Below are 57,671 nucleotides of genomic sequence, written 5' to 3'. Positions count from 1 at the left end.
CCAGGTGCAGGGCCTCGTTGAGCACCGGATGCGTGGCGTCGCCGCCCACGGCCGGGGCGGCCACGAGCATTCCCGGCCCGTAGGCCAGAGGGAAGTGCGGATTGTCGCATTCCAGCAGGGTGCAGACGTCCTGGAACACGCGCGTGTCGCCGAGGATGACCAGCCTGTCCCCGGAGCGGATCACGGTGTCGGGCCGGGGAAAGAGCAGCCTGTCCTTGCGGAATATGCCCACCAGCCGCGACTTGCGGCGATGGAAATAGGCGGCGCGCTTGCCGATCACGAGCATGTGCTCGGAGGCGTTGACCTCCATGACGTTGGCCGGGCCGCCGTTCAGGGGCATGACCCGCATGCGGGGATCCTGGAGGTAGTGGTAGATGTTGCCCGCCACGAGCTTGCCGGCCAGAACCGCGTGCACGCCCTTTTCCCGCAGCGCGCGGGCGTCTTCCGGGTCGTTCACGAGCACGCAGATGTGCTGTGCGCCGGCGGAGTGCGCAAAGTCGGCCACGGCCTTGTTGACCTTGTGGTCCCCGGTCAGCGCCAGCACGTACTGCATGGAGCCGATGCCCGCCTTTTCGAGCACCACCGGGCTGGAGGCGTCCTCGGTCAGGATTTCGCGCACTTCCTGGTTCAGGGCCGAGGCCAGCTCCAGCCGCTCCTCGGACTTGTCGATCAGGGTGATGTCCCAGTCCTCGCCGAGCTGACGCAGCAATTCGCGGGCGATGCTGCCCGCTCCGCAAATGAGCATTTTCATGCTCCCCGTATAGCGCGTCCGGCAGGCGAAGGCCAAGCCCTTTTCCAATCCCTGCGCCGGGCGGCATGAAAAAGCCCGGCCCCCTTGCGGGAGCCGGGCCGTTGATCCAGAGGGGATCGGACAGGAATCAGTCCGCGAAGCGGCGCACCGGCACAGGCCCGCGCGAGGGGATGCGTGCGTAGCGCAGGGCCGGGCGGCCGAGCATCATGCAGGCGTGCGCGGCGTGGCCTTCCGGCAGGCCCAGGGCCTCGCGCACCTCGTCGGAATTCTGCGCCGCGCGCATGACGAATCCGGCCCAGCACGCGCCGTACCCGCACACGGAGGCGGCCAGCTCCAGGTGCGTGGCGGCAATGACGCAGTCCACCTGCCCCCAGGGAAATTCCGGACCGGAATGGGCCGTGACCAGCGTGGTACAGCCGCGCAGGATCACGTCGTGCCCCTTGTCGAAGGCCCGCACGAAGCCGGCATAGAAGTCGTTGCCGCTGCCGCGCATGGTTTCCACGCAGGCGGCGGCGATGCGGTGCAGCCGTTCGGCTCCTTCCACGACGGTCCAGCGCACGGGCCGGAGGTTGCTGGCGCTCGGAGCCATGTGCGCCGTTTCCAGAATGCGGTCCAGCTCCGCCGGGGGGATGGGTTCCGGCAGGTAGCGGCGCACGGAGCGACGCATGCCGAAAAGACGGAAGGCGGCGTCCGTGTCGAGCAGATCCTTCGGACTCAGGGGCGTGCAGTCCTCCGGGGAAGAATGCACGGTGCCCAGCGCGCCCGTGGGACAGACGGAAACGCAGTGCCCGCAGTTGATGCAGCGGGAGGCCGTGTTCTCGCGCTCGGCGGGCAGCCCCTCCTCGTCCTGGGTGATGATCACCAGCGGGCAGACCTGGGCGCAGAGGCCGCAACGCACGCAGCGCTCGGTGTCGATTCGCAGCAGCTCCACGGCCTACTCCGGATACTGGTCGCGCACGGGCGCGATGGCCTTCCCCAGCCAGTTGATGGCCTCGCCCAGCTGGCGCATGTTGTTCAGGCCCTCGTCGTCTCCCTGGACCTCGCCCTTGTCGCGGCCGTAGCCCATGTTCCAATAGGAGGAACCCGGCACGACCATGCGGGACATCTGGAACATGTGGTTGATGGAGTCGAAGACGTGGGTCGCGCCGCCCCGGCGCACCGCGACCACGGCGCTGCCGATCTTGCCCTTGAGCAGATGGCCGTTGGCTATGGAGACCAGGCCGCAGCGGTCCACCAGGGCCTTCATCTCGGAGCTCATGTCCGCGAAGTAGGTGGGCGAGCCGAGAATCACCGCGTCCGCGCGCCAGATTTTCTCCAGGCAGTCGTTGACGGCGTCCTCGGTCTGGATGCAGCGCATGTCCTTGTTCTCGAAACATTTGTAGCAGGCCAGACACCCGCGCACGGCCTTGCCGCCGATGCGCACGTATTCGGTTTCCCAGCCCGCGGCCTTGAGCGGCTCGAGCGTTGCGTGGAGCAGAATCTCGGTATTGCCGCCCTTGCGCGGGCTGCCGTTGATCGCCACTGCGTACATGGCATTTCCTCCAACTTGTTTGTGGTTTCGGATTCTTTGGAATCTCTCCAGGCTCTTATCCTTTTTGATGCCATTCGTACAAGTACCAACTTATTCGTGCCATACTTACCAAAACAATACCGCAGCTCGACTCAAGCCCGTCTTGCTTGACATTTCAACATCTTTCGACTGTAGGTATAGCGTACTCCATTTCATGGACGGCCATGCGGCATGATGGGACAAGGAAGCCAATGGGCATCAGCATCGACATCCACTGCGGCGCCTGCGGCTGGGAAGAAGGCTTCCGGCTCGGAACCGGGTCGGCCATGACCCGGCTGCGCAACGCTCTCGACCTCGTGCCGGAGGATCAGCGCATCCGCATCCTGGAGATCCTGGACCACCATCCGGACAGTGCCGAGGACTTCGAACTGCGGCTGATGCGCTGCCCGGCCTGCGGTCGGCTCTTCGAACGCATGCAGGTCAGCCTGCTCTACGGGCGAAACGACGGTTGGCAGTCCCGATACCACTGCGACGGCTGCGGCGCCGCGCTCGACAACGTCTCCGATCCTGAGGAGATTTCCACCCTACCCTGCCCCGATTGCGGTTCCGCGGCCCTTCAGGTGGCCGACACGTCTTTCTGGGACTGAGCCGGACGCCCCCCTCATAATAACATTCAAGCTCTCTTCCGGCTTGGCAGATGCGCGCCTCGAATGTACACTGCTTGGATGGGAATCCTGTCCAAAGGCCGTTTGCGGGCCGTCCTCGTCCTGCTGTCCGTTCTTCTCCCCCTGGCCTGCCTCCCGCAGGCCGCGTCCGGAGGGGATCCTTGTCTGCGGCTCGGCATGGACGACTGGCCGCCCTACGAATTCACCAGCAAGGAAAACCCTCTGGGTATTTCCACGGACATCGTGCTCCGCGTGCTCGACGACATCGGCCAGTGCGTGGAATCCATCACGGAATATCCCTGGAACAGGGGGCTGAGCCTGCTGCACGACGGCGATCTGGACGTGCTCTTTTCCGCGGACTACCGCCCCGAACGCCTGGACTGGGCGCGATATCCGGACGAACCCCTCGTGGAATCCGCCTGGGTCGTCTATGTCCGCACGGACAGGGCGGACCTGCGCAAGGCCGAGTCCCTGGACGACCTGAAGGATGTTGAGATGGGCACGGTCAGGGGCTATTCCTACCCTCGGAAAATGCGGGAATTCCTGGCCCGCTCCCCCCAGAACGACCCCGTGGCCACGGACGAGCTCAATTTTCGCAGGATCGCCCTGGGCCGCATCGACGCGCTGGTTTGCGACCGCTACAACGGGGCCTATCTCGTGGACAAGCTCGGACTCGCCGACAAGCTCCGGCTTCTGCCCGAACCCATCGCCCCCAGCACGCTCTACCCCATCTTCAGCCGGAAAAGCGTTTCCCCGGAGCTGGTCAAGCGCTTCGATGAGGCATTGCTGAAGCTCAAGTCCGGACCGGACTACGAGCGCATTCTCCAGCGCTGGCTGCCCCAGGCCCCCTAAAAGCCGCAGCCCGCTACGCCGCGCCGGACTTGGCAGGAAGCGCCTCGGCCACTTCCAACGGCACGCCCAGCCGCTCCAGACGCGGCACCACCCCGCCCCGAATCCGGCCGCGCTGAGACGTGGGCCTGCCCACGATGATCCGATCCGGCGAATACCGCCGGACCATGACCTCGGCAGCCCGCGAGGGAATCACGTTGTCGAAGACGCGCAGGCCGTACTGGATGCGGCGTCCGCGGCAATCCCGAAGCCCGTGCCCCAGTTCCGTGAACAGCAGCGCCTTGAAGCGTTCCAGGTGCCCGCTGGGCAGGTTCGAGGGAATCATGGCCACGAAGAGAAAGAGGCAGGGACGTTCCTCGACGGCTTCGCGGGCCGCGTGAAAGACCTCGGCGGCGCGCTCGTCCGCGCCGACAAAGGCCATGATCCGCAGGGGACGCTCCCCCGGAGACGGCGGAGCTTCGTCCGGCAAGGCGGGAAAAGACGCTGCCGTGGCGCTCCGCAGCGCGCCGTAGTCCACGCCGAGCACCTGGGCCGCCTCGAGCATGGTCGGGCGGCCCGCCGGATTCGGCGCCAGGCAGGCCGAGGCCAGCCGCAGCAGTTCCGGAGCCTGGCCCGGCTCCGCCGGGCAAAGGCGCGGGCCGAAGCCGGGCCGGACCATCTCGCGCCAGAACGTCGCGACAGGACCGTATGGGGGCCGCCCCGCGACCAGCCAATGCAGGAGCGCGCCGAAGCCGAAGACGTCCGTACGTTCGTCGCCGCGACTGCCGCGCAGCACTTCGGGCGCGACCCAGGAGGGATCGTGCACGGGCGGGGCCGTGTCGGTCCAGAAATCATCCCAGCCGCGTCGCCGGGCGATGTTGAAGCAGCCGATGTAGGCTTCGTCGCGCCGGGGGCGGTAATAGGCGACGCGGGGGGTCAGACGCAGATGGTTCATGCCCAGGGCGTGCAGCCGCACCAAGAGCAGGGCCAGGGCTCTTGCCGCGCGGAGCGCGGTTTCCGGCGTGCGCACGCTCTCGGCGCGGGCCAGCAGGGGCGGCGTCCCCGGACGCGGGGAAATCATGCCGCCCTCCCATTCCATGCAGGGCCAGAGCAGGCCGGGCACCTCCGGCAGCAGGGCGTGGCGCGTCTCGGTCTGCCAGCGCAGAAACGCCCCGGTGTCCAGGCTGTAGAACTGGCTCACCAGATAGGGCCGCGCCCCGTCGCTGCCGTGAAACTGGAGCATGGGCGGTCCGTGGTGGATCTGATCGTGAACGCGGACGCCGCAGATCACGTCTCCGGTCTGAAGAGGTCTCGGCAGGGTCTGCATTCCCGCCAGCACCCGAAGCGCGCACCACATGGCGATTCCCCTCCGCGCCCCTCCCTTCCGGCCGGACGCCGGCGGGGGAACGCGGATGCAGCATAGTACATTCTGCGGAGAAGAACCATTATTCTCCCGGCGAAGAATCCCACGCCGGAGAAAACAGGAGCGGAAAGGAACCGATTCGGCCCGCACGCTCCACGGAGAGGGGGCAGGAGCGTGCGGGCCTTCGGAGTGAAGGGGTCGCCGATGTGTAAGCTAGAATCCGGGCTGGCTGCGAACCGTGGGCTCGCGATAGGCCACGCGGTCATCGCGCCGGATCCAGCCGTGCAGGGCCGCGCCGAGCAGGATGGCGCAGAAGAATCCGATCAGCACGGGGGAGGACCAGTCGATGTCCAGCCACCAGTCCCCGGCCTCGTCGTAGACGACGCGCAAAAACAGGCCGGGCCAGCCCTGGGTCAGTCCGATGTATTGATACAGCAGCATGAGCATGGAGCCGATGTAGAACAAGGCTCCCGTTGCCACGAAGAAATGCCGGAACCAGTTGCGAAGGCTCATTGTTCCCCCTTGGACTACTTGGCGAAGAAATTGAAATAGGCTGTCAGCACCACGACGATCAGCAGCAGCTCCAGCAGCGTGAACTTGAAGATGAAGGAGCAGATGCGCCGCTGGGTCGGGTTCATGGTCAGCATGACCTTGTCCATGAACAGACGCCAGAACCGATGCTTCAGTCCGTCCGACTCGAAGAGCCGGTAGTATTCGCGCAGGCTCGGCAGCCAATACTGCACGGTGCGCTGGGCCTGGGCCGGAAGCAGTCCCGCGTCGCCCCGGCTCCGCTCGTGCTCCCAGCGCAGGGCCGTGTTCGCCCCGCCCTCGCGGGACTCGGCCTCCAGCACGAGACCGGCCGAGGGAAAGCGGGCCGTCCAGCCCCCCTCGCGGACGGAAATTTCAGGATCCGCGACGATGCGGGCCTCCACGAGAACGTCTTCCACGTTCCAGGCCGGGCCGCTGCCGGGTTCCATGTTCCAGTGCGGATTCAGCCGCAGCAGCGTCATGGGCTGAAGCCGCTCCCAGAAGCCCTGCCGCCAGGGCAATTCCAGGGAAATCCACTCGCCCCGGCGTCCCTGCGGGGCTTCGGACTCCGCCGCGAAATTCCGCGCGGCCGTGCTCACGGCGCCACCACCACGGGACACGGCAACTGCGGGTGCAGGCGCTTGTTGTCGAAGCGGGCGCGCCAGCCCGGCGCCTGCTTCTTCTGGTACGCGCCCATGACGATGAGGTCCGCGTCGATCTCGGCGGCCACCTCGCAGAGCACGTTTTCCGGCACGCCCACCCGGCGCACGAACGCGGGGTCCGCGCCTTCGAGCTTGACTTTCAGGCGGCTCCAGAGCGCCTGGATCTCGCTCTCGATCTCGCCTTCGACATACTCGGCGAAACGGTTCCGCGAGGTGGACGTGTTCAGCCAGTCGTCGCCGGTCATGTGCTTCCAGTCCTCGTTGATGACGGAAAGCACGGTCAGCCGCGCGCCGAAGCGCCCGGCCCATTCCAGGGCGAGGTCTTCGGCCTTTTGCGCTCCGGGGGTTCCGTGGGTGGCCAGTAGGATGTGCCGCATTCGCTCGCTCCGATGAAATATTCTGCCGCTGGTGTTCCGGAAAATGCGGGGGACGGATTCTCCGCCCCCCGCGCAATCACTTCTCTTGCTTGTCCCCTAGGCCATCCACTTGGTGAAGAGCAGGGTCACGAAGGTCACGATCAGCACCAGGACGAGGGCGGTGAGGTCTTCGTTCCGCTCGGAGGCGAAAACGGACAGGGCGCGCTCCTCGTTCTCCTGCTGGTCCGCTTCGGGCTTCGGAGGGACAGGGCAATTGGTATCGACGTTCGGTTCCATATCTTTCTCCTTACTTCAGCACGACGTCCTTGACGAAGTACATGACCACGATGAAGGACAGGGTGGCCTTGGCCACTCCGGAGATGGCCCCCATGACCAGGGGCCAGCCGCCGGCCTGGGCCAGGGACTTCTTGGTGATCTGCATGCCCAGGCCGATGAGGCCGTAGGCGAAGAACCAGATCATGGCGTCGGTCAGGGTCACGATGGTCTTGGACTTCTTGTGGACCTGCTTGATGGCGTGGCCCACGGCGCTCTTGACGTCCTTGCCCAGGGTGATCTCGCCGCCCTTGTCGCGGGCGAGCATGGACTCCAAAGCGTTCATGCGGTGGCGGGCCGTGGTGTCGAACTTGACCTTGTCGTCGCGCTCGTCGAATTCGCCGGCGATCTGGCGCTGCTTGACGAGGTCGGCGAAGGCGGCCTGTTCCTCTTCATTCAGGCCGGGAATGCCGGCGGCCAGGGCCGCGGCCAGCATGTCGTGCTCCTCGGGGGTGATCTCGGTGCGCTTGTTGTAGCTGAAGTCGAGATACTTGCCCTTGTAGTGATCCGGCGGGCTGAAGAGGCCGAAGGAGGACATCAGGAAGAGCAGCAGGAAGCCGAGGATGAAGAGCGGGAACTTGTCCACGACCACTTCCTTGAAGGTCAGCTTCTGGCCGCCGCTGCGCCCGTACCACGTGGCCAGCACCAGCACGATGATGGGCAGGAAGAGCACGCGGGTGATGTTGAAGATCTCGCCGACCTTCAGGGTCTTGATGTCCACGGAGTTGAAGGCCAGACAGGCGGCCGCGACCTGCGCGGAGTTGAGGATGCCCGTTCCGGCCCAGGCGCCGAACTGCGTGGGGTTCATGCCCACGATCTTGCCGATGGTCGGGAAGGCGAACATGCAGAGGATGCCGAAGCCCAGGATGGTGCCGATGGTGTAGGCCATCTCGGAGCACTTGGCCTTGACCACCGGGGCGCAGGCCACCGTGGCGGAAACGCCGCAAACGCCCATGCCCGCGGAGAGCACGCCGGTCATGGACTTGGGCTGCTTGAAGAGCTTGCCCAGGAAGAGCACCAAAAAGACCGTGCCGAGGACGAAAAAGCCGATCATCCAGACGGAGACCATGCCCAGCTTGGCCAGCTCCGCAAAGGAGTACCGCGCGCCGAGCAGGATGACGCCCATCTTGAGCACGAAGCGGGCGGTCTTCACGCCGGAGGCCGCGAAGGCCGGAATGCCCCAGCTGTTGGTGATCACGATGCCCACGAGGATGCCGAGCACCACGTAGTTGAGGTTGAGCACGTGGAAGATGGAGAAGCCCAGGGCGGGCTCCAGCCCCTTGCTGGCGATGTCCACCACCGGCTCCAGGAACCAGCGGATGCCCATGGCCAGAACCATGATGAAGATGATCCCCGGAATGGTCTCGAGCACGAAGGTGTCGAGGTTGCTCAGGGGCTTGTTCATCCTTCCCTGGCGAAGCAGCGCGACCGCGAGCCCGATGCCGCCGAAGGTGAAGCTGAGTATTTCCATCATGTCGATGGATTTGTGCGTGTGCAGTGCCTTGAACATGCCTTCGAATACGCCGGATGCAACGAGCGCTCCGTAGAGCAGCAGCAATCCGCTGAGAACCAGCAGGGGGACGTTGCTCGGACGGCTGACGTCGGTATGCGCCATACCTCCTCTCCTTCTTTCGGGTTGATGAATAAATGCGGATCCAACGAACGCAGCTGTTTAGGCAAGACGCGTGCCAGGATTCGACGACTCTTCATCCTCCCGAAAACAAAGGCGATTGCACCAGCACCGCTTCCTCCGGCTGCAAACCCAGGTTTGCAGTCCTGTCGTCGGGTATGCACCTTTGCGGGCCGCCTTGCGCTGCACGCCGCTTCTCGCGTATCCAGGCGAAAGCGATCCGCGCGACGCGCGGGAAAAGGAGCGGCATGTCCCGAATTCTCCCCCAGCGGCTCCAGGCCAAATTCCTCTTGGGCCTGGGGGCCATTGTCTGCGTGCTCGGCGCGTTCTTCGCGGCCAGCCTCTATTTCCATCTCAATTCCCTGCTGGAGACGCAGGTGCAGGAGAAGGCGGACCTCGTGCTGGCCCAGGTGGACGCGGTGCAGTCCTATGTCCGCGAGAAGCTGCGACCCAAGATGTACGCGATCCTGGACGACCAGTTCGTCATCGAGGCCATGAGCACCTCCTACGTCTCGCGCGCGGTCATGGACCGCCTGAACGTCAACGACGTGGAATACCACTACCGCCGCGTGGCCGAGAACGCCCGCAATCCCAAGTCCGAAGTCGCCGGACAGGAGCGCGAGGTGCTGCGGTTCTTCCGCGAAAACCCGGACGCGAAATATTGGACCGGGCGCAGGCGCATCGACGGGCAGGAACACTACGTCAAGGCGCGCCCCGTGGTCTTCAAGTCCTCCTGCCTGCACTGCCACGGCGTGCCGTCCGACTCCCCGCCGGAGCTGCTGGAGCGCTACGGCAGCGAGCGCGGCTTCGGCCACAAGGCCGGGGCCATCGACGGCATCGTTCTCGTGGGCGTGCCCGTGGAGCGCGCCGTGGCCAAGATCCGCGAAGCCACGGTGGGCTACGTCGGGCTTTATGCCACGGGCGGGCTGCTCTTCTTCACGGTCATCCAGTTCTTCTTCAACCGCCTCGTGATCCACAACCTCCGGCGGCTTACGGACAAGTTCAAGACCCTGTTCCAGGACCAGGCCGAGATCACCGTGCTGGAAAAGCTCGGCAACGAGGACGAGATCGACGAGATCGTGCAGGGCATGGAAGAGCTGGGCGACCATCTGCATTCGGTGCAGCAGCAGCTCAAGGCCCATTCCGACAACCTGGAGCAGATGGTCGAGGAGCGCACCTGCGAGCTGAAGCACGAGGCGGACGAACGCCGGGCCGACGTGCGCCTCTTCGTGCAGCTGCTCGACGGCCTGAACCGCAGCAGCTCGCGCCGCGAGCTTTGGCGCTTCGCCCTGCCCCTGGTGGGCCGCCGCTTCGGCGCGCTGGAGGCGGGCTTCGCCTGCATGCTGACCCAGACCACCTATTATTCCTGGCCCGTGGCCGACAAGCGGCCGGAGATGCCGGACAACTGGAAGTCGATCATGATGGACGCGCAGCCCCGTTTCGACGAGGACCGCGCCTTCATCCCCGTGACCTCCAGCGATGCCTCGGCCGAGGGCCTGCTCGTGCTGACCTGGCCCGCCGGAACCGTGCTCAAGGAGCAGGACCGCGACGTGCTCCGGGCCCTCGGCCAGCAGCTCGGCATCGCCATGGAAAACCTCACGGTGCTCCACAACCTGCTGCGCCAGAAGGACATGCTCCAGGCGGTCTTCGAGGGCATCAGCGACCCGCTGCTGCTCATGGACGCGGCCTGCGGCGTGGTCCTGGCCAACGAGGCCGCGCGCAGCCTGGCCGACACGTTCGGGATGCAGCGGCGGCACGACCTGGCCCCGCTGTTCATGCCGGGCGGCGTCCTGGAAAGCTGCCCCCTCCGGGAGACCATGCTCCAGGGCCAGCCCCAGGCCCGCGAGGCGCGCACCGCGGACAACCGCTCCTTCTCCATCAACATCTATCCCGTGACCGTGGCCGAATCCGAAGACGTGCAGGGCCGCATCGTGGTCTACATCCGCGAGGTGACGCAGGAAAAGCGGATGCTTTCCACCATGCAGCGCAGCGAGAAGCTGGCCACGGTGGGCCGCCTCGCCGCAGGACTCGCCCACGAGATCAACAACCCCCTGGGCGTGATCAAATGCTACGGGGAGCTGCTGCGCGGCAGCGTGACGGACCCGGAACAGCTCGAAGACGTGCGCGTGATCCTCAAGCATGCGGGCCAGGCCCAGAACGTGCTCCAGGAGCTGCTCAACTTCGCGCGGCCCAAGCAGACCGCCCCTGTTTCGCTCGACCTCGCGGCCATGGTCGGGGATGCGGTCAAGGTCTTCCAGGTCCAGGCCGAAAAGCGCGGCGTGCTGGTCGAGGTGGACAGCGAGCCGGACCTGCCGCGTTTCGTGGCCAACCCGCAACACCTGGAGCAGATCCTGGCCAACCTCTTCAGCAACGCCCTGGACGCCGTGGCCCCGGAAACCGGACGCATCCACGTCGGCGTGGGCCGGGGCCGGGGCGAGGACGGCGTCGTGCTGCGCGTCGCGGACAACGGACCCGGCATTTCCGAGGAACACCTGCGCAGGCTCTTCGACCCCTTCTTCACCACCAAGGAAATGGGCAAGGGCACGGGCCTCGGCCTGGCCGTGGTCTACGGACTCGTGGCAGAGATGGGCGGCCGCATCGAGGTTGAAAACAAAGGCGGCGCCGTGTTCACGATCCATCTGCCCGGCGAGGCCCCGCAGCCCAACTCCCCCTCTTCGCAAGGAGCATCATGAGCGACCCTCTCGGCATCCTGATCGTGGACGACGAACCCGACTTCGCCCGGGGCATCCAGCGGCTGCTGGGCAAGCAGTTCCCGCAGGAGCATATCCGCACGGCCCAGTCCGGGGCCGAGGCCCTGGAAATCATGGCCGCCGAGCCCTGCGGCGTATTGCTCACGGACCTCTCCATGCCCGGCATGGACGGCGTGGCCCTGCTGCGGCTCGTGCTGGAGGATTGGCCGCGCGCCAGCGTGCTGCTGCTCACGGCCTACGGCACGGTGCAGACGGCGGTGGAGGCGCTCAAGTCCGGGGCCTACGATTTCCTGACCAAGCCCGTGGAGCCGGACGCGCTGTTCACCTCGGTGCAGCGCGGCCTGGAACGCAGCCGGCTCCTGGGTGAGAACGCGCGGCTGCGCGGGCTGCTGGCCCGGCAGGAGGGCGCGCCGGAACTCATCGGCGAGAGCCCGGCCATGCGCAGGCTCAAGGAGGCCACCGCCGCCGTGGCCGAATCGGACTACACCGTGCTCGTGCGCGGCGAGTCCGGCACGGGCAAGGAACTGGTCTCCCGCACCATCCACCGCCTCAGCCCGCGCAACGACCGCCCCATGCTCACGGTGAACTGCCCGGCCATCCCGGAGCAACTGCTCGAGAGCGAACTCTTCGGCCACGTCAAGGGCGCGTTCACCGGGGCGGACCGCGACCGCAAGGGCATCTTCGTCAACGCGCGCGGCGGCACCCTGCTCCTGGACGAAATCGGCGACATCCCCCTCTCGCTCCAGACCAAGCTGCTGCGCTGCCTTCAGGAAGGAGAAATCCGGCCCGTGGGCTCCAGCCGCAACGTGCGGGTGGACGTGCGCATCATCGCCAGCACGAACCAGGATCTGGAAGCCCGCATCCGCGACAAGTCCTTCCGGGAGGATCTCTACTACCGGCTCAACGTCCTCAGCGTGACCGTGCCGCCCCTGCGCGAGCGCACCGAGGACATTCCCCTGCTCAGCCGCCACTTCCTGGCGCGGGCCTGCGCGGAGATGAACCGCTCCTGCAAGGAAATCGCGCCGGAAGCCCTGGCCTATCTCGCCGGGCGGGAATGGCCGGGAAACGTGCGCGAACTCCAGAACTTCATCCGCAGGCTCGCCGTGTTCTGCTCCCGCGAGGTCATCGACATGGCCCACGTGCGCCTGGCCGAGGGACAGGAGGCGACCTGCCGCGACGACCCCAACTGCCCCGGCCCTTACAAGGAGGCCAAGGAAAAGGTCATCGACAGCTTCACCAGGGCCTATGTGCGCGACCTGCTCGAATCCACGGGCGGCAACATCTCCGAGGCGGCGCGCATCTCCGGCCTCTCCCGCGTGGCCCTGCAGAAGATCCTCAAGCGGCTGGAGCTGGACGCGGAGAGCTTCCGGCGCGGCAACGCCTAGCCGGGAATCTTCGCAGGCCGGGTTCACAAAACCCGCCGGGAACGCTATGCTTCCGGAAGACCGATCCATGCGGAGGGAAAAATGGACATCGCTTCTCTGAGCCCCGTGCTTCAGGCTCTGCTGGCCACGCTCTTCACCTGGGGCGTGACCGCGCTGGGCGCGGGCATGGTCTTCCTGACCAAGAACATCAGCAAACGGACCCTGGACGTGATGCTCGGCTTTGCCGCGGGCGTGATGATCGCGGCCAGCTATTGGTCCCTGCTGGCCCCGGCCATCGAGATGTCCGAACACCTCGGCCCCTGGAAGTTCGTTCCGGCCGCCGTGGGCTTCATCTCCGGGGCGGGCTTTCTGCGGCTGGTGGACATGTTCCTGCCCCACCTGCACCTGAACGCGCCGCGCAGCGAGGCCGAGGGCATCTCCACCTCCTGGAACCGCAGCGTGCTCCTGGTGCTGGCCATCACCCTGCACAACATCCCGGAAGGGCTCGCCGTGGGCGTGGCCTTCGGCGCCGTGGGCGCGGGCCTGCCTTCGGCCACCCTGGCCGGGGCCATCGCCCTGGCCATCGGCATCGGCATCCAGAACTTTCCGGAAGGCGCGGCGGTTGCCATTCCCCTGCGCAGGGAAGGCATGAGCCGGATGCGCAGCTTCATGTACGGCCAGTTCTCCGGCATGGTCGAACCCATCGCCGGGGTGATCGGCGCGGTGGCCGTGGTCTATGCCCAGCCCCTGCTGCCCTATGCCCTGTCCTTTGCCGCCGGGGCCATGATCTTCGTTTCCTGCGAGGAGGTCATTCCCGAATCCCAGGCCTCGGGATACGGCGACCTGGCCACCATGGGCCTGATTCTCGGCTTCGCCCTGATGATGAGCCTCGACGTGGGCCTGGGCTAGGCCGCGCGGCCTCCGAGGCTAGAGCGCAGGGCGGCAGGCCCGCGGAACAAGCTCCGTGAGCACCTTTTGAAGCTCCTCAATGTCCAGGGGCTTGGCGAGATACGCGTCCATTCCCGCCCTCAGGATCTTGTCCCGTTCCTCCGTGTAGGCGAAGGCGGTCATGGCCGCGATGGGAATGCTCGAATAGCTCCTGTCCGCGCTGCGAATCCTGCGGGTGCATTCCTCGCCGTCCATGCCGGGCATGCGGATGTCCATGAGCACGCAGTCGAACTCCTCGCGCTCCAGCAGGTCCAGGGCCATGTGCCCGTCCTCGGCCACGGCGAATCCGTAGCCCCATTCTTCCAGGATGCGGCAAATCACCTTGCGGGCCACGTCGTCGTCTTCGACCACGAGAATCCGCCCGCGCTCGCCGCACTCGACTTCCCCCTTCGGGACGGACGAGGCGCCCTCCAGCGACGGAGCGCCGAAGGGCAGGCTGATCCAGGCGCGGGTTCCCTTGCCCCGTTCGCTCTCATAGGCCAGCGTTCCGCCCATCCGCGACACGAGCCGACGGACAATGGCGAGGCCGAGCCCGACCCCGCCGAAACGGCGGTTGTAGTGCCGCTCCACCTGATGAAACTCATCGAAAATGCCCGCAAGGTCGTTGTCGGCCATGCCGATGCCGGAGTCCTCGACCATGAACAGCATGCGGCATCTTCCTGCGCTGCGCGCGGGAAGCGGCCCGGCCCAGACCCGGACCTCGCCCTTCTGGGTGAACTTGACGGCGTTGCCGATCACGTTGAACAAAATCTGCCGCAGCAGGCCGGAATCCCCGGAGAGCACGTCCGGAGAATCCGGGGCCAGGTCCATGACCAGGTTGATGCCCTTGGTGGCGGTCTGGGGAAGGAAAAGCCGCAGCAGCATGTTGAACAGATCCCGCAGCACAAAGGCCTGATCCTGGACATCGACGCGGCCCGCTTCGATGCGCGAGAACTCCAGCACGTCGTTGAGGATCGACAGCAAGCCGTGTCCCGCGTTCAGCCCGACATCGATCAGCTCCTTGTTGCGCGGCTCCTGGGCCGTGCGCGAAAGAAGCTGAAGAATGCCGAGCACGCCGTTGAGCGGAGTGCGGATCTCATGGCTCATGTTCGCCAGAAAAACGCTCTTGGCCCTGTTGGCGGTTTCCGCCTCCTTGAGCGCCTGCCGCAGGGCACGCTCGGCCTCCACCCGGAAGGAGATGTCCTGCATGGCGCAGAGGCAGCGCGCCTCGTCCGCCAAGGACTCGCGGGCCAGGCTGGCCGTGAGCCGGATCGTGCGCAGCGCCCCGTCCCGCGGGCGCAGCTCCATGTCGCGGGCTGCTTCGCCCTGGGCGAACACGCTCTGCAGGAGAGTAAAAAAGTTGCCGTGCTCCCGGCCCGGCAGCAGGGCGACCAGCGGCTTTCCCGCCGCGCGTCCGCGCTCCACGCCGAGCAGGGCCGCCGCCTCGTCGTTGGCTTCCCGGATGACCCCCTTGGCATCGAGCACCAGATAGCCGATCGGGGCCGAGTCGAACAGTAGCTGGTACCTGTCCCGCGAACGGTTCAATTCCAGCTGGGAACCCCGCAATTCCTCGTTCTGCATGTCGAGTTCCATCTGGTGCACGGCGAGTTCATGCACCAGATCGCGCACCTCGTCGAAATCGTCCGAGCCGTTGGCCTCCTGCTCCCGCAGCAGCCGCTCGGCCCGCTCGCGAAGACCTTCTCGGTTATGGGGATCCTGCCTGTCCGCGCTCATCAGACCCTCCTTAGTCAGCGGCGTTCGGCGACGCCTCTTCAAACTTGAACACAGCTCCCTCCACCTTGCCTTGCTCGTCGAACACCGGATTGCCGGTCACGGAGAGGCACCTGCGCTCTCCCCCGCTTCCCGTGATCGCGTGGCGATGGTTTTCGATGCGCTCCCCGGTGCGGCGGATCACGCCGAAGGGCAGTTCGTCCGACGCAAGAGGGCTTCCCTCGCAGTCGGTAATCCCGAAGGCGGGGGAGTCGAAGGCGCGGGAACTCAGCTCCTCCTTCGTCGCTCCGAGCAGCCTTTCCGCAGCGGCGTTCACGTAGGAGATGAGCCCGTCCCGGTCCACCATGACCGTAGCCGTGGGGGAACTCTCCATGATCCGGAAGAGCAGGTCCCGCTCGCGGCGCAGGTCGTCCTCGGCGGACTTGATCCGGGAGATGTCCACGAAGGTCATGACCACTCCCCCCGCATTCCTCGCGCCCGAGTCGTACGGCAGCAGCCGGGCCAGGTGCCAGCCGCCTTCGAGGTCGCGCACCTCGCGCTCCACGTCGGTTCCCCGGCTGAGCACGGTCCGAAGGTCTTCCGACAGTTCCGGATATTCCAGATTGTGGGTCAGATCGCCGATGGGTCTGCCCAGATCCGTGTCGATGACCTTGAACGTGCGGCCCGCGGCGCTGGTGAACTTGCGTATCCGCAGATTCCGGTCCAGGAAAATGGTTCCGACCTCGGTGCTGGCCATGAGATTGTCGAGGTCGTCGTTCAGCTCGCTCAGCTCCCGGATCTTCTCCTGATATTCGGAATTGACCGTGATCAACTCCTCGTTGACGGACTGCAATTCCTCGTTGGTGCTCTGCAGCTCCTCGTTCGCTGCCAGCAGTTCCTCGTTGGTGGCTTGCAGCTCCTCGTTGGACGTCTCCAATTCCTCGATCGTGGCCTGAAGATTTTCCCGCGTGTATTGCAGCTCCTGCTCAAGGTCGCGGATGCGGTTCTTCACGCTGGTTTCGATGTCGAAAGCTTCCAGATCGTCCATGTTCGCCACATGGTCCTGGAAGGTCACGGCGAACGCGCCGCTGGCCGGGCCAGTGGCAAACGCGCGCACCACGATGTCCACATGGCGCCGCTCCCCGCCGCGCTCGTAGGCGACGCCGGGGATGCGCACGTCGACCATTTCCTTCATGGCCTTTTGCAACGCGGAGTTGAGCGGGATGGAAAGATCCTCGTCCACGAGCTTGGTCACGTCGAGCTGCGCCCGGCCCGCCCGCAGCTGCATGAACTCGTTGATCTCGCCGAAGATGTGCTGCACGTGGCGGTCGCGGCCCACGAGCAGGGTCGGCGGCATGCAGCGCTCCATGATGCGCATCGTCAGGGCCTCGCCGTCGTCGCGCTGCGGCGCGACCGGACGCACCTCGACCAGATCCGATTCCTCCTTCGCCGTCGAAACCGAGAGGGAGGAACTGGGCGGCGGCAGCTGGGGCCGAACGCCGCTGTCCTCACGGCAACGGTAGATCTTCCAGCGGTTTTCAAAGGAGGAGAACACGCTGCTCATCTCGCCCACGGACTCGCTGGAGCCGAGAAAGAGAAAACCGCCCCCGGCCAGGGAGTAATGGAAATTGGAAAGCACCTTGCGCTGCAACACCGGCTGGAGATAAATCAGCAGGTTGCGGCAGCTGACCAGGTCGATTCGCGGGAAGGGGGGATCCTTGATAAGATTGTGGTAGGCGAAGATGACCTGCTTCCTGATGTGCGGCTTGATCTGGAAGGATTCCCCCTTCTTGGAGAAATAGCGGCCGAGCCTGTCAAGGGAGGCGTCCGCGGCGATGCTGAGCGGATAGATTCCCTGGGCCGCGACGGCAAGGGCCTCCCGGTCGATGTCCGTGGCGAAGACCTTGAGGTCGAACCGCAGGCTGTGGGCGTCAAGGTATTCGTTGACGGCGATGGCCAGGGAGTAGGCCTCCTCGCCCGTGGAGCAGCCCGCCACCCAGAAGCGGAGCGACTCCGGCGGATTCTTGCCGTTGAGCAGTTCCGGGATGACCTTGGAGAGAATGAACTCGTAGGCCTCCGGATCGCGGAAGAATTTCGTCACCCCGATCAGGAACTCCCGCTGGAGAATGCCGATTTCCGAAGGTGTCCGCTCCAGATGTTCGACGTACTCCTCCGGCGTGTTGAATTGCAGAATGCTCATGCGGCGTTCGATGCGCCGAATGATGGTGGTTTCCTTGTAGTAGGAAAAATCCAGGCCCGTCTTGATCTTGACCAGCGCGAGAATCTTGGAGAGCGCTCCGCTGCCCTCGCTCTTCTCCCGCCGGGGAAAGCTCCCCTCCTTGGAAAAAAGCCCCCCGGCGATGCGCAGCAGCTCGCCGGGCATGCGCTCCGGCGGAAGCACGAAATCGACGATGCCCGTGGCCGTGGCGCTGCGGGGCATGCCGTCGAAGGCGGCGCTGTCCTCGTCCTGGACCATGACCAGGCCGCCGTTCTCCTTGATGGCCCGAACCCCGCGCGTGCCGTCGCTGCCCGTTCCCGAAAGGATGATCCCCACGGCGCGCTCTCCGGCGTCCTCCGCCAGGGAGCGCAGGAAGATGTCGATGGGCAGATTGAGATGCGGCTCCTGCGGCGTGAGAAACAGCTTGCCCGCATACATGCTCAGGTTGTTCTTCGGCGGCAGGATGTAGACGTTGCCGGGCGAAACCTGCTCCCCGTCCACGACATGCCGCACGTTCAGGCGCGTTTTCCGGGCCAGCAGCTCCGGCATGAGACTCTTGTAGTCCGGAGAAAGGTGCTGCACGACGACGAATGCGACTGCATCAGCCTCCTGCACGTTCTGGAAAAACTGTTGCAATGCTTCAAGACCGCCCGCGGAGGCCCCTATTCCAACAATGAGGAAATTATTCGATCCCTTTGCGGACATGTCGCCGAATTGATATTCTCCATTCTTTTTCGACACTGCAACTCTCCGCTTCGTTTTGTGACAGGATTTTGCACTTATAAAGAATATAATGCCGTAATTTCGATTTTGTCAAGAAATGCTATGTGAATAATCGGCGTCACAACATTGAACGGCCGTTCAAAATGGCGTTTTGCTCGTCCTCTGCTTCCAAAACAACAAGATCCGGGAGGCGTGAAAACCTCCCGGACCATTGCTTGATGCCGGTGCATCCGTCAGACAGGAACTTTTTCGCAGTCCGGTGCCTCGACGAGCGAGTCCGCGCCGTACTCCTTCTCGAAGCGGCGTTGCTCCTTGGGGCCGCCGATGAGCGCGAGCATGTCGTCCGCCTCCAGGGGCATATGAATGTCGGGGTTCGGCAGCATGAGCCCTGCGCGCAGCACGCCGACCACGGAAACTCCCGTACGGCCGCGAATTCCCAGCCCGGCGATGCTCTTCCCTTCCAGCGGTCCGCCCTGCGCCACCCGCCGCCAGATGATCTCCACCGCGCGCAGCGCCTCCAGCTGGTGCAGCGAGGCTTGCAGCCCGCCGTTGCCGGCCAGTGCCGCGTAGTCGTCGCCCTGCACCGCGTCCGCGAAACGCTGCACCGCTCCCGGAGGCAGCCCCAGGCAGCGCAGCGCCTTGCGCGCGAACTCCAGACCCGTCTCCAGCGTGGGCTGAACGACCTGATTCGCGCCCAGCTCGCGCATCCGCCGCATTTGTTCCATGCCGTCCGCGCGGGCCACGATGCCCAGGTCCGGGGCCAGGGAGCGCGTCAGCTCCACGACCTGCCGGACCACGGAAAAGGCCGGCACCGTGACCATGAGCAGCCTGGCATGACCTGGATGGGCCGCCTCCAGCACGGCGCGCTGGGTGGCGTCCCCATAGATCACGGGCACGCCCCGGGCCTTGAGCGCCTCAAAGGCGCGGTGTTCCGCCTCCATGACCACGTAATGCACGTCGGCCCCAGCCAGCACCCGCGCCAAAAACCCGCCCACGCGGCCGCCGCCGACCACGATGACGTGGTCGCGCAGCCAGTCGCCGGTCACGTTCACGCTCTGCACGGATTCCCGCTGGAAAAAGCGGCGCTGCACGCGGTAGAGCGGCCCGGCCAGCCGGGACGCGGGCGGGGTCAGGATCATGGTCACGATGGCCGTGGAAAGGATCAGGCCGTACTGCTCCGGATTCAGCGCGCCGGCCTCGCGGCCCACCTTGGCCAGCAGAAAGGACAGCTCGCCCACCTGAAACATGGTCAGCCCCACGGCCAGGGGCACGATGTTCACGTAGCCGAAGGCCCTGGCCAGCCCCGCGCAGACAACGCTCTTGCCCGCCATGGTCAGGCCCACGAGCAGCAGGATGCCCTTCCAGTGGTCGACCAGGAACCCGGGATCCAGGAGCATGCCCACCGAGGCGAAGAACAGCAGGCCGAACAGGTCGCGCAGGGGCAGGATGCTGGAGAGGGCGTGGTGGCTGTAGTCGGACTCGCTGATGACCAGCCCGGCCACGAACGCGCCGAAGGCGAAGGACAGCCCGAAAAGATACGTGCCGTAGCCGATGCCCAGGGCCATGGCGCTGGTGGTCACCAGAAAAAGCTCGGAGGAGTTGGTCCGGGCCACCCGCTTCATCAGCCAGGGAATCACCCGCGCGCCCACGAGGATCATCAGCCCCAGGAATGCGGAAGCCTTGAAGACCGCCCAGCCCAGCAGGGCCATGCCGCCCAGCGCGTCCCCGCCCAGCTCGCCGAGAATGGGCAAGATCACCAGCATGGGCACCACGGCGAGATCCTGGACAATGAGCATTCCAATCATGACGCGGCTGGAGAGCGTGCCCATGAGCCCTTGGCTTTCCAGGGTCTTGAGGATGACCATGGTGCTGGAAAGCGAAAGCAGCGCGCCGAGCCAGAGGGACGGCTCCCAGTCCCAGCCGAACCAGATGCCGATGCCCCAGCCGTAGGCCACGATGAGCCCGATCTGTATGGGCGTGCCCACCAGGGCCACGCCGCGCACGGGCCGCAGGTCCGAAAGGGAGAATTCCAGGCCGATGCCGAACAGCAGCAGGGCCACGCCGATCTCCGCAAGCATTTCGATCTCATGCACGGAGGAGACGGTCACGCCGCCCGTGTGCGGACCCAGGAGCACCCCGGCCACGATGTAGCCGAGGATCAGCGGCTGGCCCAGGCGGCGCGCCAGAAGCCCGCAGACCAGGGCGGCCACCACCACGAGAATAATGTCCGATGCGATTCCCACAGTATTTCCCCTGCATGACGCCACGAGCCGCGGCGGAAGGATTGCCTATCGTGCTATGATGACAATTTTTCCGGCGCTCTTCAAACCTTTTCGGCGCAAGCTTGCCAGAATCGGCTCCGCTGCCTATGTTCAAGGGATGAAGCCTCTGCAAGCGCCTTCTCTCGGCCGCGGCGCCCTGACCGCGGATCCCGTGCCGGGGCTGGTCCGCCGCATCGCCGTACCGGCCAGCATCGGTTTTTTCTTCCAGACCATGTACAATGTGGTGGACACCTTCTTCACGGGCACCATCTCCACCGAAGCCCTGGCCGCCCTGTCCATCTCCTTTCCGCTCTATTTCCTGATCTCGGCCTCGGCTTCCGGCCTGGCCACCGGAGCCACGGCCCTGATCGGCCAAGCCCTGGGCAGGGACGACGAGGACCGCGCCCAGGTGCTCGCGGTGCAGAGCCTCAGCCTGGCCCTGATCTGCGGCCTGCTCCTTTGCGTCCTCGGCTGGCTGCTGTCCCGTCCGGCCTTTGCCGTGCTCGGCGCGCAGGGCGAGGAAATGCGCGCGGGCCTGGACTACATGCGGACCATCTTCCTCGGCGCGCCCCTGTTCCTGCTCGTGCAGCTGGCCAACGCCTCGCTGAACGCGGCGGGCAACACCCGCATTCAGAGGAATTTCCTGATCTTCGGATTTTTCCTCAACTGCGGCCTCGACCCCTGGTTCATTCACGGGGGCCTGGGCCTGCCCGCCATGGGCGTGGCCGGAGTGGCCTGGGCCACGGTGCTCATCCAGGGCATAGGGGCCGTCTACATCGGCAGCAGGGCCTACCGGGCAGGGCTGCTGCGCATGACGGGCCTGCGCTGCCTGCTCCCGCGCCCGCGGACCATCGGCGCGATCCTGGGGCAGGGATTGCCCGCCAGCGCCAACTCCGTGACCATCGGACTCGGCGTGTTCGTCATCCTCTACTTCGTGGGCCAGTTCGGAGCCGAAGCCAAGGCCGCCTACGGCGCGGCGGTGCGCGTGGAGCAGCTCGTGCTCGTGCCGACCATCGGCCTCAGCATCGCTGCCCTGACCCTGGCCGCGCAGAACCACGGCGCGGGCAGACTCGACCGGGTGCGCGAATCCATGAACGCCTGCCTGCGCTACGGCGCCTGGCTCATGGCCGCGGGCACCCTGCTGGTCTTTTTTCTCGCTCCGGGGCTGATGTGGATATTCTCCGACGCGCCGCAGGTGCAGAAGGCCGGAGCGGACTACCTGCGCATCGACGCCCTGGTGCTGTACGGCTATGTGGTCATTTTCGTTTCCACGTCCACGCTTCAGGGCATGAAGCATCCCCTGTTCGCCGTGGGGCTCGGCCTGTTCCGGCAGATCGTCGCGCCGGGCCTTCTCTTCTCGCTGCTGATCTTCCGGCTGGAATTCGGACTGACCAGCCTCTGGTGGGGCATTTTCGCCATCGTCTGGATATCCGCCGGGGTGGCCCTGTTCTGGGTGCGGCGGACGCTCGCGCGCGAGGAGCGCGCCGCGGAGAACGAATCCGGGCCGAGCCCGAATTGACGCCGCCATCCGGGCCGGAAGCCCTGCTCCCGCACTTTTGACGCCGAGGCTCTTTGGAGCTATAGCAAGTCGGCCGATCCGCGGATCGGCGTCCCGGTCCCCTCCGCGCGGACCCCCTTTCACCAACGGCTCCCGCATCGTCCGTCCGCTCGCGCTCCCGCGTTGCGGGCGCTTTTCCAACCGTCCAACATTCCACCCGCAAACGAGGCCCCCATGGGGAGACACATCATCGAAGAGGCGTCGCGCTGCCTGCAATGCAAGCGCCCGCTCTGCAGCAAGGGCTGCCCCGTCGGCACTCCCGTCAACGACATGATCAAGACCTTTCTGGAAGGAGACATCCGCCGGGCCGGAGAACTGCTCTTCCAGAACAACCCGCTTTCCGTGGTCTGCTCGCTGATCTGCCCGCACGAGAAATTCTGCGAGGGACACTGCATCCTCGGAAAGAAAAGCGCGCCGGTCCAGGTCAGCGACATCGAGAACTACGTCTCCCGCTACTACCTGGAGCAGTTCCAGCCGCAGCGGCCCGTGCGGGACAGCAACGGCACCCGCATCGCCGTCATCGGCTCCGGGCCTGCCGGGCTGACAGTGGCCTTCATCATGGCCTCGCAAGGGTTCGACGTCACTATCTTCGAATCCGAGGAACACATCGGCGGCGTCCTGCGCTACGGCATTCCCGCCTTTCGGCTGCCCAAGGACATCCTTGAGCGGATTCGGGAGATGCTGCTGAAGCTGGGCGTGAAGATCCGGCCGAACATGACCATCGGCCCGGTCATCGGCCTGGACGACCTCTTCCGCGACGAGTACCGGGCCATCTTCGTGGGCACCGGAGTCTGGAACCCCCGGCCGCTGCGCATCGCCGGGGAAACCCTCGGCCACGTGCACTACGCCATCAACTACCTCAAGAACCCCGACAGCTACTGGATCGGCAAGAAGGTCGCCATCATCGGCGCGGGCAACGTGGCCATGGACGTGGCCCGGACCGCGCTCCGCAAGGGCGCCGACGACGTGACCATCCTCTACCGCCGGGGCGAGGAGCACATGACCGCCACCCGGTACGAATACGACTACGCCAAGCTGGACGGCGTCCGCTTCCGGTTCCAGACCGCGCCGCTGGAAATCGTGGAAGGCGGACTGCATTGCGCCCGGACCCGGCTCGCTATCGACGAGCAGGGCAGGACGCGGGTCGAAACCCTGGAGCAGGAGCGGGAGTTCTTTCCGGCGGATTCCATCTTCATCGCGGCCAGCCAGGCTCCCCGCACCAATCTCACCGGCATGGAGATCGGCAGGACCGGGCTGGTCATCACGGACGAGGAAGGCCGCACCAGCCGCGACGGCGTGTTCGCCTCCGGCGACGTGGTCACCGGGGCCAAGACCGTGGCCGAGGCCGTGAGCCGCTCGAAGCGTTCCGCGCAGGCCATGCTGCAATACCTCGCCCGCCAGGGCTGAGACGCGCCCCGTTGCCCGACCGCCTTTCCCCTCCTGCGTCCTCCCGGCGCGAAGCGTCGGCGCTGTAGCAGAAGCCCCCTGTTTGTGCTATGCGGATCGTGAATATCCCTCGCAGGCGCGCACTACCGGAGGAAGCAATGGGCATGAATGGCGGACACTTTCGGGACAAAGAAACCGAACGGCGAAACCACGGCGGACAGGTGCCGCCGCAGGCCGGAGAATGCACCGGTCCCGACGCCCTGGACATTCTCAACTCCCTTTCCGCGCATGTGGCCCTGCTGGACGAGCAGGGGCGCATTCTCGCCGTGAACCGGGCCTGGAAACGCTTCGCCGCGCTCAATGGCGGCGACCCGGCGCAGCTCGGCGCGGGCGTGGACTACCTGCGCATCTGCAAGGGCGCCCTGGATTCCGAGGAAGACCCCTACGCCTCGGTGGCGCTGGACGGGCTGCGCAAGGTGCTGCGCGGCGAGCTGGAAGAATTCCGGCTGCACTATCCCTGTCACTCTCCCACGCGGGAACGCTGGTTCCTGATGCAGGCCACCCCGATATCCGGCGGGAACGGCGTCGTGGTATCCCATCTGGACGTTTCCGAACGCTACCAGCTCACGCGGATGCTCCTGGACAGCAACACGCGGCTCGAATCCACGCTGCGGGGACATTGCAACGAATTCCTGGAGGCGAGCAAGCTGCTCGACCGGCTCCTGCGCGACCTGAATTCCGGGACTCCCATGGGCGGCGGGCATGGGCATGAAGACCCCCGCCCCGTGCTGGAACGTCTTGCCGCGGCTCTTGCCGCGCTCGCGGACACGGCCGAGGCCACGGAACGCCCCCTTTCCGGGGACTCCGGCGGGAGCGATGACGACGCGCCGAGCCTTCCCAGGCCGAGCGTGCTGCTCGCCGAAGAGGACAGCCTGACCGCGTACGTGCTCCGAACGCTCCTGGAACAAGCCGGGTACCATGTGCAGATCGTCGAGGACGGACCTTCCGCCCTTGCCCTGCTGAAATCGAAAGCGTTCGACATCTTTCTCGTGGACGCGCAGCTGCCCTACCTGAACGGCGAGGAGACCGCGCGCACCGTCCGGGACGCCGCGAAGCCCGGAAGCCGCCGCCTGCCCATCGTCTGCCTTTCCCCGCCGGGCTACGGCTGCCAGGCATTCGAAGGCGAAGATTCCCCCTTCGACGTCTGCGTGGCCGCCCCCCACAAGGAACAGGAGTTGCTGAACGCCCTTGGGAGCCTGCTGCGCAAGGAGATATCTTAATGAAATGACTCTCCTCTCGTCCAAGCGGCAGCAGAGGAAAAGAGGGATGAGCACAGCCTTGCAGCGTTCAGCTCAACAGTCCCAGAAGCGCGTGCACGAAGTCGTTCCGTATGGTGCTCACTGTTGAACCAATCACATTCTTGACGCGCAGTCGTTTTAGAGCGGACTTCCATGCAGCGACAAGTCGCGTATCGTTGTCCTCTGGGACATCCGACGGTTGATCCGCAATAACGATGATATTCTTTGCGCCAATGTTGCCGAATACGCACGAGGGCAGCATGACGACAAAATCACTTTTCCCGACGTCAATGCTGTAGCAGAGGGACAGATGCGTTACAAATTTATCAACGATATCGATTCCGCTCAAAAAAAATACATGCATATCCTTTGATAAATTAGACTGCATTGCAATAGCGCTGACTGCTATGTCACTATAAACGGATGCGTCTCTTACAGCAATCACGATGAGATTTTCGTCAGGATCGATTGCGTTCGACAACTCATCCAATGATTGTATGTGATCCATTTTCGTAAGATACATTTAATTTCCATGTAAATAGTAGAAATTGCATATATTATACAAATCTTGTTCAGCCTCGATCTTAGAAATCTTTTCCGCAGGTCTTTCCGCTCCGAGCAATATAGTCACAATGCGAATCCAGCTTTCGACGTTATTGGAATTGCACCATGTACCTGCTATAGATACAGATTCCATGAGATATCGTCGGAAGTCGGAATAAAAACTTGCAGTTCCATATGGAAGCAGCGGTAAAAATTCCGACAAAGCCTCCTCTTCAGCTGTAAACTTAAACACAGTCCATGCAGCATAGTCTTTGCTGTGACTCTTAATCCAATTCTCCAGCTGCAACCATTTACCGAAGAATCCGTACAATTTGTTGTTATCACGGGTTACGCTATCGACATACTTATTTTTTGAAACAAAATTCATTGAATTCCCATTACATGTGCCGCAGATGACGACTGAATAATGAGCCGTTAACACATAGCCAACGACAGACAGAATGGGACTTAGCAGTATAAACGACAAAGAAAAGAACGGATTACATCTCTGAACTACAAATTTATAATATGAATAATCACTTTTTAGAAGTTCAAAACGCTTTTTCCCGCGTGCGACAATGTCTTCATGTACCTCGTACATGATAAGATAAAATGCAGTTCGTAATCTATAATACTGCTCAACGACATATCTTGACCCGCACATTGCCCAAAGCAACCTAACGGCATATCGCAATCCGTTGAGCGCCAATCCGGAAAGGCATCTCCTGAAAACCAATGAATGGAGTAATTCTTCCCGCAGGACCGGATCGGCAACGCAATCTGGGTCATTCTGCCGAATGCAATCTCGGATCACATCTTCGTCAATACCAAGAACGAAGCAAAACCTTCCCGTGAAGATTGCTCTTATGGTCTTGTACTCTGATGTTTGGGAGCCAAAGTAAAACATCGTGTCACAAGTCATACCGTCAAAAAAAAGAGGAGGCAATATGCCTCCTCTTTTTTCCATTATGAACTGTTGCGGGAAGCTAGGCGTCCCAGACCGGGCCTTGGGGCGTGTCCTTGACCTCGACGCCCAGTGCGGCCAGCTCGTCGCGGATGCGGTCGGACTCCTCGAAGTTCTTGGCTTTCTTGGCTTCCAGGCGCGCGGCCATGAGCGCCTCCACCTTGGCGGGGTCGATGCCCTTGCGCGCGGCGCGGCTGGTCTTGAGTTCGTCCAGGAACGCGGCGGGCTCGCGCTCGAAGACCCCGAAGACCTTGGCCCATTCGGCCACATCGGAACGGATGCGCTGCCAAAGCGCCTTGGCCCCCTCGGACTTGCGCAGGGCCTTGTCGTCCACGATCCGGCCGGAAAGGCGCACGGCATTGAAAAGCTGGCCCATGGCCCCGGCGGTGTTCAGATCGTCTTCCATGCTCCGGGTCCACTCGGACTCGATCTTCTCCAGCTCGGCGGACAGCTCGGCGGGCAGTTCGGTCTTGGACCATTTGGAGCGGGTCAGCTCCTCGTCCATCTGGCGCAGGGCCGCGTAGACGCGCTTGAGTCCCTTTTCCGCCTCTTCCAGGGCGTCGAAGGAAAAGTCCAGCGGGCTGCGGTAATGCATGGTCAGCAGGAAATAGCGCAGGGTTTCCGGGTGGAACTGGGCGAGAATGTCGCGAATGGTGAAGAAGTTGCCCAGGGACTTGGACATTTTCTCGGAATTGATCTGCACGAAGCCGTTGTGCACCCAGTAGCGGGCAAAGGGCTTGCCCGTGGCCGCCTCGGACTGGGCGATCTCGTTCTCATGGTGCGGAAAGGAAAGATCCTGCCCGCCGCCGTGGATGTCCAGGGGCAGGGGCGCGTACTTTTCGCTCATGGCCGAGCATTCCAGGTGCCAGCCCGGACGGCCCGGGCCCCAGGGGCTGTCCCAGGACGGTTCGCCGGGTTTGGCCGCCTTCCAAAGGGCGAAGTCCAGGGGATCCTCCTTCTGCTCGCCCGGAGCGATGCGCGCGCCGGACTCCAGCTCCTCGATCTTGCGGCCGGAAAGCTTGCCGTAGCCTTCGAAGGAACGCACCCGGAAGTAGACGTCCCCATTCAGCGCGGCGTAGGCGTGTCCCTTTTCGATGAGCCGGCCGGTCAGGTCGATCATCTCGGCGATGTGCTCGGTGCACTTGGGCTCCACGTCGGCCCGCAGCACGTTGAGGCGGTCCATGTCCACATAGAACTCGTCGATGAACTTGGCGGCCAGGGCGGCGGGATCCATGTCCGTTTCCGCGGCGCGCTTGATGATCTTGTCGTCGATGTCCGTAAAATTGCGGATGAAGGTCACGTCGTAGCCCTTGTGGCGCAGGTAGCGCACGAGCACGTCGAAGACCACGCTGGAACGGGCGTGGCCGATATGGCAGAGGTCGTAGGCCGTGATGCCGCAGACGTACATGTTCACCGCATTGCCGTTTTGCGGGGTGAACTCCTCCTTGCCGCCGGACATGGTATTGTACAGGCGCATTAAAACACTCCAATCCTAACTATTTGGTTTATATCAAACTCGTTCTATTCTGCTTCGACCTTGACGCCCAGGGCGCGGACCACCTTGGCCGCATCGTCAAGCCCCAGGAGTTGCAGCACGGCCACGGGTTCGGCAGGGGACGCGCTCACGCTGATGGATTTGCGGTTGTCCACGAAACGGCGAAGCTGTTCCAGCACCTGGACGGCGAAGTCCTGCCCCTTGGCCCGGTTGCGTTCGATCTCCCCGTCGATGCCCGCGTAGAACTGCTCCATGAGCTGCTCCTCGCTGAGGCCCTGCTCCTGGGCGGCGGCCTTGATGGCCCGGCCCAGCAGGGAGTCGTCCTCGTAGCGAAGCTTCGCGCCTTCGATGCCCACGAGCATGGAGCTGGCGCCGCCCGCCACGAGATCCTTCATGTTCACGTTGGCCAGCCGAAGAGAGAGGCTGAGCCGGCCCGCATCGGCCACGGCCAGGGAAAAGTCCCGAAGCTCGAAGCTCTTTTCCTTTTCGTGGTATTCATAATCCATGGCGTAGTCGCAGTGAAATTCGTCGTAGCCCATGGCTTTCATGTCCGCTGCGGAGCCTGCGAAATATTCGGGGGTCACGGGCAGGGTCACGCCCTCGAAGCGGACCTTGAGCGCGCTCGGCAGGCCGTCCTTCTCCTCATACCGGGAGAGGGTGAACTTGCGGACGTCGATGTCCTTGCCGCCGAGCACGGCGATGGTCAGATCGTGGATCACGGCCTCATGGCTGAAGAGATCGACCTCGACCTCGCCGTATTGGGCGTGGGCGACGTCGTCCATGCCCGCGAAGAATTCCTTGACCTTCTGCTCGGCCACGTTCTCGGCCATGAACTTGGCCCCGAAGTAGCCCGCCACCAGCAGCACCGCTCCGATGCCGAAAAGCACCAATACGTTTCTCGCTTTCGCCATTCCCTGCTCCCTAGGCTTTCCAGGTCCGCAGCGCGCTGACGCAGGCCACGGCCTTGATCCCTTTTTTTGCTCCGGTGAATCCGAGCTTCTCCTCGGTGGTGGCCTTGACGTTCACGCGTCCGGGCTCCAGTTCCAGCAGCCGCTCGATGTTGGCGCGAATGCGCTCCTTGTGCGGTCCGAGCCGGGGCACCTGCGCGATGATGGTCAGGTCCGCGGAAACGATGCGCACGCCCCGCTCCCGCGCCAGGCACTGGGCCTCCTTGACGAAGATCGCGCTGCTCCGGCCTTCGTGGGCCGCGTCCGTATCCGGAAAATGGTCGCCGATGTCCCCGCCCGCGCAGCAGCCGAGGATGGCGTCGGTGAGCGCGTGCAGCAGCACGTCGCCGTCCGAGTGGGCCAGCACTTCCGGCGCGTTCGGAATGGGTTCGCCGCCCAGGACCATGGGCCGCGCGGGAGATTCGTTCTCGTGCAGGCGGTAGCGGTGCACGTCGTAGCCCCAGCCCGTTACCGGCTCTTCGGTCCGCTGCGGCCGCAGCCGCTCCAGGTCGCCGGGCGTGGTGATCTTCACATTGCCCTCCTCGCCGTCCACGACGATCACGGGACTTGCCAGCCCCTCGGCGGCCAGCCGTTCGATCATGGAGGCGTCGTCCGTTACTTCCCAGCCCTCGGCCTCGGCGCGCTCGTGGGCCAGGCAGAGCAGGGCGCGCGCAAATCCCTGCGGGGTCTGCACGGCGCGCAGCTCGGAGCGCCGCAGGGTTTCCCGCACGCCTCCGGCCTCGTCCACCAGCTTGATGGTATCCGTCACGGCCAGGCCCGGCACCACGCCCCCGGCCCCGGCATCCAGCGCGTCGAGCACCCGGCGGATCAAGGCCGCCGTGGCAAAGGGCCGGGCGGTGTCATGCACGAGCACGGTCCCGCATTCACGCGGAAGCGCGCCAAGCCCGAGGCGCACGGAATCCTGCCGCCGCTCCCCGCCGGGAACGGCCCGCCAGGGCAGTCCCAGGGGCTGGCGCTGAAAGAGTTCCGCAAGCTCCTGCTCGCGGGCGGCCAGCTCCGCAGGAGGAAAAACGAATACCAGCCCGCGCACGCGCGGCGCAGCGGCCAGGGTCCGGGCCGAGCGCCAATACAGCGGCGCGCCGTCCAGGGAGAGGAACTGCTTGCGCTCCCCGCCCGTGGCGGAGGCCAGCCGCGTTCCGCTTCCGGCGGCCAGGAGAATGGCCCAGGTTTCGGCGCTCGTGCTCACGCTTCTTCCGTTTTTTTTGTGCGGGCCCGCCCCGGCGCTGCCGGAACGGGCCCTTTCGATTCGACAAATGGAGCCGGACGATAAGCCGGGTTTTGTCTCCCCTTTCGGGGCGGTCGTCATTCATCTAGGACGCGCGTTACCGCGAATCTCAAGCAACCTACCCGGGAGCCGCATGGCCGGGCCGGCCAGCTCCCCTATTTGGTCTTGCTCCGGACGGGGTTTACCTAGCCGACTGCGTCGCCGCAGCCGCTGGTGGGCTCTTGCCCCACCGTTTCACCCTTACCGGCCGGGTTGCCCCGGCAGGCGGTCTGTTTTCTGTGGCACTTTCCCGGGATCGCTCCCGCTGGGCGTTACCCAGCGCCCTGCCCTACGGAGCCCGGACTTTCCTCCACGGCTTGCGCCGCAGCGACGACCTGTCCGACTCCAAAATGCAGTCTATCAGAATCCGAAGCGGCGCAAAAGCCGCCCCGGCATGGAAACCCCGCGCTGGTTCTAGTCCTCGGCGGACGGAACCGGAGTGTGCTCCACCCAGTAGATCAGGCGCTGGCAGTTCGGGCAGGAGAGGATCTGCTTGCCCTTCTGCAGCTCGTTGTAGATCTGCGGAGGAATCATGATGTTGCAGCCGCTGCAGATGCCCTCGGTAACCGGGACGATGACCGGGTTGCGCAGACGCGAGCGGATGAACTCGTAGCGGCCCAGGATGGGCGCGGGAACGACCTTGCCCGCCTTCTTGCGCTTCTTGTCCAGGGCGTCCAGCCGCTTCTGGGCCTGCTGCACGCGCTCGTCCAGGGTGGCCTTCTTGGCGTCGAAGTCGACGCGGACCGTGCCCACTTCCTCGTCCAGCTCCACCTTGGCTTCCTTCTGCCGGGCCAGTTCCTCGACCACGGCCACGCGCTCTTCCTCGCGCATCCGGTTCAGCTTTTCCAGGCTGTCCATCTCGCGCATCATGGCGTGGTATTCTTTGGTATTGCTGGCCATCATGAGCTTGTTCTTGCTCTTCTTGACCTTGCCGGCGTCCTCTTCGATCTCGTCGTCGAGACGCTTTTGCTGCTGCTTCAGCAGGTCCAGCTTCTCGTCGATCTGCGCGGTACGCTCGTCGTAGGACTGGAGCAGGTTCTCCAGCTCGGCAAGCTCGCGGGGAGCCCCTTCCAGTTCCTCGCGCAGACCGATGATCTCGTCGTCAACGCTCTGCAACACCACCAGTTGTTCGATTTGCTTCTGATACATGCGTCCTCACCTTTTCTCTATTCGCGATCCGGCCTTGGGCCGGGTGTCACCCGTTCATGCGGACCGCGAAGGGATCGCGGCCCGGAAAAAATCGCACCTCCACGCCGGGAAGCTCCGCTTCCAGCTCGATGGCAAAACGGCGCATCATCTCCTCTTCCAGGGAAAAATGTCCCACGTCCAGCACATGCAGGCCCGCGCCCACCGCGTCCAGGGCCTGGTGATACTTCACGTCGCCCGTGATGAAGACGTCCGCCCGCGCGGCCAGGGCGGCGTCCAGGGCCGAAGCCCCGGAACCGGGCAGGTAGGCCACGCGCGCGACCGTTTCGGGCCGGGGTCCGGTCTGCGTCCAGAACCCTCTGCCCAGCAGCCCGGCGAGCCGCTCCGCGAACGCGTCGTACGGCAGCGGCTCCGGCAGCTCGCCGACCTCGCCGAAGCCCACTTCCTCGGAAGGCGAGCGCATCTGGGTCAGGAAATATTGGGTATGGCCGCAGCCGAGGGCGGCCAGCACCTCGTCCAGAACGGCCCGCAGCGGCGGCCAGGCCGCGTCATGGCAGAGGATGCGCACTTCGCCCGTGGCGTCCTGGCCGATGCCGAACACGCCGTCCACCTCGGCCAGGGCGTCGGCCAGCTCTTCGCCGAGATCCTGCTCAAGGAAGAACGACACGGAAAGCGCGCCGAAGCTGCGGCTCGGCTCCAGGGACCGCCGTTCCTCCAGGCCCAGCTCGTCGCCCAGCCAGCAGGCCGGGCCGCCCGGACGCGAATCCAGGGAGGTATGCGCGGAGTAGAGCCAGGCCCCGGCGGGCAGCAGCAGCCGCAGCGCCTCGAGGTATGGCCCCTCGGCAACGGGCGCCGCAGGCTTGAGAAAAAGGGGATGGTGGGAGGCCACGAGATCCGCGCCCCAGTCCAGGGCCTCGGCGAGCCGCTCCGGCAAGGGGTCGAGACACACGGCCACGCGCGCGGCGTCCTGCCGCGTTCCGCGCACCTGAAGTCCGGAATTGTCCCAGGATGCGGCGTAGCGCTCCGGGGCAAGCCCCTGCAAAACGGATATTACTTCTTTAATTTTCATACGTTAGGGCACATTCCCGAAAAAAAGATGCTCCCCTAGGGTTTCCCCTGGGGGAGCTTCCATGCCTCTCGGATGTCGGCGAGGAAAGCGGTTTCTTGGAAACCTCGGCCTTCGGCAATACTTCCTTCCTCGGCCCCGAATGCGTTCGGGGTGTGTTGGTAGGCCAGCCAGGATTCGAACCTGGGACCGACCGGTTATGAGCCGGTGGCTCTGCCAACTGAGCTACTGGCCCAAATTCGTCATGAGCCGATTTCGATACCCCGTATCGAACCGGCTGTCAAGATCACCTGCGCAAGCGTTGGCCTCCGGGGCTTCGCGAAATCGGCACCGCCGGGAAGAGTCCCGGCGCGTCCCAGGGAGCGGGCCGGGCGAATCCTGCCGCCGAAGCCGAAAGGCGTGTCCGTTCCGGCTCCGCTACAGTTTCCGAATCCGCTCCACCAGCCCGGTGGTGGAGTAGCCGGGCAGCAGCGGCAGGCTGACCACCTCGCCCCCGTCGGCCTGGACGATCTCCCGGCCCACGATCTTTTCCACGGGCCAGTCGCCGCCCTTGACCAGCACCTGCGGCCGCACGGCCCGGACCAGCTCCAGGGGCGTGTCCTCGTCGAAAATCACGATGAAATCCACGCAGGCGAGCCCGGCGAGCACAAAGGCGCGCTCGGCCTCGCTGTTCAGGGGGCGCTCCGGCCCCTTGCCCAGCCGCCGCACCGAGGCGTCCGAGTTCAGGCCCAGCATCAGCCCGTGGCCCAGGGCGCGCGCCCGCTGGAGCAGGTCCACGTGGCCGGGGTGCAGGATGTCGAAGCAGCCGTTGGTGAAGACCAGCCGATAGCTTTCCGGCAAGCCGCGCCGCACCTCCCGGAACGACTCCGGCGTATGCAGCTTGGGGTTCGCGGGCATGTCTGCCCTGCGCGCGTCGGCGGTCATTTCTTTTCCAGTCCTTCGCTTTCGCCGAGCAGGACCAGCTCCAGCCAGTCCACGCCGAAGGCCAGGGCGGCCTCTTCGTCTTCCAGCACGGCTTTCTGCCGGGCCTCGTCCGCGTTCACGCGGGCGAAGAGCTTCATGTCGCGCACGAAACGCTGAAAATCGTCCGGCTGGAACAGGGCCAGAAAGGCCATGTTCACCTGGCGCTCGTCCAGGGGCCTGCCCGTCTTCTTCCAGCGGTTCATCAGCCGCATGTAGCGGTCGTTGGCCGTGTTGTAGGCCTCCAGTCCCTGGTCCTTCAGCCATTCGCCCGAAGTCCAGTTCCCCTCCTGCAAAAAGCCGTTGCAGTGGGGCTCGCGCACGATGAAGAAATATTCCTTCATCTCGCCATCGTCGTCGATCATGGACGCCCGCCCCAGGGGATACGTGCGGCAGGCGCCGGGCCTGTCGCCGTAGACCGAGCAGCCTTCCGGCCGCACAAAGGGGCAGCTCCGGCGCGCGTCGTCGAGCATGCGCATCTGCACCAGGGGAAAGCCCAGGTCGCGGCCCGCCGAGACCATGCAGTGCCGCTGCACGAAATCGCGGCTCGAAAGCCCCAGAAAACGGCGCAGCCGCAAGGCGTCGTAGGGAGTCAGCATCAGGTTCAGGTCGCTGCAGCAGGCGTTGAAGCAGTCCACGCCGGGATGGCAGCGGAACTGGAACGTCTCGCCCGGAGCGAGCTGGGGCATGTCGTTGAGAAATTCGGGGGTCTGATCGGTCATGAACTGGTCCTTTGGTGCGTTGCAGCGTTCCCGCCGATTTCGCCGGACGCGGTCGGCGGCGGCGCTGACTTTCCAGACCAGAGAATCGGAAAAAGATCAAGTTTGGGCAGGCGGGAGCGGGTCGAGCGGAAAACAGCGGGCAGGGCAACAGCGCGGGAAGCACGCAGGCTGCGCGGCAATCCTTCAACGCAACACATCGCGGGAACCGTATCCGGGTCTAGGGAATGTCCAGGCCGAGCTGCTTGTACTCGTTGATCTTGTTGCGCAGGGTGCGCACGGAGATGCCGAGCAGGTCCGCGGCCTGGGTGCGGTTGCCGCCCGTCTCGTTCAGGGACTTGAGCACGAGCCGCTTCTCCATCTCGTGCAGCGGCATCACGGACATGGCCTCGTCCGGGGTTTCCGGCGGGGTGTTGTCGGTTTCCGCGGAGGCGCCTTCCAGGTCGTCGGGCTGCCAGGCGTCCGGGTCGATGAGGAAATGCGAGGTGGCGATGGGTCCGGACCCGGCCAGGAGCACGGCGCGTTCCATGAGGTTTTGCAGCTCGCGGACGTTGCCCGGCCAGTCGTATTCGAGCAGCCATTTCCCGGCTTCGTCGGAAAAATGCAGCCTCCCCAGGCCGTAGGCCGCGCAATACTTGGCCACGAAGAACTCGGCCAGGAGCAGGGTGTCGTCGCCGCGCTCCTTGAGCGCCGGGAGCTTCAGCGGAATCACGTTCAGGCGGTAGAAGAGGTCCTGGCGAAACTTGCCCTCGCGCACGCTCTGTTCGATGTCGCGGTTGGTGGTGGCCAGCACGCGCACGTCCACGCTCACGGTTTCCACCCCGCCCACGCGGTCGATCTCTCCTTCCTGGAGCACGCGCAAGAGCTTTGCCTGAAGCCCCATGTCCATTTCCGTGATCTCGTCCAGGAGCAGGGTGCCGCCGGAGGCCAGCTCGAACTTGCCGAGCTTGCGGTTGATCGCGCCGGTGAACGCGCCCTTTTCGTGCCCGAAGAGCTCGGATTCGAGCAGATGTTCGGGCAGGGCCGCGCAGTTCACGGCCACGAAGGGCCTGTCCGCGCGGTCGGAATGGTGGTGCAGGAAGCGGGCGAACATTTCCTTGCCCGTGCCGGACTCGCCGGAGATGAGCACCGTGGCCTTGGAGCGGGCCACCTGCTTTGCCAGGGCCAGCACGCGCAGCACGGCCGGGTGCTTGCCGATGATCTGGAAGCTCTTGGACCCTCCGGGCGAAGGCGCGGCGGCCTCGCGGCGGGGGGCGTCCCTGCGGGCGGTCTCGACGGGTTCCTGTTCGGGCCGGGGGTCGTGGTTGCGGGGCAGCACGGCCTTGATCTTCTCGTAGAGGAGCGGTTCGAGCCAGAAATCGCGCGCGCCGAGCTCCATGAAGCGCTGGGCCTCGTCCGCCGTGCCCCCTTTGGAAAAAATGACGATGGGCGGAAAATCGGGGTCGGCCTGGGCCTCGGCCAGCAGCTTTTCCGCCGTGAAGCCCTGGAGGCTCGGACGGCAGAAAACCGCCACGGGCGTGGACTTGCGGATGAAGTGCAGCGCGCCGTTGAGGTTGTCGGCCAGCCCGGCCTGAAGCCCGGCCTCCTTGAGTGTGGGGAAGATGCCTGTAACGGCCTGCGGTTCCGCCACGAACAGAATCGTCTTTGAGGACATGCCCCTCTCTTATCCGCAACCGGGAATCATTTCAATATCAATACATGCGTTCGCTTGCTCGCGGGCAATGCTTCTGCTACCTAGAAATCCGTCCGAGTCTCCGGCGTCCGAGTCTCCGGCGTCCGGGCCTCGCGCCGGGCCGCTCCGGCCGGAGCACGCCCCTGCGCCGTCTTTCAAGGGCCGCTGGTTTTCCCGGGCTCTTCCCTCGCCGTTGCGGGCTGCACGCCGTCTGGCGGCCTCCGGAGGCGTTTCGGGACGATGCGATGCGTTTCCCAATCCCCTGTTGCACTGGAAAATCCGATGCGAAAGCTGCTCACAACCCTGCTGCTGCCCCTGGCCAGCGTGACCCTGGTCTATCTGCTGGCGGAGTTCGTTTTTTTCCCCTTCCTGCTCGACCGCCTGCCGCCGAACCTCTATAATTTCATGCCGCGCGAGCTGCGGGTGCTCGGCCAGACCTCCAAGGCCGACCTCCTGCCCGCGCCCGGCTACCTCGCCATCGCCGGAGATTCCTACGCCCAGGGCAAGGGCGACTGGTTCATCGCCAACGGCTACGACCGCAACTCGCGCTTTCAGGCAACGCACCTGCTCCACGACGCCCTCGGCGTGGACTGCCTGACCTTCGGGCGCAGCGGCGCGAGCAGCTGGGACGGCCTCGGGCTGGAGCCGCTCCAGATCTACAACCGCCTGAACCGCCTCGGCCTGAAGCTGCCCCAGCCCGGAGCCATGCTCCTCTATTTCTACGAGGGCAACGACGTCTACGACAACAAGCGCTTCCTCTACGACCATCTCGACTCCGAGCACAGGGAAAGGCCGCAGACGCCGGAACAGTATCGCGACTTCCTGGAGACGCTCGTGCGCAAGTACGCCTCCGGAGCCCCCAGGGAACCCGGAGACGGCCTGCTCTTCGGCAACATGATCCTGCGGCTGCTTCGCGACAGCGTGTATTACCCCCTGACCCGCAACATCGTCGATCCGGACCCCTTGCGCGCGCCCGGACAGATCAACCGCATCGTTCTCGACTCCGGCATCGTGCCCGTACCGGACAAGCTCCAGGGGCCGCCCGTAAGCATCTCCCCGGACATGCTGGACAGCAGCACGATCATGTTTCAGCAGGCCGCCCTGTCCATCCGCGACCATTTCCCGAAAACCCGCATGATCATCGTCTACGTGCCCTCGCCTCTGTCCTGCTATTCCTGGGAGGGCGACAAGGTCAGCGAGGAGCGGGAGAAAAACCCCGTTTCCAGGCAGGATATCATGCTCTTCAGCCAGGCTCTGGCCGGAAGCATCCGCGAGTTCGCGGCGAAAAACGGGTTCGGCTTCGTGGACACCCGGCCCGAATTGCGGGAGGAGGCCGCGCACACCCTGCTGCATGGCCCGCGCGACTGGGACCACTTCAACCGTGCGGGCTACGAGGCGTTCACCAAGGCGATCATCGACGCGGCCGGACCGCAACTGCGCGCCGCCACGGAGAAATGATGCTCTCGAACATTCCCGTGCTTTGCTACCACGACGTCAGCCCGGCCCAGGGCAGCCTCGCTCCGGAGCGGTTTTGCGAGCATCTCGACGCTCTGCTCGACGCAGGCTGGCGCAGCATCACGGCGCGGGAGCTGTTCGAAGCGGTCGCGGGCAGGCGTCCCGTCCCGCGCAAATCCCTGGTCCTGACCTTTGACGACGGGCACTGGAGCAATTTCCTGCGGGCCGCGCCGGAACTGGAAAAACGCGGCCTCACGGGCGTGTTCTTCGCGGTCACGGACTTCATCGCGCCCGGCCCGGCCCGGCGCATGTCCGATGCGCCGCCGGACCTGCCCATGCCTGATTGCTTTCGGCAGGCGCTTACCAACCAAGATTACTCGCAATTCATCAACGAAGGCGAAATCGCGGCGCTGCTTGCCGCCGGGCACGAGGTCCACGCCCACGGCGCGCGCCACCAGGGCTGCTTCCGCACGCTCCACCCGCGCGGCCCCATCGGAACGAACAAGGCGCACTGGGCTGCCGCGGGCATCTATTCCCAGCCCGCTCCAGGTCTGCCCACCTTCGAGGTCGGCAGCGCCTACGTCTACGACGGGTTCTGGCCCCAGGACTCGACCCCGCGGACGCGCTTCGTCCGGCGCGGCGAGGCCGAACGGCTGGCCTTCTGCGCGGAGGACTTCACGCGCAGCCTCGCCCGCATCCGCGCCTTGAACCACAGCGACGTGCAGCTCTTTTGCTGGCCCTGGGGCAATTACGACGCCAAGGCCGAAGCGGAGCTGAAGAAAGCGGGCTTCCAGGGAGCCTTCACCCTGGAACGCGGACCCAACGTGCGCGGCACCGACCCGTTCCGGCTCCACCGCATCGGCGTGGCTTCCGGCAAGGACGGCAAGTGGCTCCAGTCCAGGCTGCGCATGTATTCCACATCTCCGGGAGCGCGCTTCTTCTTCAAGAAACTGCGCAAGCGCCCGGACCTTTCCCATGTGCTCCTGGCCACGGATTCCACCAAGATTTCCGGAGGCAGCCGCCAGCTCATCAACAACGCCGCCGCCCTGCACGATCTGGGCATGCGCGTCACGGTCTGCGTGCCCAAGGATTCGCCCATCGCCGGGGAACTGTCTGCGGGCGTCGGGGTGCGGCGCTTCGACGAGTTCCGCAAGCCGCTGAAGGCCGCCTTGTTCCTGGCGCGCCTTTGCCGGGAACAAAGCGTGGACGTGGTCCACACCTTCCACAACAAAGCCTACAAGCCCGCCATCCTGGCCCGGCTGCTCTCGCTGGCCTCGTCGCGCCCCTTCCGGCTGTTCATCAATCGCGGCGTGATCTTCAAGGCCAACGCGCTCTTCGGGCTCTGGGCGAGGCTGGCCAGCGGCATGGTCGTGAATTCCTTTGCCTGCGCCCGCTCCCTGCGAAAGCTCGGCGTGCCGGACAAGCGTCTGAACGTGGTCTACAACGCCTTCGTGCCCGCAGACGCCTCCCCCCCGGATCGGGAGGCGCGCAAGAAGCGCGGCCTGCGGGTGCTCTGTCTGGGCAACGAGGCTCCGGCCAAGGGCCTGGACGTGTTTCTCGACGCCGTGACCGAATACGTCCGCCGCTTCGACGCGCGGGACACGGAATTCGTGGTGGCCGGGGCGCGCAAGCTGGCTCGCCTGCTTCAGGCGCTCCCCGCCGACGCCGCGTCGCGGATCCACGACGCCGGGATCGTGCCGCACGACCAAGCCCTGGAACTGCTGCGCCATTCGGACATGCTCGTGATTCCCTCGCGCCAGGAAAGCATGCCCAACGTGCTCCTGGAAGCCTTTCATTTCGGACTGCCCGTGGTCTGCACCCGTGCGGGCGGCATTCCGGAGCTGGTCACGGACGGTCGAAACGGCCTGCTCTGCGACCTGGAGGACGCGGTTTGCCTGGCGGAGAAAATCAGGTATCTTGCGGAGAACCGCGAGGAGCGCCTGCGCATGGGCCGCCTCAACCAGGCTTTCGTGGCCGCCTGTTTTTCCAGCCGGGACAAGGGCCTGGACCTGCTGCGGGTCTACCACGGCCAGCGCGTGGCCTCCCTGCCGCCTCTGCCGGAACAGGACTAGCGCTCCGCGCAGCGGTGATGCGCGGCGCATCTTCCACCCACAGGAGAAAGCATGCAGCGACCGAGCCTGTTCACCCGCGACCCAGCCACCCTGTTCTCCGCCCTGCCCGGCCCGCTGCGCGAGAGGCTGGGCATCGGCTCCTGCGGGGTGCGCAACCTGCTCGACATGGCCGGGCGCGGCCTGGACGCGCCGCACAACGCCGCCCTCGGCGCGGTCTATGCGGACATGCTCTTCTCGGCCCTGGGCGAAAGCCCATTGAACGGCGAGCTGGCCGGACGCATCCTGAACATACCGGAACTGCGCGAACTCATCGAACCGGACCGCGCCGCCCTGCTGCGCAGCCTGGCCGACGCCTGGCAGCGGCCCGCCAACCTTTCCTATTTCCAGAATCTCGCGGCACGCCGCGACATGGCCAAGCTGCGCGGCTTCCTCGAAGGGCGCATCTGCGCGGAGCCGGACAATCTCTTCTGGCGCGAGCAGGCCCTGACCCTGGCCATTTCCGAAGGCGACCCGGACTTCGCCCTCGCGGCCCTGGACAGCGACGTCCTGCGCGGGCTTGCGCCGGTGCACGCGGCTGGCCGCTGGCAGGCCTTCTATATGGCCGGACGGCACGACGAGGGCGCGGATCTGGCGCAGGAAACCGAAGCCCTGTTCGGAGCGGGATTCGCCCACGCTCGCGCAGCGGAATCGGCCCTTGCCGGAGGCGGACGCGGGGAGGGCCTTTGCCGCCTGCTCGCATCCCTGGCCCGCTCTCCCTGGCGCGTCAACGAGCTGCTCCGAGCGAGCGAGCTGCTCGACGGACAGGACCAGGAAACCGCGCCCATGCGCGGGCAGGTCTGCGTGCTTCTCTATACCTGGAACAAGGCCGACGACCTGGACGCGGCCCTGGCCGCCCTGGCCCGTTCGGACCTCGGACTGGCGCGCATCGCCGCCCTGAACAACGGTTCCACGGACCATACCGCGCGGGTTCTGGCCAAGTGGCAAGGGGAGTTCGGCCGCGACAGGATGAGCGTGGTGGAATTGCCCGTGAACGTGGGCGCGCCCGCGGCGCGCAACTGGCTCCTGCACGCGGAGGCCAAAGACGCGGATTGGCTCGTCTACCTCGACGACGACGCCCTGGTGCCCCGCGACTGGCTGGGCCGCTTGGGCGCGGCCGTGCAGCGCCTGCCCGAAGCGGGGGTCTGGGGCTGCCGCGTGGTGGATGATGCCCAGCCGCTCCTGGCGCAGTCCGCCGACTACCACCTGACCCCGCCCGGAGCGGCCCTTGCCGACGCGCCGGACCTCAGCCGCATCGAGCCGCACCCCTTCAAGCTTTCCAATCTCCAGATCCAGGGCCTGGACCGGGGACAATTCAACTATGTCCGTCCCTGCGCCTCGGTCACGGGCTGCTGCCATCTCTTCCGGCGCGACCGGCTTCTGGAGGCCGGAGACTTTTCCCTGTACCTGTCCCCGTCCCAATACGACGACATGGAACGCGATCTGCGCATGCTCGCCAAGGGCAGGCTCGCCGCCTACCAGGGGCACCTGCGCGTGCGCCACAGAAAACGCACAGGCCGCAGCACCCTCGTTCCGGGACAGGAAAACGCCAACGCCCTCGGCAACCGCTACAAGATGCAGGTGCTGCACGGCGCGGAGGAAATCGCGGAGGCCACCCGCAAAGACGCCGAAGCCGTTCTGGCGGACCTTCAGGCCCGCATGGAGCGCGTGCGCCCCGCCCTGGAGGAACAATGCGCGACCGATCAAGACTCCTGAAGGACGCCGAACCAGGGACGCGCGGCCCGGTCCTGCACTGGATGCGCCGGGAGTTCCGCGTGGAGTCCAATCCCGGCCTGCTCCTGGCCCGCGAGCTGGCCGAGGAAAACGGGGTCGGCCTCGGCGTCGTGGTCTGCCTGCCGGAAGCGCACGAACTCCCCTCCCTGCGCCAGCTGCGCTTCCTGCTCGACGGCCTGCGCCCGCTCCAGGCGCGGCTTCGCGCCCTGAACATTCCGTTCTTTCTGCGCGTCGGCGATCCCGCTGCCCAGGTGGCCGATCTTGCCCGCAGCGCGCGCATCAGCGCCCTGACCACGGATTTCGATCCGCTGCGCCCGGCCGGGCGGCACCTGCGCACGCTCCTTGAAACCGTGAACGCCCCTGTCTGGGAATCGGACGGCCGCAACACCGTGCCCTGCTGGCTCGTTTCGGACAAAAAAGAATACATGGCCCGGACCATCCGGCCCAAAATCCATCGGCTGCTGCCGGAATTCATGGCTTCGCTTCCGGCCCTGCGCGCCGCTCCCGCTCCCTGGCCCGCGCAAGCCGGAACCGCACCGGCGGGCGAGGCCGACTGGAGCGCGGCCGAGGCGCACGCGGCCAAAGCGTATCCCGCCGCTCCCGTGGACTGGGTCACGAGCGCGGAACAGACCGGCGAGCCCCAGGGCGGGCAAAGGCTGGACGCCTTCGTGCGCGGGGGGCTGCGCGGCTATGCGGAAAACCGCAACGACCCGGTCAAGGACGCTTCCTCGCGCCTCTCGCCCTGGCTGCATTTCGGTTTCCTGTCCGCACTCGACGCGGCCCTGGCAGCCGCAAAATCGAGCGCTCCCCAGGAGGACAAGGACGCCTTCCTGGAGGAACTCATCGTGCGCCGCGAACTCGCGGACAATTTCTGCCTGCACGAGCCGCGCTACGACGCCCTGGACGCCTGCGCGGCCTGGGCGCAGGCGACCCTGGACAAGCACCGCGGCGACAAACGATCATACGTCTATGATTTCAATACGCTGGAGAAAGGCGAAACCCATCAGCCCCTTTGGAACGCGGCGCAGCGCCAGCTTGTGGACGAGGGCTTCCTGCACGGCTACATGCGCATGTATTGGGCGAAGAAAATCCTGGAATGGAGCCCCACGCCCGAGGAGGCGCTGGACGCGGTCGTCCGGCTCAACGACTGCTGGTCGTTGGACGGCATGGACAGCAACGGCTACGCCGGAGCGGCCTGGAGCGTGTGCGGCGTGCATGACCGGGGCTGGGCCGAGCGGCCCGTGTTCGGTTCGATCCGCTACATGAATTCCAACGGCGCGCGCCGCAAGTTCGACGCGGCGGAATATGTGCGGCGCTATGCGGGAGTGGAGCAGGCGCGAGCCTTCGCAAGCCGGAAGTAGGGGTTCGCAGGCGAACGCCGAAAAAAACAGGGGCGAACAGAAACACACGCCGAACCGGCCCCGCCCTTTCGTCGATCTGGCGTGGCCGGGACGCTTCCGGCCTCAGGAGCGCCGCAGAATCTCGTCCAGCAGCTTTTTCGCCTGGGCGTTGTTCGGGTTGGCTTCGAGCGCGTCCTTGAGATACTGCTCGGCGCGGGGAATGCTGCCGGCGCGGTAGAAGACGTTGGCCAGGTTGTAGCTGACGCGGTCGTTGCCCTTGTGGAAGTCCGGGTTGAGCTTCACGGCGCGGGCGAAGCTGTTCACGGCGTCCTGCGTGCGCCCGCCCTCGAAGTAGGCCACGCCCACGTTGTAGTGCAGGCCCTCGTCGTCCGGCGCGATCTTCAAGGCCTTCCGATAGTTCTCGATGGCCTCTTCCCACTTGCCCTGGAGCTTGAGCGCAATGCCCAGGCGGTTGAACGTTTCCAGGTCGGAGCGGGTCAGGTTGCCCTTCTTGGCCTCGATCATCCTGCTCAGATATTTTTCCGCGAGGTAGGGCGAGCGGCCCTGCACCCGTTGGGCGATGCTTTCGGCCATGCTCTCGATGATGGCGGACGCCTCGCGCGTGGCGCATTCGATGGCCTGATCGAAATACTTCTCAGCGGAATCCATTTCCCCGCGCGAAAGGTGCACCTCGCCGATGTCGCGCTTGCGCTCGGCGTGCAGCGGGGAAAGCTTGTCCAGTTTCTTCATGTACGCCAGATACATGTCGTTGTCCGAGCCCTGATAGAACGCGGCCAGCCGTTTGAGCGGCTCGATGAAGAGCTTGGCGTTCTCGTGGGCCTCCAGATACGCCTCCTGGGCGCGGTCGCGCTTGCCCATACCCAGAAAGGCGTCGCCCTTGAGCATCAGTCCCGTGGGGCTGCCCGGCTTGATCTTGAGGATTTTCTCGCACAGGGGCAGTATTTTTTCGTATTGCCGGGCCGCCAGCAGGCGCTTGGCCAGGTGCACGATCTCGGTGAGCTTGCCCTGCGGCCGGATGGTGAAGGCCATTTTCTCGATGATGTTGTTCACCGACGCGGGCTTGGCGATGACGTTGTTGGCGCCGACCTCGTAAAGGTAGGCGATGTCCTCGCGCCGCCCCTCGGAAACCAGGGCGATGATCTTGACTTCGGGGCTCTGGGACTTGAGCGTGACGATGAAGTCGGTGGTCAGCTTGCCGTGAAGCAATCCTTCCACGAAGAGCAGCACGGGATGTCCGTGGTCGAGCCGCGCCTTGAGCGGCTTGGCCACCAGAGCGGGCGATTCGTAGCTCTCGAGCAGATCCTGCTTCAGCCCCAGAGTCTTGTTCAGGGTCGCCCGAAGATTCTTTTTGAAAAGCTCATCGTCGGAAACGATGAAAATGGTGCAGTTCGGCTTTTCAAGATATTCCAGAACGATGCTGTCGTATCGTGCGGTCTGTATCATTCATTTCCCCCACTCCATTGAGTAACTCAATTCGTGGGGCGCGGCAACACGGCATCGTATCTCTTATCGTGCCTCGCAACACATAATACCAGAATGCCGCTCAGGCCGGGCCGCAGCCGTGCTTGGCCAATCCGGCCAGGGAAGTCTCCCGGTAGCCGCACTTGAGATCCCGCCCCGTCTCGCCCATGGTCCGCACGACCTGATCAAAGCTGATGCGATGCTCCCCGTCCGTGAAGAGCGTGTACTGCGCGGTGTTCACGGCGCGGACGGCGGAAACGGCGTTGCGCTCGATGCATGGCACCTGGACGTAGCCGCCGACCGGGTCGCAGGTCATGCCCAGATGGTGCTCCAGTGCCATTTCCGCGGCGTAGTCGATCTGCCGGAGGGAGCCGCCGAACAGAAACGCCGTCATGGCGGCGGCCATGGCGCAGGCCGTGCCGATCTCTCCCTGGCAGCCCACCTCGGCCCCGGAGATGGACGCGTTCTCCTTGACCAGGTTGCCGACGAGTCCGCCGACGGCCATGGCCCTGAGGATTTCGCACTCCTCAAGGCCATGGTCCTCGGCTATGGAGCGAAGCACGGCGGGAACCAGCCCGGCGGAACCGCAGGTAGGCGCCGTGACCACTCGTCCGCCCGATGCGTTTTCTTCCGCAACGGCGAGGGCATAGGCGAACGTCATGCCCGTGGAGCGCAGCGCGCCGGTCTGCAATCGCGCCTTCCTCAGAAAGGAATTGGCCTTGCGCGGGTAGCGAAGCGCTCCGGGCAACACTCCCGTACGGGAGAGGCCCTGCACCACCGAGTGGTTCATGTCCCGCCACCTGTCTTCCAGAAACGGCCAGATTTCGGCCCCTTCGACGGATTCCACGTATTCCCACAGCTCCAGATTCTCGGAGCGGCAATGCTCCATGATCTCCGTGAGCGTCGTGTGCGGGTAGACGTCCACGGCCTTGCGCCGTGGTTCGCCCGCCTCCACGATGGTTCCGCCGCCCACGCTGTAGACCTCCCAGACAGAGCCGGGCAGATCCAGCGGCGCTCCCTCCCTGTCCAGCGCCTCGAAGACGAGGGCGTTGGGATGGAAAGGCCGGATTTCTTCGGGTTTCCAGACGATTTCCGTGCGCTCCTCACCGAGGGTGCGCTGGATCGTCATGTCCGTCAGATGGCCCCGGCCCGTGGCCGCGAGGCTGCCGAGCAGGGTCACGCGGTAGCCCGCCGCCTGGGGCGTGCGTTCCAGAAACCGCAGGGCCGCTTTTTGCGGCCCCATGGTATGACTGCTGGAAGGGCCGTTGCCGACCTTGTAGAGCTGTTGCAGGGAATCCATGCTTCGCTTTTCTTTTGTTAGAGAACCTGACGGACCAGCTCCACGAACACGGAAGCGCCCACCAGGATGACCTCGTCGTTGAAGTCGTACTTGCTGTTGTGCAGCAGAGCGGAATCCTTGCCGTTGCCGACCCAGAGGAAGCAGCCCGGAACGTGCCGGAGGTAGAAGGCGAAGTCCTCGGAGCCCATGACCGGAAGTTCCCCGGTGAGCACGTTGTCCTCCCCGACCACGGCGGCCGCTGCGGCGCGGGCCGGTTCCGGCATGGTGTTCACGAGCACGGGATGCTTGCGGCGATAGGTCAGGGTCGCCTCGACCCCGTACATGCGCGCCACGCCCTCGGCCACCCGGCCGAGAGACTCCTCGATGAGATCCTGCACCGCGCCGTCGCAGGTGCGCACGTTGCCGTGGATGACGACCTCGTCCGGGATGATGTTGTCCGCGCTGCCGCCGTGCACCTGGGTGATGCTGACCACGGCCTTGTCGTGGGCGGAAACCTTCCGCCCCACGATGGACTGCGCGCTCTTGACGATGTCCGCCACCGCGGCGAAGGGCTCGACGCAGCCGTGGGGCATGGAGGCGTGGCCGCTCTTGCCGCGAACCAGAATCTCGAAGCGGTCTTCCGAGGCCATGGCCGCGCCGAAGTGGACCACGACCTGATCCGTGGCGTATCCTGGCCAGTTGTGCAGGCCGAAGATGAAGTCGATGTCATGCTTCTCGAACAGCCCGTCCTCGATGACCTTCAGCGCGCCGTCGTAGCCTTCCTCGCCGGACTGGAAGAGCAGCAGCACCGCGCCGTCGAAGTCCCTATGGCCCGCGAGGTGGCGCGCCACGGCCAGCAGCGTGGCGGTGTGCCCGTCGTGTCCGCAGGCGTGCGCGCGTCCCTTGACCGCGGACTGGTAGGGAAGTCCGGTCTCCTCCTGGGTTTCCAGGGCGTCCATGTCTCCGCGCAGGGCCACGGTCTTGCCCGGACCGCGTCCTTCGATCCGGGCCAGCAGGGAATTCTCTCCGATGTCCTCGAATCCGACGCCGTAGGACCGGAGCTGCTCCTTGACGAAGGCCACGGTGCCGACGGTGCCCGTGCCCACCTCGGGATTGGTGTGCAGGCGGTGCCGGACGGCCTTCATGTCCGCTATCCAGGACGCGATCTCCGCATTCAAAGGCATTTAGATCTCTCCAAGGAATTTCAGCGTCACCTGGGCGATTCCCGCCGAGGCGAGGTAGGTTCCGGCCATGACGAACAGGCTGACCGCGACGATGCGCCAGCCGGTCTTCTTCAGCGCGGGCAGATCCTTGCCGATGCCGACCCCGGCGTAGGCCAGGATGGGGGTGGTCAGGGCCAGGAAGTTGACCTTGCCGACCCAGGCGGCGAACTGTTCGCTGCCCGGAAAGCCAGGCAGGGTCACGATCATGCCGAAGGTGATGACGTAGAGCACCGTGGGCAGCTTGAAGACGTAGGCATTGGCGAGCACGCCGAGAAGGCAGATGGCCACGAGCACGGCCATGCCCGGCAACGCTTCCAGCAGGCCGAAGCCGTAGCCGATGCGGTTGCCGATGAGGGTGATCACGCCGACCAGGACCAGCACGATGGCGGATTCAACGATCTTGCGCATGACTAGGCCTCCTCGGTCTTACCGAACCTGAGCCGGTACAGCAGGTTGTAGAGCTTGTTGGAAAGGGGCAGGGCGATGAACATGGACATGTACACGCCGTCCAGGCCGGAGAGGGTGTTGCTGGCAACGCCGAACGCCTGGATCTTGTCCGCCATGGCCGGATAGTGGGCGCTGAGGCTGCCCACGGTGGCGGTCATCATGCTCGCCGAGCCGACGCCCGCGGCCATGGCCAGGGCATAGGGGTGGAACACGTCCAGCACGCTCAGGAACGAGGCGGCAAGGCCGTAAAAGATGGTTCCGAACACGGTGCCGCAGATGTACACGCCCATGACGCCGCGCCCTTCGGGGGAATCCAGCCCGTAGATGTCGCCGATGAGGGCCACGTTGGGCTCGCGGGCGATGGAGTGGGCCGCGCCCACGGCCTCGCGCCGCAGGCCCAGGAACATGGCGATGGGAATGCCGATCACGAGGGTGCCGATGTTGCCGAACTCCTGAAGAATCAGCGCAGGCCCGGCCTTGAGGATCTCGAAGAACTTCGGGCCGACGAGCGTGCCGTAGCGGGCCATGAGCAGCATCAGGGTCAGGCTGACCAGGGTGCTGGAATCCAGCATGTCCTTGTCGTTGACGACCTTGAGAAACTTGGGGCCGAGAAAGGTGCCGAGGAACACGGCGTAGAGCATGGGCAGCAGCACCAGAGTGCCCGGCCCCACATCGAATTTGAGTATCCCGATCAGCTCGGACACGCACACCAGCACGAGCACGACGAGATGGACCTTCACGTTTTTGATTGCGTCTGTCATCGTATGTATTCCCTCCCGATCAAAACCATTACGGCGTCACCTGCGCGTCCGGCCCTCCCCGTCGGGAAGGGAGCTCGGCCGGTCCCCGCGCGGGGCTCCCTGGACAACGAATGCACTGCCTCCCTTGGGGTTGGAGTTTCCCTCCTTGGGCCGACCCGTTTGCCGGGCCGACAATTTCAGCCATGTCAAAAACAGGTCCGAAACTAGCAAAAAAAATATCGTCGCGCTACTAAATCATGAGCCGGACCAAATTTTTGGGCCGCCCGACCTGGTGGGCATTTTCCTTGCCGACCAGCCTGGCATGGCCGCCGTCCAGAAATTTCTTAAGCATTCTGCGGGCGCTGCGCTCGCTGATGCCGAGGCAGGCGGCCAGATCCGCCGAGTCGAAGGTGCTTTTGCCCGTGGACTCCATGATCGAGCGGATGCGGTCCAGGGCGCTGGGGCTGATGCCGATCTCCTCGGCCATGCGCAGCTGCGCCGCATCCTGGACGCGGGTCCGGAATCGCAGCTCGTCGCTTTCGCCCAGGGGGCCGCGCAGTTGCTCCCCGTGCATGAGAAACACTCCGCCCTGCGGCAGCCGGCGACCGTTGGCCAGGGCGTTGCGCGCGGCCTTTTCCGCCTCGAAGGCCGTGGCCCCGATGCCGATGCCGGAGGAGAACAGCAGGTTGTTGTTTCGGCCCCAGGCCAGGAGCCGGGTGAACATATCCAGGTGGACCGGGCTTTCAATGACCCCACGGGTGGAAAAGATGACGTATTCGCGCTTTCCGAAGCTGAAGAGGCTGCCCTGGATCATGCGCACGTATTCCAGCAGTTGCAGGTAGAAGCGGCCTTCGTCCTTCATCTGATCGTACTGGTTCACGGATTGCTCCGCTTCGCCGTGCAGCCGGACGATCTGGATGGCGATGCCTGCCGAGCGCAGGTTGCGGGTCGAAATATCGGCCAGCAACAGCTCCACGGTCTCGCGCACCTGCAACGCGCTGGGAAGCATACGGAAAACAGGATAACCCGTATCCTGAAGTTCCCGGAAAACCGAGCCGAAGCCGGTTATGGCCAGATCCGCCTGGCCGGAATCCAGCAGTTCCCGATGCCGGTCGCGGTATTCCTGTTCCCTGTGGTGCACGGCAAAGGGCATGGAATGGACCTGGTCGAACGGAACGCCGAATTCTCGGATGACCTCCCGCAGAACCTGATCCGCGACCACGTCGATGCTGACCCGGCCGAAAGGCTGGCCGCTGCGCTGTATCTCGGAAAAGACGCGGAGCAGGCTGTACGCTCCGCGCTCGATCTGGGCATGGGGCTTGGTGACGCTGCCGCGCGCCTTGGCCGCCTCCTGCACGCCGATGCCGGAGAAGAGGATGCCGTCGCATTCGCTCTGGCTCTGCTCCAGCACCTCCCAGGAATCCTCGGTACGCTCGCGGACGTAGGCCCGGAAGCCGAGGTTCGGGAAAAAGCGGCCAAAGGCTTCGCCGATGACGGCGAGAGAATCGGATGGGCCGATGCAGGCGATGGTCAGGGACATTTTGCTCCGGGGTCTTGCGCGGGAGAGGGCCGGTCCCGCCTGCCGGGGCGACGCGCTCTATCTATACAGAAAGCGTGCGCCGGGCGCGAGTCTCTCGTTCCAGAACGTGGCCAGCCCAGCGGAGGCGCCCGCGCCCATGAGCCTGTCCAGAAGCGGCACGTCCACCGGGGGGCCTTCGTAAAGATTGGGGCGCTTGGTCATGCCGCAAAGGTCCATGAGCCGCTGCAAGGCGACCTCGTACCCGCCGAGTTCGTCCACCAGCCCGTTGTCCCTGGCCTGCCGACCCGTGAACACGCGCCCGTCCGCCAGCGCGGCCACGGCGTCCTTGCGCATGTGCCGGGCCACGGCCACGTCCGAGACGAACTGGTCGTGCATGTCCATGATCAGCCCCATGAGCTGGTCGCGCTGCGCCGGGGTCAGCGGCTCCAGGGGCGAGCCTGCGCCCTTGTTCGCGCCGGAGGCCAGCAGCACCCGGCGCACGCCGAGATCGCCGGCAAGGTCGCTGAAATCGACGTATTCCATGAGCACGCCGATGGACCCGGTCACGCTGCCGGGGTTGGCCACGATGAGGGTGGCCGGGCAAGAGGCGTAGTATCCGCCCGAAGCGGCGACCGAACCGTAGGAAGCCACCACGGGCTTGACCTCGGCCAGCTCGCGCACGGCCCGGAACATCTCCTGGGAGGGGGCCACGGCTCCACCCGGCGAATCCACGCGCAGGAGCACGCCTTCCACGGCGTCGTCCTCGCGCAGCTCCCGCAGGAAATCGACAACGTCCCTGCCGTCCAGGATCATGCCCGTGAGATGGACCACGCCCACGGTGCGCCCGCCCACGCCGTCCTGCCCCACCCGGAGCGCACGAAAAATGGCCGAGGCCCCCGTAAAGAGGACCACGGCCATCAATAGTAACGCAAATCCGAAGAGAAGCGGATGTCGCGCGGAGAATCCAGCCTTAGGCTTCATCCTCGCCGGACTCCTCGTCACCCTCGGCACGGGCTTCCTCGGCGGCTTCCAGCTTCTGACGCAGGAGGTCGCCCAGGGTGTTGCCGGTCTCGGGGGCACCGGAGGAATAACCCTTGCTCGCGGCGGCCGGACGGCGACGCTGCTCGGCCTCATCCTTGATCTGCTTGATGGACAGGCCCAGACGGCGCTCGTCCGCAGAGACGTGGATGACCTTGGCCTCGATGCTGTCGCCTTCCTTGTACAGCTCGGAAGGGCTCTTGATCTTCTTGCGGCTGATCTCGGAGACGTGGACCAGGCCCTCGATGCCCTCTTCCACTTCCACGAACAGGCCGAAGTCGGTGATGTTGGTCACCTGGCCGGTGATCAGCTGGCCCACGGGGTACTTGGCGGGCACCTGGGACCAGGGATCCTCGGTGAGCTGCTTCACGCCCAGGGTGAACTTCTCGTTCTCCTTGTCCACGGTCAGCACCTTGGCCTGGACCACGTCGCCGGCCTTGTAGACTTCGGAAGGATGGCGGATCTTCTTGGTCCAGGAGATGTCGGACACGTGGATCAGGCCGTCGATGCCTTCCTCGATGCCGATGAACACGCCGAACTCGGTGATGTTCTTGATGGCGCCCTCAAGGATGGTTCCCTCGGGGTACTTCTCGGCGACCACGTCCCAGGGATTGGGCTTGATCTGCTTCATGCCCAGGGAGATGCGCTTCTTGTCGGGATCGACGCCGAGGACGACGACCTCGACCTCGTCGCCCACATGCACCATCTGGGAGGGGTGACGCAGCTTGCGGGTCCAGGACATCTCGGAGATGTGCACCAGGCCCTCGACGCCGGTCTCCAGCTCCACGAACGCGCCGTAGTCGGCCAGGTTCGTGACGGTGCCGGTGAAGCGGGCGCCTTCGGGGTACTTGCCCCCGATGTTTTCCCACGGGTCGGCGGAAAGCTGCTTCAGGCCGAGGGAAACCTTCTGGGAATCGCGGTCGAAGTTCAGAACCTTCAGTTCCAGCTCGTCGCCCAGTCCGACCATCTCTTTCGGATGACGGATGCGCTTCCAGGACATATCGGTGATGTGCAGCAGGCCGTCGAGACCGCCGAGGTCCACGAACACGCCGTACTCGGTGATGTTTTTGACCTTGCCCGTGACGATCTGCTCTTCGGCCAGGGTCTCCAGCAGCTTTTCGCGCTGCTCGCCGCGCTGCTCCTCAAGAAGCACACGGCGGGAAACGATCACGTTGGAACGGCGGCGGTTGATCTTCAGGATCTTGAACTCGAACTCCTGGGAAACCAGGGCGTCCATATCGGGCACGGGGCGCAGGTCCACGTGGGAACCGGGCAGGAAGGCCTCCACGCCGCCGAGATCGACGGTGTAGCCGCCCTTGATCCGGCGCATGATGCGTCCCTTGGTGATGTTGTCCTTTTCCTGAAGCTCCTCAAGGCGGTCGAAGAGCTGCATCCGCTTGGCTTTTTCACGGGAGAGATGAATGGTGCCTTCGCCTTCGTCCTTGTTGGAGACGAAAACGTCCACCTTGTCGCCGACGGCCACGGTCAGGTTGCCTTCCGCGTCGAGGAATTCCCCGACCGGAATCTGGCCCTCGGACTTGAAATTGACGTCCACGAGAACGTGGTCCTTGTCGATCTTGACCACTTCGCCCGGGACGATGCTGCCTTCTTCGAGATCCCCGAATTCAGGGCTCAGGTAGTCCTCAAGCGCTTTCTCAAAACTCATCTCCATTTCAGGAGACTCGGGGGAAACATTCTGTTTCGCTGTTTCTTCCATGGGTTACCTCCACGACATAACCTCGGACAGTGTATTTTTGCACCGCGACCGGAGCCCGGTCCGCAATCATGGCTTGGAATCGCTCCGAGGTCGGCGAAGCCTTGATTGCCCGGACGGCCCGAAGGCCGACGCCCAGCGCCGCGATGCGGCTGTGTTGTACCGGGGCGAAGCGCACCGGCACGAACACACGTCACTATCTGAAAATAGGTTGCCTGTAAACCGTTTTCCACCTGAAGAAAGCTTGCCGCAAGCGCCCGGCCCGCAAGACTTCGCCAATGAAAACGGCCGCTCTGCGCGGCCGTTTTCCCAATATCGCCTTGTGCGGATTGCAAGGACGATCCGAAGCGGGTCAGGCCTTGCAGCGGTGCTTCACGTTCACGCCCTCGACGATGAATATCACGCTCTCGGAAATGTTCGTGGCCAGGTCCGCGACGCGCTCCAGGTGGCGCGCGCTGAGGATGGAATGCACCCCGCGCTCGACGATGCGCGTCTCGGTGACCATGCTGGAGATGTATTCCTTGAGCAGCTTGATGTTCAGCTCGTCGGCCTCGTTGTCCATGACGCAGACCTTTTCGGCCAGCTTCACGTCGCGGTCCACAAAAGCCTTCACCGCCAGGGAAACCATGTTCTTGGCCGTCTCGGCGAGCATTTCCATCTTCTGGTTGAACGGCAGGGGCGGCCGGGTGGCCAAAAACAGCGTCCTGTGGGCCAGGTTCACGGCCTCGTCGCCCAGGCGCTCCAGGTTGATGGTGATGCGGCTCACGCCCACGAGGAAGCGCAGGTCCGTGGCCATGGGCTGGTCCAGGGCCAGGGTCTCGACCACGAAGCGGTCGATCTCGTCCTCGAGATTGTTGATGTCGCAGTCATGGTTGATGACTTCCTCGGCCAGTTCGCCGTCGAGTTCGAACATGCCCTTGATCGCGTTGTGCACGGCCTTTTCGCTCAAGGCGGCCATGCGCAGCACGAGCATCTTCAACTCTTCGAGCTTATGCGAAAAATGCGCTCTCTGTTCCATGCGTCCCTCTCTCTCTAGCCGAAGCGGCCTGTGATATAGTCTTCGGTCTGCTTGTTCTTGGGCTTGGTGAACATGGACTTGGTGGTGTCCACCTCGATGAGCCTGCCCATGTAGAAAAAGGCCGTCCGGTCGGAAACGCGCGCCGCCTGCTGCATGGAGTGGGTCACGATGATGATCGTGAAGTCGCGTTTCAGTTCGTGGATCAGATCCTCGATCTTCTGGGTGGCGATGGGGTCGAGGGCCGAGGCGGGCTCGTCCATGAGCAGCACTTCCGGCTGCACGGCGAGCGCCCGGGCGATGCAGAGCCGCTGCTGCTGGCCGCCGGAAAGGCCCAGCGCCGAGGAGTGCAGCCGGTCCTTGACCTCGTCCCAGAGCGCGGCGCCCTTGAGGCTTTCCTCGACCCGGGCGTCGAGCAGGCGCTTGTCGCTCACGCCGTTGACGCGCAGGCCGTAGGCCACGTTTTCATATATGGTCTTGGGAAAGGGGTTCGGCTTCTGAAAGACCATGCCGATCCGTCTGCGCAGGGCGACCACGTCGATTCCGGGCGCGTAGACGTCCTCGCCGTCGAGGGTCAGACGCCCTTCCACGCGGGTTCCCGCGATGAGGTCGTTCATGCGGTTGATGCAGCGCAGGTACGTGCTTTTTCCGCAACCGGAGGGGCCGATGAGGGCCGTGACCTGGTTCGCTTCGAAGTCCAGGCTGATGTCCTCAAGGGCCTTGAAGTCCCCGTAAAAGAAATTGAGATTGACCGAAGAAACTTTTATTTCGGGCACTTTGCTCTCCCTTTGGCGATTCGCTTGTGCGCCGCCCGATCCGGGGCGTCGCGGCTCTGCCTCTGTTAGCCGGATCTCGTTACGATCCAATGACCCGATTGTTACATTTGGGAAACGAGCAAAAAGAAGCGCTATTCCGCGTCGAGTTCGAGCCGCATCCCTTCCGGAGTGAAGGTGGTCTTGGCCGCAAGGCTCGTCACGCCCGCCGCTTCGTTGAGATAGACCACCAGCCGAAGAAACTCCGCGTGCTCGCCCATCACGACCTTCTCGACCAGCGGGGAATCCAGGCGGTAGACGTTGGAGCCGACGTTGTCCCAGGCGCCCATGAGGTCGAAGACCATCCGCGCGGGCTGCTTGAGCACGAAGGTGCGCGGCTCGGCCGCCGGACGGTCCAGCGGCAGAAACAGCGCCACGCCCTTGGCCAGGTTCACGGATTCCAGGTTGCCGGCGCGGCCCATGTCCGCCGCAGGCGTCCCGGAGGATGCGGAAGGAGTCGGCGCGGGCCGGGCCTGTTCCTCGGACGCGGTGTCCCGTTCCGGTTTTTCGGCCTTGCTTTCAGCTTCTTGCGCGGGTTTGGCCGCGGCCACGGCATCCCCCCCCTCGGTTTCGGAGCGGCCGTCCGGAGCATCGGTTCCGGCGTCTGCCGGGAGCGGCTCTCCCGCACCGGGTCGGTGCACGAACTCCGAGGGCAGGACGGTGTTGTCGGCGGGCCGCCGCACCTTCCAGGGCGTCTCGTCCCCGGCGGCAAGGGCCGCGCCGCAGCAGAGCGTCAGCGCCAGAACCGCCGAAAGCATGGTCAATTTCAAATCTCGTCTGCGCATCCCGTATCCCGAATTGTATCTTTGGTTCTGGTCATCTTAGGGCAAATGCGGCGCAAACGCAAAGAGGGAAAAGAGCCGCCGTTCCATTTCCGTCCGGCTCCTCCCGTCCCCTGCCCCACGCCGGGCGCGAAAAAATCAATGCTCGCCGCCGCCTCGGCGCGCAGCCCTGGCCCGCCAGGCCAGCTCCGGCAATTCCACGGCCTGGAAGCGGGCCAGCGCGCCGTCCAGGCGCAGGGATTTCTGCCGCGAGAGCCCGCCGCCGCCTGCCAGCTCCTCGTAGGCATCCACATAGCGGCCCACGAGCTGGCGGTCCGAGAAATGGCGCACCAGCCAGCGCCGCGCCTCCGCGCCCATTTCGCGGGCCTCGTCCGGCGCGGCCAGCAGCCGCCGCAGCACGGGCCGGGCGTCCTCCAGGCGGACGTTCAGATAGGGCTGGGAGCTGACGCCCGCCATCTCGGCCAGCACCCGCAGCTGCCGCTCGTCCAGATAGGCGAGAACCGGCTTGCCCTGGCTGATGCCCTCCAGCCCGGAAAGGTGCATGGATCCGTTGGACATGTCGTCGAGCACGATGCGCGCCCGGCTCCGGCGGCGCAGCACCTCGGCCAGGGGCAGGCCGTGCGCCGTCTCGCAGGTGCAGCCCGTCTCCGCGGCCAGCGCCAGCATCAAGGCCTCGACTTCGGGCGCGCCCTTGGTGTTCCAGCGGTTTTCCCAGGCGCTGGTCAGCTTGGTGGGGCTGAAGAAAAGATCGCAGCCGGACGGCGCATCCTCCGCCGGAGGCCGGTAGGCGGGCTCGTCCTGGGGCACGAAGTTCGGCACCACCCGCGCCTGCGGATAGAACCGTTCCGGGTAATGGCTGATGACCAGGGCGGGCAGCTCGCAGCCGAGCACCCGCGCCAGGGGCGCGCCCATGCGGTCCGCGACCACTTCGGGAATGGAATGGAACTGGCGCAGCACGAGCTTGCCGCGCCGTTGCAGCGCGCGGAAGTCGATGGGCGCGAACGCGCGGGAGTCCAGGTCGAGATAGTTGTGCAGGTGCAGCACGTCGGCTTCTTCGGCGGCCCGCACGGCGGCTTCGGGCGTTTCGCCGAAGACGATGTCGTGCTCGTACCAGCCGAGCTTTTCCAGGGAGTAGCGTTCGAGGTCCACGAGCCGGGCCTCGTGGGGGGTGTGGGCGTTCAGCCCCTGCACCAGCCGCAGGGGCATCCCGGCCAGAGAATTGGTGGAGAAGTGCACTATGCGCACGCCAGCCTCACAACGAGCCGTTCATGCGTCCCAGCGGTCCCTTGCCCAGGGTCTCGCGCGCGGCGGCCATGGGGCTCAGGCGCTTGATCCAGGCCTCGCCGGTATGGGAAAGAAACAGCACCTTGCGGCCCTGGTTGCCGCCCACATCCACCTTGGAGATGGTCAATCCCTCGGCGGTGAGGATGCGCCGGGCCATGTTCACGTTGCGCTCGCCGATGCGGAAGCTGCTGCCCTTGTCCAGGGCCGCTCCGAGCCCGGCCGCGCCGCCGATGATCTTGACCTCCAGGGCCGAGCGCCGCGCTCCGAGCTTGTCCATGGCGTCGAGCATGTTCCTCAGGGCCGTATCCACATAGCGGCAGGTCTGGGGATCGCGCCCCTGGGTGCGGTCTTCCTTGCTGTCCGGCAGGAAGGCGTGGCAAATGGCGCTCATGCGCTTTTCCGGGCTGAACAGCGTAACGGCCACGCAGGAGCCGAGCACCGTGGTCACCAGAGTGGGCATGACCCCGAAAAAACAGTCGCCGGTCTGCAAAAAGACGCGGGGATACTTGTCCAACTCCTGCATTATCAGCCCTCGGCCCTGTGGCGACTCCGCCTTGCGTCCGCTATGATATCGATGGCATGGCCCTCTGCGGCGTCCTTTGGACAAGGGCCAGGAAAAACAAGCACAATGCTTCGCGGGCCTGCCGCATTTCCCAAAGCGCCGATCACTTGCCCGGACGTGCGCAGCTCCTGTCCACTGCCGGTGTCGCCCGCAAGATTAAAATACATAACCGTTTCGGGCGATGCGCGTCAATCGGACTCGCTCTCTTCCTGTTGCGCGGGCGGATTCACGAGCTGGGAAAGCGCCAGGGAGACAAGGCTCATGCCCGCCGCGCCGAAGAACACGGTGCGGTAGTCCACCATCCAGGCCAGGCCGCCCAGCACGGGAATGCAGACCGCCGCGATGTGGTTGATGGTGAAGCCCACGGCCATGCCCGAGGCCATGTCCCCCGGTTCCGCGATCTTCTGGTAGTAGGTGCGGATGGCCATGGCGAAGTTGAAGAAGATGTTGTCCAGGACGTAGAGCGCGCCCGCCACCAAGGCGTTGTCCACCAGTGCGTAGGCCAGGAAGATGAAGATCAGGCTGCCGTATTCCAGCGACAGGACCCAGCGCTCGCCGAAACGGTTCACCGCCCGGCCGATCAGCGGGTTCAGCGCCCAGTTGATCGCGTTGTTGAGCACGAACAGCAGCGTGATGTGCTGCACGGTGTAGCCGTAGCGCTGCACCAGCAGAAAGACCGCGAAGGCCACGAAAATCTGCCGCCGTCCGCCGGAAAGGAAGGTCAGGATGTAGAAGAGCCAGTATTTGCGCCGAAAAATGAGCTTCTTGTGCTGCGGGGTCAGATCCTGCCGGGTGGGATCCTGCGGCAAGGCCCAGAGCCCGACCGCCATGGCTGCCGCGCCCATGACGGCGAACATGGACGTGAAGCCCAGGGTGGTGGCCAAGAGCCAGACCAGCCCGCCCACCGCGAGGTTCGTGGCCGCGCCGATGCTGCGCAGCCGCGCCATGACCAGCGGGGCCTGCCGCACGCCGAAATATTGCAGCGTCAGGGACTGGTTCATGGTTTCGAAATAGTGGAAGCCGAAGGACATCAGCAGCACGGCGAAGGTCAGCCCCGCGAAATGGGGCAAAAGGCCCGTGATGCTCACGCCCAGGCCGAGCACGACCACGGAAAGCGCGGCCAGCCGATGCTGGCTGATGATGAAGAGCACGTAGACCGCGAGCAGGGCCAGGAAGCCCGGCACCTCGCGCACGGACTGGATCAGCCCCATCTGCGCGCCGTTCAGCCCGGCGACTTCCACGGCGAAGTTGTTGAAGAGCGTGCGCCAGCCCTGGAACGCGCCGTAGGCGGCCACGGTCAGCACAAGCAGGAAAACGTACATTTTGCGCGATCTGTCGTCTGTCATGGTGAAGGCGCAAGGTAGGCCCGCGAACCGTGAAATGCAAGCGCGCAGCGCTGGACTCCGGCAAAGGCCGGGACTATACAACACCGCGTTATTAATCGGATGGAGCCGCTGCGCGGGGGTGGAAGCCCGGCAAAAAAAAATGTATATCATCAAGCTGCCGTTGCCCGCGACGACGCATTGCGCCGCCGGGGCGGCACGGCGAAGCAGACCCG

48 protein-coding genes, 1 tRNA gene and 1 other RNA gene (1 of these 50 only partly in view) are annotated in these 57,671 nt (G+C 64.9%); 12 read left to right on the top strand and 38 right to left on the bottom strand.

From position 1 onward, the window contains the following. The 3 genes from G452_RS0116390 to G452_RS0116380 form a co-directional block, all read right to left on the bottom strand. Window positions 1-745, bottom strand: partial view of an NAD-binding protein gene (locus G452_RS0116390; RefSeq protein WP_162141318.1) — the 5' portion only. It extends 665 nt beyond the left edge of the window; the window shows 745 of its 1,410 coding nt (coding positions 1-745); the start codon lies at window positions 743-745; its stop codon lies off the left edge, out of view. Between the two features lie 133 nt (window positions 746-878). Continuing rightward, window positions 879-1,682, bottom strand: a complete 804-nt coding sequence (locus G452_RS0116385) for a nitroreductase family protein (protein WP_022663354.1) — start codon at window positions 1,680-1,682, stop codon at window positions 879-881. Between the two features lie 3 nt (window positions 1,683-1,685). Further along, entirely contained in the window at window positions 1,686-2,282 is a 597-nt protein-coding gene (locus G452_RS0116380) for a flavodoxin family protein (protein WP_022663353.1), read from the bottom strand. 230 nt (window positions 2,283-2,512) lie between these two features. Between G452_RS0116380 and G452_RS0116375 the strand changes: the two genes are divergently transcribed. Together G452_RS0116375 and G452_RS0116370 are read left to right on the top strand one after the other, a co-directional pair. Further along, entirely contained in the window at window positions 2,513-2,908 is a 396-nt protein-coding gene (locus tag G452_RS0116375; protein WP_022663352.1) for a hypothetical protein, read from the top strand. 63 nt (window positions 2,909-2,971) lie between these two features. Then, complete coding sequence (locus G452_RS0116370; RefSeq protein ID WP_081650662.1) at window positions 2,972-3,778, top strand: substrate-binding periplasmic protein; 807 nt, start codon at window positions 2,972-2,974, stop codon at window positions 3,776-3,778. A gap of 13 nt (window positions 3,779-3,791) precedes the next feature. On the opposite strand, the gene G452_RS0116365 is transcribed toward G452_RS0116370, so the two are convergent. The 6 genes from G452_RS0116365 to G452_RS20875 form a co-directional block, all read right to left on the bottom strand. Beyond that, complete coding sequence (locus G452_RS0116365) at window positions 3,792-5,111, bottom strand: protein kinase (RefSeq protein WP_022663350.1); 1,320 nt, start codon at window positions 5,109-5,111, stop codon at window positions 3,792-3,794. A gap of 219 nt (window positions 5,112-5,330) precedes the next feature. Next, window positions 5,331-5,630 carry a bestrophin family protein gene (locus tag G452_RS0116360; protein WP_022663349.1) on the bottom strand — a complete coding sequence of 100 codons (300 nt, stop codon included), beginning with the start codon at window positions 5,628-5,630 and terminating at the stop codon, window positions 5,331-5,333. A 14-nt stretch (window positions 5,631-5,644) separates the two neighbouring features. Next, window positions 5,645-6,244 carry a hypothetical protein gene (locus G452_RS0116355; protein ID WP_022663348.1) on the bottom strand — a complete coding sequence of 200 codons (600 nt, stop codon included), beginning with the start codon at window positions 6,242-6,244 and terminating at the stop codon, window positions 5,645-5,647. Beyond that, window positions 6,241-6,684, bottom strand: coding sequence for a universal stress protein (locus G452_RS0116350; protein ID WP_022663347.1), 444 nt, complete (start codon window positions 6,682-6,684; stop codon window positions 6,241-6,243). The genes G452_RS0116355 and G452_RS0116350 overlap by 4 nt, the downstream gene beginning before the upstream one ends. Before the next feature lie 96 nt (window positions 6,685-6,780). Further along, window positions 6,781-6,960, bottom strand: coding sequence for a hypothetical protein (locus G452_RS0116345; protein ID WP_022663346.1), 180 nt, complete (start codon window positions 6,958-6,960; stop codon window positions 6,781-6,783). 10 nt (window positions 6,961-6,970) lie between these two features. Then, window positions 6,971-8,611, bottom strand: a complete 1,641-nt coding sequence (locus G452_RS20875) for a YeiH family protein (RefSeq protein WP_022663345.1) — start codon at window positions 8,609-8,611, stop codon at window positions 6,971-6,973. Between the two features lie 263 nt (window positions 8,612-8,874). On the opposite strand from G452_RS20875, the gene G452_RS0116335 reads away from it, so the two are divergent. From G452_RS0116335 to G452_RS0116325, 3 genes are all read left to right on the top strand, one after another. After that, the gene (locus G452_RS0116335) at window positions 8,875-11,319 is read left to right on the top strand and encodes a c-type heme family protein (protein WP_022663344.1); all 2,445 of its coding nucleotides are present in this window, start codon (window positions 8,875-8,877) and stop codon (window positions 11,317-11,319) included. Continuing rightward, a complete protein-coding gene (locus G452_RS0116330; protein WP_022663343.1) occupies window positions 11,316-12,722 on the top strand; it encodes a sigma-54-dependent transcriptional regulator in 1,407 nt (468 codons plus the stop codon). The genes G452_RS0116335 and G452_RS0116330 overlap by 4 nt, the downstream gene beginning before the upstream one ends. Window positions 12,723-12,803: 81 nt before the next feature. Continuing rightward, entirely contained in the window at window positions 12,804-13,610 is an 807-nt protein-coding gene (locus tag G452_RS0116325; RefSeq protein WP_022663342.1) for a ZIP family metal transporter, read from the top strand. A gap of 18 nt (window positions 13,611-13,628) precedes the next feature. Here G452_RS0116325 and G452_RS20075 read toward each other — a convergent pair whose 3' ends face one another. The 3 genes from G452_RS20075 to G452_RS0116310 form a co-directional block, all read right to left on the bottom strand. Further along, on the bottom strand, window positions 13,629-15,362 hold the full coding sequence (locus G452_RS20075) for a response regulator (RefSeq protein ID WP_022663341.1): 1,734 nt from the start codon (window positions 15,360-15,362) through the stop codon (window positions 13,629-13,631). A gap of 10 nt (window positions 15,363-15,372) precedes the next feature. Next, complete coding sequence (locus G452_RS20070; RefSeq protein WP_235619631.1) at window positions 15,373-18,261, bottom strand: chemotaxis protein CheB; 2,889 nt, start codon at window positions 18,259-18,261, stop codon at window positions 15,373-15,375. Window positions 18,262-18,512: 251 nt separating this feature from the next. Beyond that, complete coding sequence (locus tag G452_RS0116310) at window positions 18,513-20,522, bottom strand: cation:proton antiporter domain-containing protein (RefSeq protein ID WP_022663339.1); 2,010 nt, start codon at window positions 20,520-20,522, stop codon at window positions 18,513-18,515. A 136-nt stretch (window positions 20,523-20,658) separates the two neighbouring features. Between G452_RS0116310 and G452_RS0116305 the strand changes: the two genes are divergently transcribed. From G452_RS0116305 to G452_RS20870, 3 genes are all read left to right on the top strand, one after another. Continuing rightward, window positions 20,659-22,059 carry an MATE family efflux transporter gene (locus tag G452_RS0116305; RefSeq protein ID WP_051142090.1) on the top strand — a complete coding sequence of 467 codons (1,401 nt, stop codon included), beginning with the start codon at window positions 20,659-20,661 and terminating at the stop codon, window positions 22,057-22,059. Window positions 22,060-22,272: 213 nt separating this feature from the next. After that, window positions 22,273-23,505, top strand: coding sequence for an NAD(P)-dependent oxidoreductase (locus tag G452_RS0116300; RefSeq protein WP_022663337.1), 1,233 nt, complete (start codon window positions 22,273-22,275; stop codon window positions 23,503-23,505). 143 nt (window positions 23,506-23,648) lie between these two features. Next, window positions 23,649-24,764 carry a response regulator gene (locus G452_RS20870; RefSeq protein WP_162141317.1) on the top strand — a complete coding sequence of 372 codons (1,116 nt, stop codon included), beginning with the start codon at window positions 23,649-23,651 and terminating at the stop codon, window positions 24,762-24,764. Between the two features lie 67 nt (window positions 24,765-24,831). Here G452_RS20870 and G452_RS0116290 read toward each other — a convergent pair whose 3' ends face one another. From G452_RS0116290 to G452_RS0116245, 12 genes are all read right to left on the bottom strand, one after another. Then, window positions 24,832-25,305: a hypothetical protein gene (locus G452_RS0116290; RefSeq protein ID WP_022663335.1), complete on the bottom strand. Its 474-nt coding sequence runs from the start codon at window positions 25,303-25,305 to the stop codon at window positions 24,832-24,834. Then, entirely contained in the window at window positions 25,306-26,292 is a 987-nt protein-coding gene (locus tag G452_RS21605) for a hypothetical protein (protein WP_155887792.1), read from the bottom strand. It lies immediately after the preceding gene. A 19-nt stretch (window positions 26,293-26,311) separates the two neighbouring features. Further along, window positions 26,312-27,766: a cysteine--tRNA ligase gene (cysS, locus tag G452_RS0116285; RefSeq protein WP_022663334.1), complete on the bottom strand. Its 1,455-nt coding sequence runs from the start codon at window positions 27,764-27,766 to the stop codon at window positions 26,312-26,314. 44 nt (window positions 27,767-27,810) lie between these two features. Then, complete coding sequence (locus tag G452_RS0116280) at window positions 27,811-28,695, bottom strand: hypothetical protein (RefSeq protein WP_022663333.1); 885 nt, start codon at window positions 28,693-28,695, stop codon at window positions 27,811-27,813. Between the two features lie 10 nt (window positions 28,696-28,705). Continuing rightward, on the bottom strand, window positions 28,706-29,938 hold the full coding sequence (gene ispD, locus G452_RS0116275) for a 2-C-methyl-D-erythritol 4-phosphate cytidylyltransferase (RefSeq protein WP_022663332.1): 1,233 nt from the start codon (window positions 29,936-29,938) through the stop codon (window positions 28,706-28,708). Window positions 29,939-30,003: 65 nt separating this feature from the next. Continuing rightward, window positions 30,004-30,363: RNase P RNA component class A (rnpB, locus tag G452_RS20905), an RNA gene on the bottom strand. 67 nt (window positions 30,364-30,430) lie between these two features. Next, a complete protein-coding gene (locus G452_RS0116270) occupies window positions 30,431-31,165 on the bottom strand; it encodes a zinc ribbon domain-containing protein (protein ID WP_022663331.1) in 735 nt (244 codons plus the stop codon). Between the two features lie 46 nt (window positions 31,166-31,211). Next, window positions 31,212-32,231: a Nif3-like dinuclear metal center hexameric protein gene (locus G452_RS0116265; protein ID WP_022663330.1), complete on the bottom strand. Its 1,020-nt coding sequence runs from the start codon at window positions 32,229-32,231 to the stop codon at window positions 31,212-31,214. Window positions 32,232-32,387: 156 nt separating this feature from the next. Next, a tRNA-Ile gene (locus G452_RS0116260) sits at window positions 32,388-32,463 on the bottom strand. Between the two features lie 182 nt (window positions 32,464-32,645). Continuing rightward, window positions 32,646-33,152, bottom strand: a complete 507-nt coding sequence (gene rfaE2, locus G452_RS0116255; protein WP_022663329.1) for a D-glycero-beta-D-manno-heptose 1-phosphate adenylyltransferase — start codon at window positions 33,150-33,152, stop codon at window positions 32,646-32,648. Beyond that, window positions 33,149-33,910 carry a YkgJ family cysteine cluster protein gene (locus tag G452_RS0116250; protein WP_022663328.1) on the bottom strand — a complete coding sequence of 254 codons (762 nt, stop codon included), beginning with the start codon at window positions 33,908-33,910 and terminating at the stop codon, window positions 33,149-33,151. Before G452_RS0116250 ends, rfaE2 begins: the two co-directional genes overlap by 4 nt. Before the next feature lie 217 nt (window positions 33,911-34,127). Continuing rightward, window positions 34,128-35,561: a sigma-54-dependent transcriptional regulator gene (locus G452_RS0116245; protein WP_022663327.1), complete on the bottom strand. Its 1,434-nt coding sequence runs from the start codon at window positions 35,559-35,561 to the stop codon at window positions 34,128-34,130. Window positions 35,562-35,861: 300 nt separating this feature from the next. Between G452_RS0116245 and G452_RS0116240 the strand changes: the two genes are divergently transcribed. Genes G452_RS0116240 through G452_RS0116225 form a run of 4 tightly spaced genes read left to right on the top strand, consistent with a single transcriptional unit; the run spans window position 35,862 to window position 42,237 of the window. Beyond that, a complete protein-coding gene (locus tag G452_RS0116240) occupies window positions 35,862-37,037 on the top strand; it encodes an SGNH/GDSL hydrolase family protein (protein WP_022663326.1) in 1,176 nt (391 codons plus the stop codon). After that, complete coding sequence (locus G452_RS20060) at window positions 37,037-39,106, top strand: glycosyltransferase (protein ID WP_022663325.1); 2,070 nt, start codon at window positions 37,037-37,039, stop codon at window positions 39,104-39,106. Before G452_RS0116240 ends, G452_RS20060 begins: the two co-directional genes overlap by 1 nt. Before the next feature lie 51 nt (window positions 39,107-39,157). Beyond that, complete coding sequence (locus tag G452_RS20055; protein ID WP_022663324.1) at window positions 39,158-40,858, top strand: glycosyltransferase; 1,701 nt, start codon at window positions 39,158-39,160, stop codon at window positions 40,856-40,858. Next, window positions 40,834-42,237 (top strand): deoxyribodipyrimidine photo-lyase, encoded by a 1,404-nt coding sequence (locus G452_RS0116225; RefSeq protein ID WP_022663323.1) that lies wholly within the window; start codon window positions 40,834-40,836, stop codon window positions 42,235-42,237. Before G452_RS20055 ends, G452_RS0116225 begins: the two co-directional genes overlap by 25 nt. A 102-nt stretch (window positions 42,238-42,339) precedes the next feature. On the opposite strand, the gene G452_RS0116220 is transcribed toward G452_RS0116225, so the two are convergent. From G452_RS0116220 to G452_RS20030, 14 genes are all read right to left on the bottom strand, one after another. Beyond that, complete coding sequence (locus tag G452_RS0116220) at window positions 42,340-43,680, bottom strand: tetratricopeptide repeat protein (protein WP_022663322.1); 1,341 nt, start codon at window positions 43,678-43,680, stop codon at window positions 42,340-42,342. A gap of 100 nt (window positions 43,681-43,780) precedes the next feature. Beyond that, complete coding sequence (locus G452_RS0116215) at window positions 43,781-44,998, bottom strand: L-serine ammonia-lyase, iron-sulfur-dependent, subunit alpha (RefSeq protein ID WP_022663321.1); 1,218 nt, start codon at window positions 44,996-44,998, stop codon at window positions 43,781-43,783. A gap of 17 nt (window positions 44,999-45,015) precedes the next feature. After that, a complete protein-coding gene (locus G452_RS0116210) occupies window positions 45,016-46,161 on the bottom strand; it encodes an amidohydrolase (protein WP_022663320.1) in 1,146 nt (381 codons plus the stop codon). Continuing rightward, window positions 46,162-46,608: a hypothetical protein gene (locus G452_RS0116205; RefSeq protein ID WP_022663319.1), complete on the bottom strand. Its 447-nt coding sequence runs from the start codon at window positions 46,606-46,608 to the stop codon at window positions 46,162-46,164. It abuts the gene before it with no gap. A 2-nt stretch (window positions 46,609-46,610) separates the two neighbouring features. After that, window positions 46,611-47,408 carry a DUF3100 domain-containing protein gene (locus G452_RS0116200; protein ID WP_022663318.1) on the bottom strand — a complete coding sequence of 266 codons (798 nt, stop codon included), beginning with the start codon at window positions 47,406-47,408 and terminating at the stop codon, window positions 46,611-46,613. Window positions 47,409-47,637: 229 nt separating this feature from the next. Then, a complete protein-coding gene (locus tag G452_RS0116195) occupies window positions 47,638-48,927 on the bottom strand; it encodes a hypothetical protein (RefSeq protein ID WP_022663317.1) in 1,290 nt (429 codons plus the stop codon). A gap of 57 nt (window positions 48,928-48,984) precedes the next feature. Beyond that, window positions 48,985-49,887: a signal peptide peptidase SppA gene (gene sppA, locus G452_RS20050; protein WP_022663316.1), complete on the bottom strand. Its 903-nt coding sequence runs from the start codon at window positions 49,885-49,887 to the stop codon at window positions 48,985-48,987. Further along, entirely contained in the window at window positions 49,877-51,661 is a 1,785-nt protein-coding gene (locus G452_RS20045) for a 30S ribosomal protein S1 (RefSeq protein ID WP_022663315.1), read from the bottom strand. Before G452_RS20045 ends, sppA begins: the two co-directional genes overlap by 11 nt. 349 nt (window positions 51,662-52,010) lie before the next feature. Continuing rightward, window positions 52,011-52,676 (bottom strand): phosphate signaling complex protein PhoU, encoded by a 666-nt coding sequence (gene phoU / locus G452_RS0116180; protein ID WP_022663314.1) that lies wholly within the window; start codon window positions 52,674-52,676, stop codon window positions 52,011-52,013. A 14-nt stretch (window positions 52,677-52,690) separates the two neighbouring features. After that, the gene (gene pstB / locus G452_RS0116175; RefSeq protein ID WP_022663313.1) at window positions 52,691-53,449 is read right to left on the bottom strand and encodes a phosphate ABC transporter ATP-binding protein PstB; all 759 of its coding nucleotides are present in this window, start codon (window positions 53,447-53,449) and stop codon (window positions 52,691-52,693) included. Between the two features lie 131 nt (window positions 53,450-53,580). Continuing rightward, entirely contained in the window at window positions 53,581-54,270 is a 690-nt protein-coding gene (locus G452_RS0116170; protein WP_155887790.1) for an AMIN domain-containing protein, read from the bottom strand. A 135-nt stretch (window positions 54,271-54,405) separates the two neighbouring features. Beyond that, window positions 54,406-55,512 (bottom strand): glycosyltransferase, encoded by a 1,107-nt coding sequence (locus tag G452_RS20040; RefSeq protein WP_040368810.1) that lies wholly within the window; start codon window positions 55,510-55,512, stop codon window positions 54,406-54,408. Window positions 55,513-55,519: 7 nt separating this feature from the next. Beyond that, window positions 55,520-56,074: a chemotaxis protein CheD gene (locus G452_RS20035; RefSeq protein ID WP_022663312.1), complete on the bottom strand. Its 555-nt coding sequence runs from the start codon at window positions 56,072-56,074 to the stop codon at window positions 55,520-55,522. A 227-nt stretch (window positions 56,075-56,301) separates the two neighbouring features. Next, a complete protein-coding gene (locus G452_RS20030) occupies window positions 56,302-57,459 on the bottom strand; it encodes an MFS transporter (protein ID WP_022663311.1) in 1,158 nt (385 codons plus the stop codon). Window positions 57,460-57,671 lie beyond the last annotated feature (212 nt).

The sequence above is a fragment of the Paucidesulfovibrio longus DSM 6739 genome (assembly GCF_000420485.1).
Taxonomy (GTDB): domain Bacteria; phylum Desulfobacterota; class Desulfovibrionia; order Desulfovibrionales; family Desulfovibrionaceae; genus Paucidesulfovibrio; species Paucidesulfovibrio longus.
The sequence above is the reverse complement of the archived record's forward strand: the minus strand, read 5'-3'. Positions and strand labels throughout refer to the sequence as shown.

Bases quoted from the DNA above. Each gene is read 5' to 3' on its own strand.
- G452_RS0116380 (WP_022663353.1), bottom strand. From the start codon at position 2,282: ATGTACGCAGTGGCGATCAACGGCAGCCCGCGCAAGGGCGGCAATACC.
- G452_RS0116375 (WP_022663352.1), top strand. From the start codon at position 2,513: ATGGGCATCAGCATCGACATCCACTGCGGCGCCTGCGGCTGGGAAGAA.
- G452_RS0116370 (WP_081650662.1), top strand. From the start codon at position 2,972: ATGTACACTGCTTGGATGGGAATCCTGTCCAAAGGCCGTTTGCGGGCC.
- G452_RS0116365 (WP_022663350.1), bottom strand. From the start codon at position 5,111: ATGTGGTGCGCGCTTCGGGTGCTGGCGGGAATGCAGACCCTGCCGAGA.
- G452_RS0116360 (WP_022663349.1), bottom strand. From the start codon at position 5,630: ATGAGCCTTCGCAACTGGTTCCGGCATTTCTTCGTGGCAACGGGAGCC.
- G452_RS0116350 (WP_022663347.1), bottom strand. From the start codon at position 6,684: ATGCGGCACATCCTACTGGCCACCCACGGAACCCCCGGAGCGCAAAAG.
- G452_RS0116345 (WP_022663346.1), bottom strand. From the start codon at position 6,960: ATGGAACCGAACGTCGATACCAATTGCCCTGTCCCTCCGAAGCCCGAA.
- G452_RS20875 (WP_022663345.1), bottom strand. From the start codon at position 8,611: ATGGCGCATACCGACGTCAGCCGTCCGAGCAACGTCCCCCTGCTGGTT.
- G452_RS0116335 (WP_022663344.1), top strand. From the start codon at position 8,875: ATGTCCCGAATTCTCCCCCAGCGGCTCCAGGCCAAATTCCTCTTGGGC.
- G452_RS0116330 (WP_022663343.1), top strand. From the start codon at position 11,316: ATGAGCGACCCTCTCGGCATCCTGATCGTGGACGACGAACCCGACTTC.
- G452_RS0116325 (WP_022663342.1), top strand. From the start codon at position 12,804: ATGGACATCGCTTCTCTGAGCCCCGTGCTTCAGGCTCTGCTGGCCACG.
- G452_RS20075 (WP_022663341.1), bottom strand. From the start codon at position 15,362: ATGAGCGCGGACAGGCAGGATCCCCATAACCGAGAAGGTCTTCGCGAG.
- G452_RS20070 (WP_235619631.1), bottom strand. From the start codon at position 18,261: ATGTCCGCAAAGGGATCGAATAATTTCCTCATTGTTGGAATAGGGGCC.
- G452_RS0116305 (WP_051142090.1), top strand. From the start codon at position 20,659: ATGAAGCCTCTGCAAGCGCCTTCTCTCGGCCGCGGCGCCCTGACCGCG.
- G452_RS0116300 (WP_022663337.1), top strand. From the start codon at position 22,273: ATGGGGAGACACATCATCGAAGAGGCGTCGCGCTGCCTGCAATGCAAG.
- G452_RS20870 (WP_162141317.1), top strand. From the start codon at position 23,649: ATGAATGGCGGACACTTTCGGGACAAAGAAACCGAACGGCGAAACCAC.
- G452_RS0116290 (WP_022663335.1), bottom strand. From the start codon at position 25,305: ATGTATCTTACGAAAATGGATCACATACAATCATTGGATGAGTTGTCG.
- G452_RS21605 (WP_155887792.1), bottom strand. From the start codon at position 26,292: ATGGAAAAAAGAGGAGGCATATTGCCTCCTCTTTTTTTTGACGGTATG.
- cysS (WP_022663334.1), bottom strand. From the start codon at position 27,766: ATGCGCCTGTACAATACCATGTCCGGCGGCAAGGAGGAGTTCACCCCG.
- G452_RS0116280 (WP_022663333.1), bottom strand. From the start codon at position 28,695: ATGGCGAAAGCGAGAAACGTATTGGTGCTTTTCGGCATCGGAGCGGTG.
- G452_RS0116270 (WP_022663331.1), bottom strand. From the start codon at position 31,165: ATGTATCAGAAGCAAATCGAACAACTGGTGGTGTTGCAGAGCGTTGAC.
- G452_RS0116265 (WP_022663330.1), bottom strand. From the start codon at position 32,231: ATGAAAATTAAAGAAGTAATATCCGTTTTGCAGGGGCTTGCCCCGGAG.
- rfaE2 (WP_022663329.1), bottom strand. From the start codon at position 33,152: ATGACCGCCGACGCGCGCAGGGCAGACATGCCCGCGAACCCCAAGCTG.
- G452_RS0116250 (WP_022663328.1), bottom strand. From the start codon at position 33,910: ATGACCGATCAGACCCCCGAATTTCTCAACGACATGCCCCAGCTCGCT.
- G452_RS0116245 (WP_022663327.1), bottom strand. From the start codon at position 35,561: ATGTCCTCAAAGACGATTCTGTTCGTGGCGGAACCGCAGGCCGTTACA.
- G452_RS0116240 (WP_022663326.1), top strand. From the start codon at position 35,862: ATGCGAAAGCTGCTCACAACCCTGCTGCTGCCCCTGGCCAGCGTGACC.
- G452_RS20060 (WP_022663325.1), top strand. From the start codon at position 37,037: ATGCTCTCGAACATTCCCGTGCTTTGCTACCACGACGTCAGCCCGGCC.
- G452_RS20055 (WP_022663324.1), top strand. From the start codon at position 39,158: ATGCAGCGACCGAGCCTGTTCACCCGCGACCCAGCCACCCTGTTCTCC.
- G452_RS0116225 (WP_022663323.1), top strand. From the start codon at position 40,834: ATGCGCGACCGATCAAGACTCCTGAAGGACGCCGAACCAGGGACGCGC.
- G452_RS0116220 (WP_022663322.1), bottom strand. From the start codon at position 43,680: ATGATACAGACCGCACGATACGACAGCATCGTTCTGGAATATCTTGAA.
- G452_RS0116215 (WP_022663321.1), bottom strand. From the start codon at position 44,998: ATGGATTCCCTGCAACAGCTCTACAAGGTCGGCAACGGCCCTTCCAGC.
- G452_RS0116210 (WP_022663320.1), bottom strand. From the start codon at position 46,161: ATGCCTTTGAATGCGGAGATCGCGTCCTGGATAGCGGACATGAAGGCC.
- G452_RS0116205 (WP_022663319.1), bottom strand. From the start codon at position 46,608: ATGCGCAAGATCGTTGAATCCGCCATCGTGCTGGTCCTGGTCGGCGTG.
- G452_RS0116200 (WP_022663318.1), bottom strand. From the start codon at position 47,408: ATGACAGACGCAATCAAAAACGTGAAGGTCCATCTCGTCGTGCTCGTG.
- G452_RS0116195 (WP_022663317.1), bottom strand. From the start codon at position 48,927: ATGTCCCTGACCATCGCCTGCATCGGCCCATCCGATTCTCTCGCCGTC.
- sppA (WP_022663316.1), bottom strand. From the start codon at position 49,887: ATGAAGCCTAAGGCTGGATTCTCCGCGCGACATCCGCTTCTCTTCGGA.
- G452_RS20045 (WP_022663315.1), bottom strand. From the start codon at position 51,661: ATGGAAGAAACAGCGAAACAGAATGTTTCCCCCGAGTCTCCTGAAATG.
- phoU (WP_022663314.1), bottom strand. From the start codon at position 52,676: ATGGAACAGAGAGCGCATTTTTCGCATAAGCTCGAAGAGTTGAAGATG.
- G452_RS0116170 (WP_155887790.1), bottom strand. From the start codon at position 54,270: ATGCGCAGACGAGATTTGAAATTGACCATGCTTTCGGCGGTTCTGGCG.
- G452_RS20035 (WP_022663312.1), bottom strand. From the start codon at position 56,074: ATGCAGGAGTTGGACAAGTATCCCCGCGTCTTTTTGCAGACCGGCGAC.
- G452_RS20030 (WP_022663311.1), bottom strand. From the start codon at position 57,459: ATGACAGACGACAGATCGCGCAAAATGTACGTTTTCCTGCTTGTGCTG.